The 53,647-nt window shown below is 64.3% G+C and carries 61 protein-coding genes, 1 pseudogene and 1 riboswitch (1 of these 63 cut by a window edge); of the genes and pseudogenes, 34 read left to right on the top strand and 28 right to left on the bottom strand.

Translation table 11 applies throughout. The annotated features are described in order from the left end of the window. Both NKI31_RS27605 and NKI31_RS27600 read right to left on the bottom strand, forming a co-directional pair. Window positions 1-298 carry the 5' portion of a tripartite tricarboxylate transporter permease gene (locus tag NKI31_RS27605; protein WP_352653063.1) on the bottom strand. It extends 1,661 nt beyond the left edge of the window, so the window shows 298 of its 1,959 coding nt (coding positions 1-298); the start codon lies at window positions 296-298; its stop codon lies beyond the left edge, outside the window. Further along, window positions 298-1,350, bottom strand: coding sequence for a Bug family tripartite tricarboxylate transporter substrate binding protein (locus tag NKI31_RS27600; protein WP_023754659.1), 1,053 nt, complete (start codon window positions 1,348-1,350; stop codon window positions 298-300). Before NKI31_RS27600 ends, NKI31_RS27605 begins: the two co-directional genes overlap by 1 nt. A gap of 210 nt (window positions 1,351-1,560) precedes the next feature. Here NKI31_RS27600 and minC point away from each other — a divergent pair, with 210 nt between their 5' ends. The 8 genes from minC to NKI31_RS27560 all read left to right on the top strand — a co-directional run bounded on the left by minC (window position 1,561) and on the right by NKI31_RS27560 (window position 8,019). Next, the gene (gene minC / locus NKI31_RS27595) at window positions 1,561-2,391 is read left to right on the top strand and encodes a septum site-determining protein MinC (RefSeq protein WP_352653062.1); all 831 of its coding nucleotides are present in this window, start codon (window positions 1,561-1,563) and stop codon (window positions 2,389-2,391) included. A gap of 49 nt (window positions 2,392-2,440) precedes the next feature. Continuing rightward, window positions 2,441-3,256, top strand: coding sequence for a septum site-determining protein MinD (gene minD / locus NKI31_RS27590; protein ID WP_023670342.1), 816 nt, complete (start codon window positions 2,441-2,443; stop codon window positions 3,254-3,256). Then, complete coding sequence (minE, locus tag NKI31_RS27585; protein ID WP_023684809.1) at window positions 3,253-3,525, top strand: cell division topological specificity factor MinE; 273 nt, start codon at window positions 3,253-3,255, stop codon at window positions 3,523-3,525. The genes minD and minE overlap by 4 nt, the downstream gene beginning before the upstream one ends. A 265-nt stretch (window positions 3,526-3,790) precedes the next feature. Continuing rightward, entirely contained in the window at window positions 3,791-4,222 is a 432-nt protein-coding gene (locus NKI31_RS27580; RefSeq protein WP_023749879.1) for an ArsR/SmtB family transcription factor, read from the top strand. Continuing rightward, window positions 4,219-4,755, top strand: a complete 537-nt coding sequence (locus NKI31_RS27575; protein ID WP_352653061.1) for an SRPBCC family protein — start codon at window positions 4,219-4,221, stop codon at window positions 4,753-4,755. Before NKI31_RS27580 ends, NKI31_RS27575 begins: the two co-directional genes overlap by 4 nt. A 165-nt stretch (window positions 4,756-4,920) precedes the next feature. After that, window positions 4,921-5,502, top strand: a complete 582-nt coding sequence (locus NKI31_RS27570; protein ID WP_031193504.1) for a dihydrofolate reductase family protein — start codon at window positions 4,921-4,923, stop codon at window positions 5,500-5,502. 314 nt (window positions 5,503-5,816) lie between these two features. After that, entirely contained in the window at window positions 5,817-6,698 is an 882-nt protein-coding gene (locus tag NKI31_RS27565) for an EamA family transporter (RefSeq protein ID WP_352653059.1), read from the top strand. Window positions 6,699-6,843: 145 nt separating this feature from the next. Beyond that, window positions 6,844-8,019: a hypothetical protein gene (locus NKI31_RS27560; RefSeq protein WP_352653057.1), complete on the top strand. Its 1,176-nt coding sequence runs from the start codon at window positions 6,844-6,846 to the stop codon at window positions 8,017-8,019. A gap of 191 nt (window positions 8,020-8,210) precedes the next feature. On the opposite strand, the gene NKI31_RS27555 is transcribed toward NKI31_RS27560, so the two are convergent. The 4 genes from NKI31_RS27555 to dinB form a co-directional block, all read right to left on the bottom strand. Then, window positions 8,211-8,309, bottom strand: coding sequence for a hypothetical protein (locus NKI31_RS27555; protein WP_023684816.1), 99 nt, complete (start codon window positions 8,307-8,309; stop codon window positions 8,211-8,213). Window positions 8,310-8,368: 59 nt separating this feature from the next. Beyond that, window positions 8,369-8,467, bottom strand: a complete 99-nt coding sequence (locus tag NKI31_RS27550) for a hypothetical protein (protein ID WP_023670351.1) — start codon at window positions 8,465-8,467, stop codon at window positions 8,369-8,371. 198 nt (window positions 8,468-8,665) lie between these two features. Beyond that, window positions 8,666-9,040: a DUF924 family protein gene (locus NKI31_RS27545; protein WP_352653056.1), complete on the bottom strand. Its 375-nt coding sequence runs from the start codon at window positions 9,038-9,040 to the stop codon at window positions 8,666-8,668. Further along, window positions 9,006-10,247, bottom strand: a complete 1,242-nt coding sequence (gene dinB, locus NKI31_RS27540; protein WP_352653055.1) for a DNA polymerase IV — start codon at window positions 10,245-10,247, stop codon at window positions 9,006-9,008. Before dinB ends, NKI31_RS27545 begins: the two co-directional genes overlap by 35 nt. A 233-nt stretch (window positions 10,248-10,480) precedes the next feature. Between dinB and NKI31_RS27535 the strand changes: the two genes are divergently transcribed. From NKI31_RS27535 to NKI31_RS27525, 3 genes are all read left to right on the top strand, one after another. Further along, window positions 10,481-10,717 (top strand): hypothetical protein, encoded by a 237-nt coding sequence (locus NKI31_RS27535; protein ID WP_023670353.1) that lies wholly within the window; start codon window positions 10,481-10,483, stop codon window positions 10,715-10,717. Window positions 10,718-10,871: 154 nt separating this feature from the next. Next, window positions 10,872-11,279, top strand: a complete 408-nt coding sequence (locus NKI31_RS27530; protein ID WP_023749548.1) for a heme-copper oxidase family protein — start codon at window positions 10,872-10,874, stop codon at window positions 11,277-11,279. A gap of 267 nt (window positions 11,280-11,546) precedes the next feature. Then, window positions 11,547-11,768 carry a hypothetical protein gene (locus NKI31_RS27525; protein ID WP_023670355.1) on the top strand — a complete coding sequence of 74 codons (222 nt, stop codon included), beginning with the start codon at window positions 11,547-11,549 and terminating at the stop codon, window positions 11,766-11,768. Between the two features lie 300 nt (window positions 11,769-12,068). Here NKI31_RS27525 and NKI31_RS31875 read toward each other — a convergent pair. Together NKI31_RS31875 and NKI31_RS27515 are read right to left on the bottom strand one after the other, a co-directional pair. After that, window positions 12,069-12,203 (bottom strand): annotated as a pseudogene (locus NKI31_RS31875) (PRC-barrel domain containing protein); the annotation flags it as partial. Beyond that, window positions 12,170-12,499 carry a hypothetical protein gene (locus tag NKI31_RS27515; RefSeq protein WP_023740113.1) on the bottom strand — a complete coding sequence of 110 codons (330 nt, stop codon included), beginning with the start codon at window positions 12,497-12,499 and terminating at the stop codon, window positions 12,170-12,172. The gene NKI31_RS27515 and the pseudogene NKI31_RS31875, both read right to left, overlap by 34 nt. Window positions 12,500-12,659: 160 nt before the next feature. Here NKI31_RS27515 and NKI31_RS27510 point away from each other — a divergent pair, with 160 nt between their 5' ends. From NKI31_RS27510 to NKI31_RS27495, 4 genes are all read left to right on the top strand, one after another. After that, window positions 12,660-12,962, top strand: a complete 303-nt coding sequence (locus NKI31_RS27510) for a hypothetical protein (RefSeq protein ID WP_352538142.1) — start codon at window positions 12,660-12,662, stop codon at window positions 12,960-12,962. Window positions 12,963-13,304: 342 nt separating this feature from the next. Then, complete coding sequence (locus NKI31_RS27505) at window positions 13,305-13,634, top strand: DUF1236 domain-containing protein (RefSeq protein WP_023670359.1); 330 nt, start codon at window positions 13,305-13,307, stop codon at window positions 13,632-13,634. Between the two features lie 98 nt (window positions 13,635-13,732). Beyond that, window positions 13,733-13,948 (top strand): hypothetical protein, encoded by a 216-nt coding sequence (locus NKI31_RS27500; protein WP_023670360.1) that lies wholly within the window; start codon window positions 13,733-13,735, stop codon window positions 13,946-13,948. Between the two features lie 92 nt (window positions 13,949-14,040). Further along, window positions 14,041-14,280: a DUF2934 domain-containing protein gene (locus tag NKI31_RS27495; RefSeq protein ID WP_023740111.1), complete on the top strand. Its 240-nt coding sequence runs from the start codon at window positions 14,041-14,043 to the stop codon at window positions 14,278-14,280. 160 nt (window positions 14,281-14,440) lie between these two features. Here the strand turns inward: NKI31_RS27495 and NKI31_RS27490 are convergent, their stop codons facing one another. Continuing rightward, on the bottom strand, window positions 14,441-14,692 hold the full coding sequence (locus NKI31_RS27490; RefSeq protein WP_023684826.1) for a hypothetical protein: 252 nt from the start codon (window positions 14,690-14,692) through the stop codon (window positions 14,441-14,443). Between the two features lie 272 nt (window positions 14,693-14,964). Further along, window positions 14,965-15,261, bottom strand: a complete 297-nt coding sequence (locus NKI31_RS27485) for a GSU2403 family nucleotidyltransferase fold protein (protein WP_352653054.1) — start codon at window positions 15,259-15,261, stop codon at window positions 14,965-14,967. Window positions 15,262-15,530: 269 nt separating this feature from the next. Beyond that, window positions 15,531-15,643: riboswitch (TPP riboswitch) on the top strand. On the opposite strand from NKI31_RS27485, the gene NKI31_RS27480 reads away from it, so the two are divergent. From NKI31_RS27480 to NKI31_RS27465, 4 genes are all read left to right on the top strand, one after another. Next, window positions 15,634-16,242, top strand: a complete 609-nt coding sequence (locus tag NKI31_RS27480; protein WP_023730345.1) for a YkoF family thiamine/hydroxymethylpyrimidine-binding protein — start codon at window positions 15,634-15,636, stop codon at window positions 16,240-16,242. (Overlaps the previous riboswitch by 10 nt.) Window positions 16,243-16,497: 255 nt before the next feature. Then, entirely contained in the window at window positions 16,498-17,340 is an 843-nt protein-coding gene (locus tag NKI31_RS27475; RefSeq protein WP_023735462.1) for an ABC transporter permease, read from the top strand. Next, window positions 17,337-18,119: an ABC transporter ATP-binding protein gene (locus NKI31_RS27470; RefSeq protein ID WP_023689010.1), complete on the top strand. Its 783-nt coding sequence runs from the start codon at window positions 17,337-17,339 to the stop codon at window positions 18,117-18,119. Before NKI31_RS27475 ends, NKI31_RS27470 begins: the two co-directional genes overlap by 4 nt. Next, complete coding sequence (locus NKI31_RS27465; protein ID WP_023689009.1) at window positions 18,116-19,123, top strand: ABC transporter substrate-binding protein; 1,008 nt, start codon at window positions 18,116-18,118, stop codon at window positions 19,121-19,123. The genes NKI31_RS27470 and NKI31_RS27465 overlap by 4 nt, the downstream gene beginning before the upstream one ends. A gap of 172 nt (window positions 19,124-19,295) precedes the next feature. Here NKI31_RS27465 and NKI31_RS27460 read toward each other — a convergent pair whose 3' ends face one another. Beyond that, the gene (locus NKI31_RS27460; protein ID WP_023727016.1) at window positions 19,296-19,958 is read right to left on the bottom strand and encodes a LexA family transcriptional regulator; all 663 of its coding nucleotides are present in this window, start codon (window positions 19,956-19,958) and stop codon (window positions 19,296-19,298) included. Between the two features lie 260 nt (window positions 19,959-20,218). Next, complete coding sequence (locus NKI31_RS27455; protein ID WP_023709399.1) at window positions 20,219-20,419, bottom strand: hypothetical protein; 201 nt, start codon at window positions 20,417-20,419, stop codon at window positions 20,219-20,221. An 80-nt stretch (window positions 20,420-20,499) separates the two neighbouring features. Here NKI31_RS27455 and NKI31_RS27450 point away from each other — a divergent pair, with 80 nt between their 5' ends. Together NKI31_RS27450 and NKI31_RS27445 are read left to right on the top strand one after the other, a co-directional pair. Continuing rightward, window positions 20,500-21,192 carry a GcrA cell cycle regulator gene (locus NKI31_RS27450; protein WP_352653053.1) on the top strand — a complete coding sequence of 231 codons (693 nt, stop codon included), beginning with the start codon at window positions 20,500-20,502 and terminating at the stop codon, window positions 21,190-21,192. A gap of 326 nt (window positions 21,193-21,518) precedes the next feature. Beyond that, window positions 21,519-22,115 (top strand): DUF6456 domain-containing protein, encoded by a 597-nt coding sequence (locus tag NKI31_RS27445; RefSeq protein ID WP_352497216.1) that lies wholly within the window; start codon window positions 21,519-21,521, stop codon window positions 22,113-22,115. Between the two features lie 67 nt (window positions 22,116-22,182). On the opposite strand, the gene NKI31_RS27440 is transcribed toward NKI31_RS27445, so the two are convergent. Then, window positions 22,183-22,491, bottom strand: a complete 309-nt coding sequence (locus NKI31_RS27440; protein ID WP_023672486.1) for a hypothetical protein — start codon at window positions 22,489-22,491, stop codon at window positions 22,183-22,185. A 203-nt stretch (window positions 22,492-22,694) separates the two neighbouring features. Here NKI31_RS27440 and NKI31_RS27435 point away from each other — a divergent pair, with 203 nt between their 5' ends. Continuing rightward, window positions 22,695-23,579, top strand: a complete 885-nt coding sequence (locus NKI31_RS27435) for an NmrA family NAD(P)-binding protein (protein WP_023814870.1) — start codon at window positions 22,695-22,697, stop codon at window positions 23,577-23,579. Between the two features lie 57 nt (window positions 23,580-23,636). Here the strand turns inward: NKI31_RS27435 and NKI31_RS27430 are convergent, their stop codons facing one another. Continuing rightward, the gene (locus NKI31_RS27430) at window positions 23,637-24,404 is read right to left on the bottom strand and encodes a COG3904 family protein (protein ID WP_156933462.1); all 768 of its coding nucleotides are present in this window, start codon (window positions 24,402-24,404) and stop codon (window positions 23,637-23,639) included. A 147-nt stretch (window positions 24,405-24,551) separates the two neighbouring features. After that, entirely contained in the window at window positions 24,552-25,826 is a 1,275-nt protein-coding gene (locus NKI31_RS27425) for a DUF763 domain-containing protein (protein ID WP_023705161.1), read from the bottom strand. Between the two features lie 244 nt (window positions 25,827-26,070). Here NKI31_RS27425 and NKI31_RS27420 point away from each other — a divergent pair, with 244 nt between their 5' ends. After that, window positions 26,071-27,063, top strand: a complete 993-nt coding sequence (locus tag NKI31_RS27420; RefSeq protein ID WP_023685451.1) for an HNH endonuclease — start codon at window positions 26,071-26,073, stop codon at window positions 27,061-27,063. 49 nt (window positions 27,064-27,112) lie between these two features. Here the strand turns inward: NKI31_RS27420 and NKI31_RS27415 are convergent, their stop codons facing one another. Then, complete coding sequence (locus NKI31_RS27415; protein WP_352653052.1) at window positions 27,113-29,071, bottom strand: acyltransferase family protein; 1,959 nt, start codon at window positions 29,069-29,071, stop codon at window positions 27,113-27,115. Window positions 29,072-29,532: 461 nt separating this feature from the next. On the opposite strand from NKI31_RS27415, the gene NKI31_RS27410 reads away from it, so the two are divergent. Beyond that, a complete protein-coding gene (locus NKI31_RS27410; RefSeq protein WP_023672492.1) occupies window positions 29,533-29,886 on the top strand; it encodes a cupin domain-containing protein in 354 nt (117 codons plus the stop codon). A 691-nt stretch (window positions 29,887-30,577) separates the two neighbouring features. Here the strand turns inward: NKI31_RS27410 and NKI31_RS27405 are convergent. The 4 genes from NKI31_RS27405 to NKI31_RS27390 form a co-directional block, all read right to left on the bottom strand. Further along, window positions 30,578-31,405, bottom strand: coding sequence for a metal ABC transporter permease (locus NKI31_RS27405; RefSeq protein WP_023685454.1), 828 nt, complete (start codon window positions 31,403-31,405; stop codon window positions 30,578-30,580). Next, window positions 31,389-32,183, bottom strand: coding sequence for a metal ABC transporter ATP-binding protein (locus tag NKI31_RS27400; protein ID WP_352653051.1), 795 nt, complete (start codon window positions 32,181-32,183; stop codon window positions 31,389-31,391). The genes NKI31_RS27405 and NKI31_RS27400 overlap by 17 nt, the downstream gene beginning before the upstream one ends. 26 nt (window positions 32,184-32,209) lie before the next feature. Beyond that, window positions 32,210-33,091: a metal ABC transporter solute-binding protein, Zn/Mn family gene (locus NKI31_RS27395; protein WP_352653050.1), complete on the bottom strand. Its 882-nt coding sequence runs from the start codon at window positions 33,089-33,091 to the stop codon at window positions 32,210-32,212. Between the two features lie 301 nt (window positions 33,092-33,392). Continuing rightward, window positions 33,393-34,454 (bottom strand): maleylacetate reductase, encoded by a 1,062-nt coding sequence (locus tag NKI31_RS27390; protein WP_023730355.1) that lies wholly within the window; start codon window positions 34,452-34,454, stop codon window positions 33,393-33,395. A 309-nt stretch (window positions 34,455-34,763) separates the two neighbouring features. Between NKI31_RS27390 and NKI31_RS27385 the strand changes: the two genes are divergently transcribed. The 6 genes from NKI31_RS27385 to NKI31_RS27360 all read left to right on the top strand — a co-directional run bounded on the left by NKI31_RS27385 (window position 34,764) and on the right by NKI31_RS27360 (window position 41,652). Continuing rightward, window positions 34,764-35,648 carry an AraC family transcriptional regulator gene (locus NKI31_RS27385; protein WP_023693836.1) on the top strand — a complete coding sequence of 295 codons (885 nt, stop codon included), beginning with the start codon at window positions 34,764-34,766 and terminating at the stop codon, window positions 35,646-35,648. 229 nt (window positions 35,649-35,877) lie between these two features. Next, the gene (locus NKI31_RS27380) at window positions 35,878-36,942 is read left to right on the top strand and encodes an ABC transporter substrate-binding protein (protein WP_352653049.1); all 1,065 of its coding nucleotides are present in this window, start codon (window positions 35,878-35,880) and stop codon (window positions 36,940-36,942) included. Between the two features lie 152 nt (window positions 36,943-37,094). Further along, window positions 37,095-37,919 carry an ATP-binding cassette domain-containing protein gene (locus NKI31_RS27375; protein ID WP_023715131.1) on the top strand — a complete coding sequence of 275 codons (825 nt, stop codon included), beginning with the start codon at window positions 37,095-37,097 and terminating at the stop codon, window positions 37,917-37,919. Further along, window positions 37,916-39,175: a sugar ABC transporter permease gene (locus NKI31_RS27370; RefSeq protein ID WP_023819103.1), complete on the top strand. Its 1,260-nt coding sequence runs from the start codon at window positions 37,916-37,918 to the stop codon at window positions 39,173-39,175. Before NKI31_RS27375 ends, NKI31_RS27370 begins: the two co-directional genes overlap by 4 nt. Window positions 39,176-39,203: 28 nt before the next feature. Then, entirely contained in the window at window positions 39,204-39,932 is a 729-nt protein-coding gene (locus NKI31_RS27365; RefSeq protein WP_023685460.1) for an SDR family oxidoreductase, read from the top strand. A 112-nt stretch (window positions 39,933-40,044) separates the two neighbouring features. Continuing rightward, window positions 40,045-41,652, top strand: a complete 1,608-nt coding sequence (locus NKI31_RS27360) for an FGGY-family carbohydrate kinase (RefSeq protein WP_023819102.1) — start codon at window positions 40,045-40,047, stop codon at window positions 41,650-41,652. Between the two features lie 10 nt (window positions 41,653-41,662). Here NKI31_RS27360 and NKI31_RS27355 read toward each other — a convergent pair whose 3' ends face one another. From NKI31_RS27355 to NKI31_RS27330, 6 genes are read right to left on the bottom strand one after another with little or no spacing between them, the layout of a single operon-like run. After that, window positions 41,663-42,592, bottom strand: a complete 930-nt coding sequence (locus NKI31_RS27355) for a phosphatidate cytidylyltransferase (RefSeq protein WP_352653071.1) — start codon at window positions 42,590-42,592, stop codon at window positions 41,663-41,665. 20 nt (window positions 42,593-42,612) lie between these two features. After that, window positions 42,613-43,281 carry a lysophospholipid acyltransferase family protein gene (locus NKI31_RS27350; protein ID WP_352653048.1) on the bottom strand — a complete coding sequence of 223 codons (669 nt, stop codon included), beginning with the start codon at window positions 43,279-43,281 and terminating at the stop codon, window positions 42,613-42,615. Between the two features lie 3 nt (window positions 43,282-43,284). Further along, window positions 43,285-43,719 (bottom strand): hypothetical protein, encoded by a 435-nt coding sequence (locus NKI31_RS27345; protein WP_352653047.1) that lies wholly within the window; start codon window positions 43,717-43,719, stop codon window positions 43,285-43,287. Between the two features lie 10 nt (window positions 43,720-43,729). Beyond that, a complete protein-coding gene (locus NKI31_RS27340; RefSeq protein ID WP_352653046.1) occupies window positions 43,730-45,085 on the bottom strand; it encodes a phosphatase PAP2/dual specificity phosphatase family protein in 1,356 nt (451 codons plus the stop codon). 4 nt (window positions 45,086-45,089) lie between these two features. Next, window positions 45,090-46,871, bottom strand: a complete 1,782-nt coding sequence (locus NKI31_RS27335; protein ID WP_502899205.1) for a bifunctional alpha/beta hydrolase/class I SAM-dependent methyltransferase — start codon at window positions 46,869-46,871, stop codon at window positions 45,090-45,092. Between the two features lie 41 nt (window positions 46,872-46,912). Then, entirely contained in the window at window positions 46,913-47,515 is a 603-nt protein-coding gene (locus tag NKI31_RS27330; protein ID WP_023831077.1) for a CDP-alcohol phosphatidyltransferase family protein, read from the bottom strand. Between the two features lie 238 nt (window positions 47,516-47,753). On the opposite strand from NKI31_RS27330, the gene NKI31_RS27325 reads away from it, so the two are divergent. From NKI31_RS27325 to NKI31_RS27315, 3 genes are read left to right on the top strand one after another with little or no spacing between them, the layout of a single operon-like run. After that, window positions 47,754-48,755 (top strand): TIM barrel protein, encoded by a 1,002-nt coding sequence (locus NKI31_RS27325; RefSeq protein ID WP_352653044.1) that lies wholly within the window; start codon window positions 47,754-47,756, stop codon window positions 48,753-48,755. Next, window positions 48,752-49,627, top strand: coding sequence for a MurR/RpiR family transcriptional regulator (locus NKI31_RS27320; protein WP_023730361.1), 876 nt, complete (start codon window positions 48,752-48,754; stop codon window positions 49,625-49,627). Before NKI31_RS27325 ends, NKI31_RS27320 begins: the two co-directional genes overlap by 4 nt. Further along, window positions 49,624-50,511: a ribokinase gene (locus NKI31_RS27315; protein WP_352653043.1), complete on the top strand. Its 888-nt coding sequence runs from the start codon at window positions 49,624-49,626 to the stop codon at window positions 50,509-50,511. The genes NKI31_RS27320 and NKI31_RS27315 overlap by 4 nt, the downstream gene beginning before the upstream one ends. A 140-nt stretch (window positions 50,512-50,651) precedes the next feature. Here NKI31_RS27315 and NKI31_RS27310 read toward each other — a convergent pair whose 3' ends face one another. Together NKI31_RS27310 and NKI31_RS27305 are read right to left on the bottom strand one after the other, a co-directional pair. Then, the gene (locus NKI31_RS27310; RefSeq protein WP_352653041.1) at window positions 50,652-51,152 is read right to left on the bottom strand and encodes a hypothetical protein; all 501 of its coding nucleotides are present in this window, start codon (window positions 51,150-51,152) and stop codon (window positions 50,652-50,654) included. 91 nt (window positions 51,153-51,243) lie between these two features. Continuing rightward, the gene (locus NKI31_RS27305; RefSeq protein WP_352653039.1) at window positions 51,244-52,191 is read right to left on the bottom strand and encodes a LysR family transcriptional regulator; all 948 of its coding nucleotides are present in this window, start codon (window positions 52,189-52,191) and stop codon (window positions 51,244-51,246) included. A gap of 106 nt (window positions 52,192-52,297) precedes the next feature. On the opposite strand from NKI31_RS27305, the gene NKI31_RS27300 reads away from it, so the two are divergent. Next, the gene (locus NKI31_RS27300; RefSeq protein WP_352653038.1) at window positions 52,298-53,308 is read left to right on the top strand and encodes a zinc-dependent alcohol dehydrogenase family protein; all 1,011 of its coding nucleotides are present in this window, start codon (window positions 52,298-52,300) and stop codon (window positions 53,306-53,308) included. Window positions 53,309-53,647 lie beyond the last annotated feature (339 nt).

Here is a 53,647-nt window from a genome sequence, read left to right as displayed (position 1 = left end):
GATGGCCGTCGAGCAGGGTTGCCGCGCTTGGCGCGTTGCCCGGTATGTTGAAGAGGATAGCCGTTATAGATCCCATGAAGGTCGCGCCGCCGGTCAGGGCGCCAAACAGCAACAACACCGATACCGGATCCCAATGCACGGTTGCGACCAGCAGAAGGGTTGCAAGGCTGGCGCCGCCAATCCCTGGAAGAAAGGACGTAGCCATGGCAACCAAGGTGCCAAGCACCGGGATCAGTATGTTCGGCCAGGAGAATACATTGCCCAGTCCAGTGCCGAGGGCAGCCCAATATCCGGTCATCAGCGCGTTGCTCGCGCATCCCGCTCGAGTTCCGGGTGTTTTTTCAGATACGCTTCCGCCTCATGGAAGGCACTGAGCATATCGTTGATCACGATGACGGTCTGGTCAGCGTCGCGCGGCTCGATTGGACGTTTCTGAGCTTCAAGCGCCACCTTGAACCCATCGCTCTTGACCGCGGCGGAGACGGCGTCACGAAGACAACCTAGCGATTTCTGCTCCATGTCGGCAGGGGCAAAAAATCCCCGCGCTGTCGCCGAAGCTTTCGCGACGGCGATGGCCAACCGCAATCGTTCTTCCTGCTTCTCCTTGGAAAGGCCTTGGCTACGCTGCCACACCAACCCTCCTTCACCCGCCAGGAAAGCCACGCCTGGCGCGTTCGGGTCAGGTCCCTCCGTGAGAACCAGACCGACTTTGGCTTCGCCTGCGGCGGTCGAGCGCAAGCCTGTCGTCAATGAATTGGATGTCATATCGCCTTCGCCACGCAGGAGCGCGGACATGAGTGCGCCGCTGCCTTCATAGCCCGAGACCACGTCGACCTTGATATCGAGGAGGTGCGCGGTGAGCACTATCGGCAGGATGCCGGCTTCAAGCGATGAAACCGACGCGACCAGATGTTTGGCGCTTTGCAAATCGACATCGTTCCGAACGATCCACGCTTCGGGATCGATGTGAATCAGTCCTATCGGATTTAGCCGATTCATCCAGTTGTCGACGCCAGCCGGAATGTCACCTTGCGAAATTATGTCGGAGACGCTTTCAATCATAAGGACCAGTTCGTCGGATGGCGCATTGGTTACACGCTTTAGCGCCGCAAATCCGCCTGCCGCGGGCATATTCACGACCCTGACATCGAGCTCGGTCGTGCTGGCAAGGGCCGGCGCAAATGCACGGGCATAGGTATCATAGCCGCCGCCGGCAGCGTTGGGGACAACGAGGGTGATTCGCCGGCCGGCGTAGGTGGTTGCGCAAGCGATCTCGCCGCCGCTTGCCGCGGACGGCAGGTAGATTGCCGCGGCGGTGATTGCCGCCAACGCCACACGAAAGAACTTCATCTCGCCAAGCCCCAGATTTCACCCAGTGGTGATACTTTAGATAGCCCTTGCAACGCCAGCGTTGTTCCTTAGCAATCGCGCTTAGTTTCGTGAATGTCGCGGTCTGTGTCGCCAATTGGCGTCCGATCTGCCAAGCGGTTATTCAGTTCATTAACCTTTCATTAACCATACCACGGCTAGCGTTTACCTCTCAGTAAGGAATCGCCCGCCGTGACCTTTGCCGCTCCCCTCGAGGCCAAATCCATTCGCTTTCGCGCCCGCTCCTTCGTCGCGTTCACGCTGACGCCGGAGGCGCCTTTGGATGTCTGGCTGGAGAGCCTCGATCGCTGGATCGGCAACTCGCCGGGCTATTTTGCCGGGCGCCCGGTGGTGCTCGACCTGAATGTGCTGAAGCCCGATGTCGTGGCCATCGAAGCGCTGGTCGATTTGCTCGGCCAGCGCGGCATCCGCATCTATGCCATCGAGCTTGATGGCGGCGCCGAGCTTGGCGCGCATCTGCCGCCGGTGCTGGTCGGCGCCAAGGAGGCGACCACCGACGGTCTGCTGCAGCCGAGCCGCAAGGCGGGCAGGGCGGATGACGCCACGCCGGCAGGCGATACGAAGGCGGCCGGTGACATCAAGGCAGAGGCCGGCGATTTGAAGGCGGGCGAGTTGAAACCGGCGGGCGGTGCCAAGACGCAGCCTCAAGACGTCAAAATTGCCGCGCCGGACGCCGGCACGTTGATGATCCGCTCGCCGATCCGTTCGGGGCAGCTGATCTTCCATCCGCATGGCGATGTCATCGTGCTGGGTTCGGTCGCCTCCGGCTCCGAGATCGTCGCCACCGGTTCCATCCATGTCTATGGCACGCTGCGCGGCCGCGCTTCGGCGGGCGCTCAAGGCAACACGGCGGCGCGTGTCTTCTGCCGCAGGAACGAAGCCGAGCTTCTGTCGGTGGATGGCTGGTATTGCACCGCCGAGGAGATGGACCCGTCAGTCCGGGGCAAGCCTGTGCAGGCATTTCTCGACAACGGCATGCTGCGCATCGCCCCTTTCAGCTAGTGCGTCTCGCCCGACAACGACATAACGAACAACAACGGAGGCTTTATTGATGGGCAAGGTAGTGGTGGTCACCTCGGGCAAGGGGGGCGTCGGCAAGACGACCTCTACCGCGGCTCTGGGGGCGGCGGTCGCCAAGACCGGCAAGAAGGTGGCGCTGGTCGATTTCGATGTCGGCCTGCGCAACCTCGATTTGATCATGGGCGCCGAACGCCGCGTGGTGTTCGACCTCGTCAACGTCATCCAGGGCTCGGCAAAGCTGTCGCAGGCGCTGATCCGCGACAAGCGGGTGGAGACTTTGTTCCTGTTGCCGGCCTCGCAGACGCGCGACAAGGATGCGCTGACCGAGGAGGGCGTGGCCGAGGTCATCGGCAAGCTGCGCTCGGTGTTCGACTATGTCTTCTGCGACAGCCCGGCCGGTATCGAGCGCGGCGCGCAGCTTGCCATGCGCTTTGCCGACGAGGCGGTCATCGTCACCAATCCGGAAGTGTCGTCGGTGCGCGATTCCGACCGCATCATCGGCCTGCTCGATTCCCGCACCTTGCGCGCCGAGGAGGGCGAGCAGATCGCCAAGCACGTGCTGGTCACGCGCTACGATGCGGGACGCGCCGCGCGCGGTGAAATGCTGTCCATCGACGATGTGCTGGAGATCCTGTCGGTGCCGCTGCTCGGCATTATCCCCGAGAGCCAGGATGTGCTGCGCGCCTCCAACCTCGGTTCGCCGGTGACGCTGTCGGAGCCGCTGAACGCCGCTGCCAAGGCTTACATCGACGCGGCCAAGCGGCTCGAGGGCGAACAGCTGCCGGTCATCGTGCCCTTCGAGCGCAAGGGCTTCCTCGATCGTCTTTTGGGAAGGAGGGCGGCATGAACCTGCTCGACATCTTCAAGCGGCGCACCAGCGCGCCGGTGGCGCGCGAACGGCTGCAAGTGCTTCTCGCCTATGAGCGCCGCAACCGCAGCCAGCCCGATCTCGTCTCCATCCTGCGCGAGGAGATCATGGCGGTGATCGCCAAGCACGTGCAGATCGACCAGGATTATCTCCAGGTCTCGATGGACCGCGGCGAGACCATGTCGACGCTGGAGATCGACATCCAGATCCCCAACAAGAGCGCAGTGCCGCTGGCCATGGCTGGGTGAGGTTACCCTCCCCCTTGTGGGGAGGGTCGATCCGCAAAGCGGATCGGGGTGGGGGTCTGCGCGGACCTCCGCCATCTTGGGTTCCTCTCCCAGACTTTCGTGAGGGAAGAGGAAATCCACATCCCCCACGGTCAGCGCTAGTACCCCCGCCCGGACCTACGGTCCGACCTCCCCACAAGGGGGAGGTAGGGGGCCAGCGCCTCTCCCCAAAAAACATTCAACCAACTAGTTGACTATCTAAAATCTCGCCTCTATATTCAACTACATGGTTGAATTAGAGACGCCCCAGATGGACCAGGTTTTTCACGCCCTTGGCGACGCCACGCGCCGGAACATGCTTAACCACCTCGCCGGCGGCGAGCGTACGGTGAGCGAGTTGGCGCAGCCCTTTGCCATGTCGCTGGCCGCAGCCTCCAAGCACATCAAGGCGCTGGAGCATGCCGGGCTGATCCGGCGCGAAGTGCGCGGGCGCACCCATGTCTGCCGCCTCGAGGCCCGCCCGCTGGCCACCGCCTATCAGTGGCTCGGCCAATACGCGCGTTTCTGGAACAGCCGCCTCGATGTGCTCGAACAGCTTTTGCGCGAGGAGGCGGGGCGCAAAACGCCGGCAGCGCAGACAACGCCGGCACCGGCAAATCCAGAACCATCGAAGCCAGAATCACCCAGGCCAACACCTTCCAAGGGAGACGACCGATGAACCAGATGAACAGCTTCGACGGCTACGCCCAGCTGATCCAGCCGGCCACTTTGAGGATCGAACGGCTTTTGCCCGGAACCAGGGAGCGCGTCTGGGAATATCTGACGCAGAGCGATCTGCGCCGCCAATGGCTGGCGGCCGGCGACATGGAGATGGAGGAAGGCTCTTCCTTCGATCTGGTCTGGCGCAATGACGAACTGACCGACCCGCCCGGCGACAGGCCGGCCAGCTTCAGTGGCGGCGAGCAGCGGATGCACAACCAGATCGTCGAGTGCGACCCGCCGCGTAAGCTCACGATCACCTGGAACGGCAGCGGCAATGTCACGTTCGAATTGGCGCAGCGCGGCGACGACGTCCTGCTCACCCTGGTCCACCGCCGCCTGCCGGACCGCTCGAGCCTGATGATGCATGCCGCAGGCTGGCACGTGCATCTCGACCTCCTGGTTGCCCGCGTGGCGGCCGAGAAGCCCGAACCGTTCTGGGACAGCTTTAGCCGTATCGTGGCGGAATACGACCAGCGCCTGCCGGCCTGACCTGACCTAACGCATCGCCCGGTCCAACCGGGCACCATCGATCCCTTGCGCCGGATGCCGGCGCAAGGGCCGGCGAAACACGCGCCTTCGCCAGACACCGCGGCGCGTCATCGGAAGTGAAACCAGGCAACGTGCTTGCATCCCGCAAGCCCGAAGGAGGAAGTCATGCGTAAATTGATCACCGGAATGAAGATCTCCATCGACGGCAAGATCGAAGGCCCCGAAGGCTTCGCCGACTGGGTCGACAACTGGTCGGAGGAATACGGCCTGATGCCCGGGATCGACGCCTGCCTGCTCGGCGGCGTCATGTATGCCGGTTATGAGCGCTACTGGAGCGCGATCCAACAGAACGAGCCGGACCAGCCATTGCCGATGACCGGCAGACTGGTCGACCCGGCCGAACTCGAATGGGCGCGCTTTGCCGCCAAGACACCGCACTATGTGCTGTCGAACACCATGACTTCGGCCGCCTGGGCCTCGACGCGCTTCCTGCGCAGCCTCGACGACATCGCGGCGCTGAAGCGCGAGCCCGGCAAGGACATCTACCTCATGGGCGGCGCGAGCATCACCGCCAGCCTGATCGGGGCGGGGCTAGTGGATGAAATGCGGCTCATCGTTTATCCGCTGCTCGCCGGCGAAGGCAAGGCGCTGTTCGGCACGGTGCACGCCCGGCACGGACTGGAACTGCGCCAGGTCGGCCAGCTGTCGGATGGGCGGGTGAGCCTGGTGTATGGGCTGGCGAGCTAGCTTCTTTTCCTCTCCCTCCGGAGGGGGGAGAGGTGGCGCCGCGAAGCGGCGACGGAGTGGGGGAAGGCGCTCATGAAACCCACGGTCGCCGCCTCCGGCAAGCAGGCAATCGGGCGGATGTGATGGACGGTCGACCCCCACTCCGTCGAGCTTCGCTCGACAACCTCTCCCCCGATCGACGGGGGAGAGGAAATGCGTCGGCGTTCGCCTTCCACGTCTTGCCCCATCAACAGTCTGCCCGTGCCACACGACAGCCAGGCCTATTATCCATATCTCGGGCCAACGCTGCGGCGCACCGCGCGGAGGGACTGGAATTGACGTCGACGCAGATTGCCGCAGCTGAAGCGAAGGGCTTGCCGATCGGCGCGTTGCTTGGCGCCATGGTGTCGATCCAGATCGGCGCCACCTTCGCCAAGGGCCTGTTTCCACTGATCGGCGCCAATGGCACCACGGCGCTGCGGCTGGTCGTGGGGGCGCTGATGCTGGCGGCGGTGCTGAGGCCGTGGCGGGTGCGGCCGTCGCGCGCCGTGCTGCCCTGGCTCATCGCCTACGGCGTCAACCTCGCGGCGCTGAACCTTTTGTTTTACGCAGCGCTCGCCAGAATTCCGCTCGGCGTCGCGGTGGCGCTCGAATTCTGCGGCCCGCTGCTCGTGGCGACGCTGTCGTCGCGGCGCGCCACCGACTTCGTCTGGGTGGTGCTGGCCGTTGCCGGCATATTGCTGTTGTCGCCCTTCATCCACTCCGGCAGTGCACTCGACCCGATCGGCGTGATGCTGGCGCTGGCCGCCGGCGGCTGCTGGGCGCTCTACATCGTCTTTGCGCAAAAGGCGGGCGCCGAGCTTGGCAGCCAGACCACGGCTTACGGGCTGGTCATTGCCGCTGCCGTCGGCCTGCCGTTCGGTCTGGCCGAGGCGGGCACGAACCTCATCGCACCCGCGATCCTGGTCAGCGCGCTGCTGGTCGGGCTGTTCTCCAGCGCCTTGCCGTTCTGGCTGGAGATGGTGGCGCTGACCCGGATGCCGGCCAGGCTCTACGGCACGCTGACCTGTCTGGAGCCGGCGCTGGGCGCGCTGGCCGGCTTCCTGTTCCTGCACGAGACCCTGAGCCCGCTGCAGTGCGCGGGCGTCGCCGCCGTGGTCGTCGCCGCCTTCGGCGCCGCGCTGACCACCAGGCCGCCGGTGCCATCGCCGGAATAGGTGCCTGAAATGGGTATGTGACGCCGATGCCGTGGTCCGCCGGTCCCGTGTCCGGTTGCTCAAGCGCCTGCAGCATCGATATATGGATCGATGTATGCGCAGGAGATCCAGATGAGCAGGGCTGACAGCATTGCTTGAGCCGTCCGTGATCAAGGCAATACTCCTTGTCGGGCTCGCCGCTGTCGTTGCGGCTTTGGCCTGGCGGCTGGCGCGGTCGCGTCGCAGAGCCCGGCTTCGTGAAGATCCGGCCAACGACTACGCCGTGCGCCGGGACTGGTCGGGCAACCACGGCAAGCTCAATCATTCGACCTTTGTCTACTTCGATGCCGATCGTGACGGCCGCTACGGGCTCGGCGACCGCCCGATGGCCGGCATCATGGTCAGACTGCATGATGGCGACGGCCGCTTCGTCGCCGCGGCGCGGAGCAACCGCGGCGGCTTTGCCAATTTCCTGGCGTCGGCGAAACGTCGGGCCGCGCCCATCCATGTGCCGGGCAGCTACCGCTTCACCGTGTCGGTTCCGCCCGGCTGGCGCTCCAGCAGCGCCAACGAGGTCCAGTCGCAGCACCTCCGGCCGCTGCCGGGCTCGCCCACCGGGCTGGTCTCGGAAGCAATGCTGCAGCCGGTCGGCCTGTTTGCGATACGCCGGCTCAGCGGCCGCGTAGCGGACGGTGTTTCGACGAGCATCTCGGTGATGGCGAAAGGGCAAGAGGTGGCGGTGCATCCGCTAAGTGCTGGCGCTGGCTTCCGTCTCGATCTGCCCGATGACGCCGACGCGATCGAAATCACCGGCGGTGGCATGGAACGACGACTGGCCTTGTCGGCCTACCCGACCGAGCTCGGCCTGCTGTCGCCCGAGAACGCGGCTGTCGACAGCGCCGCGTCCTTGCAGGCCATCGGTTTCGACGATGTCACGACGCGCGGCCTGCGCAAGGTGCCGTCCGGTTATGCCGGGTTGACCTGGTTCAACCTGAACGCACTGGCGCGCGATCATACCGAAGGCAGCGAAGGCTACGTCAACGGCAATATCTCGGGAGACCATGTCTGCTATACGAGCAGCGGACACCCGGCTGAATTCTCGAGCGACAAACCGTTCGGGTTCCATTCCGTGATGCTGACGGCGGCATGGTTGAAGTCCGAAGGCGAAACCGCACTGGTCGAGAGCTGGCTTGGCGACCGGCTGATCGCCAGCGACACGATCGTCCTGTCGGCACTGGCGCCCGTCCACTATGCGCCGATGCTGGCGGCGGTGACGCGCGTGCGCCTCTCCACGAGCCACTATTGGCAGCTCGTGCTCGACGATCTGGTGGTTGTGCGCTGAAGCGTGTCGCGATCAATCGGGGTGAAAGGGTTTATCGCGGATTGGAAGCACCGTTCGCGGTGACCTGCGAGAGCTTGCCTTTTTTGACCAGCACCGGTTTCAGATAGGTTTTCTTCATTTTCCACTCTCCACGTCGGGCACCCAAAGCCCTGTTCCCGGCCAGACGGCACGAGGCGTCGGATAATCGGCTGCTAGACTGCGACCGGCCCGGAGCCGTTACCATTGTCGGCTGTAACCTGCGAGAGCTTGCCCTTCTTGACCAGCACCGGCTTCGAATAGGTCTTCTTCATGCCGCATCTCCAGTGTCAGGCGAGGCCGCCAGATCAGGCGACAGTCCGACTCAACGACCTCACTCGATCGGGCCGGAACCCGCTCCATTGGCGAGCGCCGTAACCTGCGAAAGCTTGCCTTTTTTGACCAGAACAGGCTTCGAATAGGTTTTCTTCATAGTGAATCCTCCAAGCTTACGCGATAATGCCAGACGGATGGGCACTGTCAACCTTCGCGGCGCCGTCGTCCCGTCCCGGGTTTCTTGGTCCCGATGCACTAGATCATGATGAGATTTGGTTGCAATCTCATCATGATCTAACCCTTTGTTGCAGCATGATCTTTTCCAAAAACCGGACCCGCTTTTTGGGATCATGCTCTAACCCGCAAATCCACCTTCATCGAGAAAGCGTTGTTCTTGGGCGTGCATGGCGCGGCCGAGGATCGGGTTGCGGTGCGGAAAACGTCCGAAACGGCGGATGATGTCGCGGTGATGTTCGGCCCGCTTCAGGTCGGACGGGCCGATGTCGCGCGACAGCGCCACCGAGCGGTCCTGGTCGGCAATCGCTTCGGAATGCGCGAAGGGCAGCCCGAAGAACAGCCGCAGCGAGGGATCGACCATCCGCTGGAACCCGGCATCGATCGCCTCAGTAGCGATCGCGCGGGCAGCGCTATCTTCGGGTGCGGCGTAAGCATTGGCCTGGCCGTCGCGGCGGCCCTCAAAGCTCCTTTTCCGCCAGTTCGCGGAAGGCATCGGGAACCGAGCGCCGGGCTTCCAGCGCCACGGCGCCATAGCCGACAGCCTCTCTGCCAAAGCGCTGGCGGATCTTGTCGATGGCGCGGTCGGCGCCAAAGCGCGCCAGGCCTTGCCTGCTGCCGGGTCGCTGCTTTTCATCGGCAAGCCCGAGCGGCAGCTCCAGCTGCAGCTCGGCACTTTCTTCCAGCTGCGACACCGAGATCGCCAGCAGCGAGATGGTCTTCTCCCGAGGGTTGGCGGCCAGCACGCCGCGCACCAGCTCCCCGGCGATTTCGGCCAGCATCGCGGTTGCCGAAATCGGCTGATCGAGCGTCAGCGAGCGTGTGACGGCGTGCAGATCGGCGAAACGCACGCGCACCGTCACCGTGCGCCCGGGCCGTGATTTGGCCCTGAGCCGGCTGGCGACCCGGTCTGCCAGATGCAGCAGCACGGGTCCGAAGATACGCGCTTCGGCCGGCCGTCTGCCAAGCGCCGACTGCGCGCCGGCGGAATGCGACCGCCTGTGGGTTTCGAGCTTTCGCGGGTCGCGGTTCCATGCCAGCGACGCCAGCTTTTCGCCGGCGGCGGGCCCGAGCAACCTTCGCAGCGCCCCGCTATGCGTCTTTGCCAACTGGCCGATGGTCTCGATGCCGATCTCGGCCAGCCGCGCTCTGGTCGCCGGGCCGACGCCCCACATCAGGCCGACCGGCAGATCATGCAGGAAGGCAAGTTCGGTGTTCGGATCGACCACCACTAGGCCGTCGGGCTTGGCCACCTGCGAGGCGATCTTGGCCAGATGCTTGGTGCGCGCCACGCCGATCGAGATCGGCAGGCCGAGCTCTGCCCGGACGCGCCGACGCACCGTGGCGGCGATCTCGGCCGGCGGTCCGAACAGATGCGTGCAGCCGGCCACATCGGCAAAGGCTTCATCGATGGAAATCCGCTCGACCAGCGGCGTGAAATCGTCGAGCACCTTGATGGCGGCGTCGCCCAGCCGCTGATAGTCGGCGAAATGGCCGCCGACGAAGATCAGTCCGGGGCAAAGCTCGCGCGCGCGTCGTCCGGGCATGCCGCCGCGCACGCCGAAAGCCCTGGCTTCGTAGGAAGCGGCAAGCACGACGCCGCCGCCGACGGCGATCGGCTTGCCCCTGAGCGCCGGGTCGAGCAGCTGCTCGACCGAGGCGTAGAAGGCGTCGAGATCCGCATGCAGGATGGTGGGCTCCATCCCGACCGTTCCCTTTGCGGCGTTGCAGCATTAGCCGCGTCTGTTGTGAGAGGCGTTTTTGCCGAACAAATAGAGAACAAACAGGGCCTATTGTCAAGCGAAGCGGTTGTCGCCGGCCGGCCCGTTCCAGGTCGGGCTGTCGAGTGCTCCGCCTGGGCATCGGACCTGCGGAACATTGTCTCTCGCCTCGGCGTTCATATCCGCGACGGGACGCTGTTTTTGTGGAGGCCGGTATGGGCCAGTTCGAGATGATCGACCTCGTCAGCGTCATTGACGCCTGCACGAGCGATCGCGTTGCCGGGCACTGCGTGTCAATGGCCAGGGCGGTGGAGGAGTTGCGAGTGCTGACCGGTGATTTCGTATCGCCGGACGAGACGGTGGCCAACGCGCTGTCGGCAGTGGCGCTGGGGCGCGGCTGCGCGGTGGTGTTCGACGAGCGAGCGGGCGCCGACATCTTGCTGACGCCGTAGCGCGGCGGCGCCGGGTTGTGGCAGCCAGAAAAGTCGAACAGCGTGCAAAAAGCTGTGCAGGCATGGCCCCATAACCGGGGCGTGGAAAAGTTCTGCGCGTGGGTGTATTCTCCAGGTCGCAAGCGGTCGCAGACCGCATAGGGGGAGAAATGACATGCCGAGGGTTTCAGAACTCTTTTTCAAAACTGCCATCTTGTTCCTGATGTTGGGGATTGCGGCCGGCCTGCAGATGGCGATCTCGGGTGACCACGCCGCTTTTCCGGCGCACGCGCATATCAATCTGCTCGGTTGGGTGACGAGCGCCATCTTCGGCGGCTACTACGCGCTCAATCCGCAAAAGGCGGCGCGTCGCATCGCCATGATCCACTACGGGCTCTACACACTCGGCCTGGTGATCATGCTGCCGGCGCTGTATGTGATGCTGCAGGGAAACCCGGCGCTTGAACCGATCGTCGCCGGCGGCTCGGTCATTATCGCCGCTGCCGTTCTGGTTTTTGCTTTCGTGGTGTTTTCGCCCGAAACGGCGCGCTCGGTGTCCGGCGTGGTTCCGGCCTCTCGCTGACTGTTCGCGCGCGGCGATCAAAGTCCCGACCCGCATTCGCGACCCGCGACACGGGTTGGCCAGGCCGATGGCCGCAGCCGCTGGCTGCGGTGTCTATCGCCGCGTCGGCGCTTAACATACCCGAGTCCCACCACGTATTATTTCGTGACTATTTGGCGCCGGAACCTTCCCAGATATCGCGCGTTGCGGCGACTGTATTCGCGCTGCCTTATATATAGGCAGACTTGAGTACGTCCACAGCATGGGTTGGGGGAGGAGCAGGCCACCATGTCGAACAGAGAAATCGGAACGTCGGCCTCACTGGGCCGACGCATCGCCGATCTGAAAGCCAGGATGCGAGACGCCAGCGTTACTGAACACGAGATGCAGACCTTCCAGAAGGTCGCGGCCATCATGGGGGGTGTCGAAGGCTCCCTACGCCTCGACGCCGACGACCTGATCGCGGCGTCCTTCGTCACCGAGGCGCTCGGCGATCCCGGGTCGAACTGAAGGTCAGAGCCCGTCGGCACTCAAGTGCCGGCGGGCGATGGCCCGGTTCGCAGCGTTGCGATGCTGGAGCGTGTCTGCGCCGCCCGCGGCGGGGATATCTTGCGCACTTTGAAGATTCAGGCGAGCGGCCTCAACGGCGCTTGAGATATTGGGCTTCGCGTTCGTGCTTCTCGGCTGCCTCGCGGCTGTCGAACGTGCCGAGATTGCGTCGCCGCCGGCCCTTGACCACAAGGGCTAAATTTAACCAAACCGCCAAGGCGCCTTAAACGAAGGATCAGACCAGCCGGATCCTTCGAAATATCAATCGCGATGCTCCGGCATCGCCTTCAGCTCATCCTTGGTCCAACTGGTGACGGCGTGGACGTCCCGGGAAACCTCTCGAAAGTCCGCGGTCGCTGCCCTTACACCTCGTCGAACGGGCCGCCGCGCCTCGCCAGGTCGTGACCAATGGCGGCTTCCTCGGCGTCGTCGGGCAAGGCATCGTCACTGTCCTGGTAGGGGTTGTCGTCATCCTCCTCGGGCAGTTCGCCTTCCTTCTCGACTCCGGTGGTGTCCGGCAGGCTTTCCTCATCTGCTCCGTCGGGCAGGACCGTTGCGCCACGCAGCGCATCCCAATCCTGCCGGCGCGGCGTCGGCGCCTCCACCTCGTCATTGGCGATCGTGTCGCGGGCATCGTTTTTGCTCGGTGGCGCCTCGACCTCGTCATTGGGTTTTCTGTTTCGTTCTTCCATGATTGCCTCCTCTGGGCGGCTTTGCGTCGAGAAGGTGGAACTCACTTCCGGCTGTCAGGTTCCGGCAACCACTCCATCTCCGTGGAACCAATTGCCGCCAGTCTGCTTTGCCAAGGACTAGTCTGTTTTGCCAAGGAGATGAATCCAGAGGAGCTGGACCATGAAGACTTTCCCCCTCATCCCATGCGTGCTGCTCTTGGCGCTGGCCGACCCGGCGGCTGCGCAGGACAATGGCGACCGGAACGGCCCTGCCGCGCCTTGCCAGGCGCAGCCTCAGGACGATGCTCGGAAGCCGCCGGTCGCCAATGGCGGTGGCGAATCGACCAGCACGCTCGGTCCCTGCGGCGGCGTGCTGCAGCCGCCGCCCAGTGGTGACCAGGGTATGACGCAGCCGCCGCCGGACCAGGGCAAGACGCCGGTGATCAAGCCTGGCGAGGTGCCTGCGCAGCCGCCGAAGCAATGACCTTTGCTTGAAACTTCACGGCGTGGCACGAAGGCGGTCGGTTCCGGTCTTGGCCGGGCGACGCGGTCACCGGATCAATGCCGGCGCCGGCCGCGATCGCCACCGGAATTTGGAGCCGTGCATCGTCCACGTCGAAGGTCTCCTGAGGGATTGTGCTTCAATGCGAATCTTGCGGGTGCGGGTTCTGCTGGCATGACCGGGAAGCCGATCAATTTAGTCTCCGCTTGCGGAACAAGACCGTACCGGCTGCGTTTGCCTCCAGGAGCCCGCCACCTCGATCTGCGCTGTTTTCGCCTCATGCGGGAACACGGCGGAGCTCGCCAACAACGACAGGAGACGAAGATGAAAACCATCCTTATTCCCGCCGTCGCCGGGCTCGCCATGATCGCTGGTATCGGCATTGCCGCCGCCGACGAGGTCATCGTCACGCAGCCGGCACAGCAGCAGGTGATCATCACCCCGGAACAGCGCACGGTCGTGCACCAGTACGTAAAGAAACATCCGCTTGCCTCGGTCAATCTGCTCGGCGTCGAATTGAATGTCGGCACTGCCTTGCCTGACACTGTCGAGCTGCAGGAGGTTCCCGACGTTCAGTACAGATACGCCGTCGTCGACAACCATACCGTGTTGGTCGACCCCAGCACGCGCAGGATTGTCGAGGTGGTCGAGTAACGCTCGACAACCTAACCATTCATCGGTGATACGGCCCTGTCGTTCTTCCCAAAAGGGCGGCAGGGCCGAATGACGAACATGATGAAAGGAGAATTGCCATGTTGCCGCATGTCGAGACCCCGAACTCCGCCAATGTTGCGGCGTGTTGCGACAAGTTGCTGGCCGAGCGCAACACGGCGCTGTTATCGATGAAGGAAGCGATCGCGCTCCTGCGGGAGCGCACCGGCACCGATCGTTCGGATGCCGACCTCGCGGGGCTGATCGTCAAGAAAGCGGCGCTGCTCGGCGTTGCGGTGATTTCCGACCCGCGCTGAGATGTCTCGTCACTCAAGACGCCGGCCGAATTTTCGGCTAATGTTTTCGTGGAATCTGGACCAACCGACCGGACCCAACCACGGAGGCTTAAGTGACGGACGACAAACAGGACCGCATTCGCCAGCGCGCGCACGAGATTTGGGAAAAGGCCGGCCGGCCTGAAGGCGCGCATCAGGAACACTGGGAGCAGGCCACGGCTGAAGTCGATGGCGCGGTCGCCAAGCCAAAAAAGGCGGCGAAGAAAGCTGACGCCAAGCCCGCCAAGGCAGCCGCCAAGTCAAAGGCAGCGAAGCCTGCCGCCGCAAAGTCCGGCAAAGCCAAATCGAAATAAGGCCAAGTTGAAACAAGGCCAGTCGAAATAAAGCAAGGCCGGAATTAGCTGGCCGGGCCATCCTTGGCGCCCGCCGTTCAGGCGCGCCCGAGCCTCTCAACCTGACGAATTGCGCCTGCGACGGGCAGCGCAATTCCTTGTGTTTGGCGACAGCCGCCCCTCATGCCTCCCAGGCATAACTCGACAGCGCAAAGCGAATCCCGGCAGCTGTCATAGCCAGTTCGCATTCGGTGATCTGGCGCAGGTGGCGCAGATAGCGCGTTACAGTCTGTGGCAGCCAGCCGGCGCAGGCCTCGACATAGGCGCGGCTGTGAACAAGGGTGCCGGTCGACAGCCTCTCGTCCTTCTCGGCAACGACTTTCAGATATTGGCGGATGAAGCGGATGTCGTCGGCGATGTCCTGGCTGGCCATTCGCCAGGCCCCGGCGAGGCGTTGGCACTGATCGAATGACAAGGGCAACAAAGGGGGCGGCAATAAAGGCGGCGGCAACGACGGAGATGACGGCAAAGGACGAGAGAGATCGGCGAAGGCAACATGGTTCGCTGTGCTCAAGGACATTCCTCTCTGCGAAAAGAGATATCGTACTTTATGTACGAATAAGCGTCAAGCCAATTTCGTACAGTTGGGACGATGACAATGAATATAGCAGCGGTCGCTTCAGCTAATCACGTATCGAGAATCCTTCAGGACTCGCACCAATTTCGCGGAGGGATTCCCAGGATGGTGTTGACTGTTTCCCTCGTGTCGGCGTCGAACAGGTTCAGGCCGCGCCGGATCGTCTCGCGCCAGTTTTCGCCCTTGTCCCACGCTTCCATGAAGGCGAAGGCAAGGTCGTCCTGGCGACGTGTGGCTTCGAGCGCTTGGGTCAGCAGGCGCGCTTGATGGAGATCCTTCTCCCGCTTGGCGCCAGCGCTCGGCCCGCGTCGCGAGGCGACGATCAGCTTGTGGATGGCGTAGCGCTGGGGCGAGGGGACCAGCACAGGCAAGCCCTAGCGACGCAGCAGCACAGTTCGGGGATAAGGAAATGCAGAAACCGTAAGGGCTGCGCGGAGGCTCTGCCGTTTTCTTATAATTACGTTTATCAGCTTGAATTTCAACGCAGTTATAAGAAATTCGTGGAAACCTTATAACGCAACGAACTGACGAGTCGCTCTGAACGCCCGGGCGCCCGGCCCGTCTGGCCCAAAACACTTTGCCGCAGTGCCTTCAACAAACGGCTTCCCCAATGTCGCGAACAATGCTTTAACCCGCTCATCCACAGGGGTGCTCCGTATCGTCGGGGCTGAGATGAGGGCGGCAAGCCTTCGGACCCTAAAGCTGATCTGGATAATACCAGCGGAGCGAGGCGGGCGATGTTTTCAGGCGCACAGATTTCCCTTTATCCCATGACCGACGATTTCGTCGGCGTCATCCTTGGCGCGCTCGGCGCGCTCGATCCGTGGCGCGACCGGCTGCGGATCGAAACCGACGACATCTCGACGCTTATGGTCGGGCCGCCCGAGGTGCTGTTTCCCGCCATGCGCGACCTGTTCGTCGCGGCGGCCAGAAGCGGCAAGCACTGCGTGCTTTCGGCAGCGGTCTCGCGCGGCTGTCCGGGCGAGCCCGACGATCCGATCTGCCGCTCCGACGAGACCGGCGGCCCCGCCATTCCGCTGGACGAGCGCAAGATCGCCGCGATCCGCGCTGTCCAGGCCACGCCGTCGACCGGCCAGCCGGTGGCGGCGCAGTTCTCGCTCTACGTTATGGGCACGGGCGACCATATGGACGAGATCTATGGCTGCATCGATTTCCTGAAGCAGTCCGGCGTCTTTGAACGCTCAAAGAACTTCTGCACCAAACTGCGCGGCGATGCCGGTGCGGTGTTTGCCACGCTCAACGAGGCCTTCTGCCGCTTCGGCCCCGGCGCCGGCCACGTCACCCTCGACATCACGATTTCGGCGAACAGCCCGAGCGGGGTCTGAGCCGCGGCTCAAGCGTCGTTCCTCGAGGATGTTGCCGTGGCTGGTTTATCTGACCCATTGCGTGGAGGAGATGCCTCTGACCCCTCAGCACAAAGAGGAGGGGAGCCATTGGCGATTGGCGAAGACCGCGATGCCCACGAATCTCCCCCCTCGAGCAGGAGATGGCCGGCAGGCCAGAGGGGGTCCCAGCGCGTGGAGCGCCGACGTCCTTTTCGCATCGGCAAGGCGTGGGCGCTCTATGCGAGACGACCCCCTCTGTCGCCTTCGGCGACATCTCCCCCTCGAGGGGGGAGATTAGCCGCAGCCATCGCCAAGACCATCCCCGCCGCCTGCGCCTCCGCCCTGCTCCTCGCGGCGTGGGAGCTCTACGCCCGCTATGGTGGCGCTGCGCCCACCATGCTGCCGGCGCCGTCGCGCGTGCTGCAGCAGGCCTGGGAGCATCGCGCTGCCCTTGCCGACAACACGCTGCCCACCATCCGCGCCACATCAGCCGGCTTCGCCTGCTCGTTGGTCGCTGCCTTCGTGCTTTCGGCGGTGGTCGATTTCTTGGCCCCGCTGCGCCGCGCGCTGTTTCCGCTGCTGATTGTCAGCCAGACCTTGCCGCTGGTCGCGATTGCGCCGCTCATCGTACTGTGGTTCGGCTTCGGGCTGATGCCAAAAATCTTGCTTGTGGCGCTCGTTACCTTCTTCCCGATGATGGTGGCGCTGGTCGAGGGTTTTGCCGCGACCAGCAAGGCGATTTCGCAGATGCTCGCCACCATGGGGGCAGGGCGCTGGCGCATCTTCTGGCTGGCGCGCCTGCCTTCGGCGCTGCCCTATTTCTTCGCCGGGCTGCGCATCTCCATCACCTACGCCGTCGTCGGCGCGATCTTCGCCGAATATGCGGGGGCGGCGAAGGGGCTGGGCATCTACATGCTCAATGCCAAGAACAACTTTCGGCCCGATCTGGTGCTCGCCGCGGTCGCCGTCAGCGCCGCGCTCACGCTTGTCTTGTTCGCCATTGCGGTGCTCGTCCAGCGCTTCGCCATGCCTTGGGAGAATGCAGGGAGCGAAAGCCGCGACGGCAAGGTTGAAGCTGCAGAAGAGAACCGTCAATGACGCGGCTCGAACTCCGGGACATCAGGAAGAACTTCGGCGCGCTTGAGGTGCTCGCCGGCATTTCGCTTCATGTCGCGGCCGGCGAGTTCGTCTCCATCCTCGGCCCTTCCGGCGCCGGCAAGTCGACGCTGTTCCAGTTGCTGACCGGCGCGCTGAAAGGCGAGGGCGACATGCGCTTCGACGGCGCGCCATTGCAGGGCAGCCCCTTCGCCTTCATGCCGCAGCGCGACGCGCTGATGCCGTGGCGGCGCGTCATCGACAATGTGACGCTGGGGCTGGAAGTGCAGGGTCTTGGCCGCAAGGCGGCGCGCGAACGCGTCGCGCCGTTGTTCGCTGAGTTCGGCCTTGCCGGTTTCGAGCGCGCCTGGCCGGCCGAGCTTTCCGGCGGCATGCGCCAGCGCGCCGCCCTTTTGCGCACCGTGGTGCAGCAGCGCGACATGCTGCTGCTCGACGAGCCCTTTGGCGCGCTGGATGCACTGACCCGCGCGGGTATGCAGCGCTGGCTGGAAGGCATGTGGCAGCGCCAACGCTGGACGGCGCTGCTGATCACCCATGACGTGCGCGAAGCCGTCTACCTCTCCGATCGCATCTATCTGATGTCGGCGCGGCCGGCCCGCATCATCGGCGAGATTGCCGTGCCGCTGCCGCGCCCGCGCACCACCGGCAGCGATGCCGCGCGCCAGGCCGCCGCGCTCGAAGCCGACATCCTCGACACGCTGCTCAATCCCGGGACTGACCGGCCCTCGTTCCCGCAGACCGCTCAAAGGAGTTTTTCATGACCGAATTCACACGCCGGCAGGCTTTGCTGCTGACGCTGGCTGCCGGACTGCCGCTTGCCTCTCGCGCTCATGCGGCTACGCAAAAAATCACCGTCGCGCTCGACTGGACGGTCAACACCAACCATGTCGGCCTGTTCGTTGCCCGCGACAAAGGGTTCTACCACGAGGTCGGGCTCGATGTTGAGATCCTGCCCTATGGCGATACTGGCGGCGGCACGCTGGTCGCCAACCGCATCGCCGATTTCGGCATTGCCGGCGTCGGCCTGTTCACCCAGCGGGCTGCCGGCGCCGATCTCAAGGCGGTCTACGCCGTGGTCCAGCAGGAGACCGGCCGGTTGGTCTTCAACGCGGATCGCGGCGAGATCAAGAGTCCCAGGAATCTCGACGGTCTGACCTATGGCGGCTTCGGCAGCGCCTGGGAAAACACGCTGATCTCGACCATCATCCGCCACGATGGCGGCAAGGGCGTTTTCGAGACGGTGACATTAGGCACCTCGGCCTATGAGGCGCTGGCCAACGGCTCGGTCGACTTCACGCTGGAGGTCTCGACCTGGGAAGGCGTCGCTGCCGAGCTGAAAGGCGTCAGGCAGCGCGGCTTCCGCTACGCCGACTACGGCGTGCCCGACGAGCACACTACCTTGATCGCCTCCAGCAATGCCTATCTCCAGGCAAACCCGAAGGCCGCATCGGCCTTCGTCGAGGCAACGCGGCGCGGCTACCAATTTGCCTGCGATCACCCGCAGGAAGCCGGCGATCTGCTGATGGCTTCCAACAAGGATGCGCTGACCGACCCGGCGCTGATCCACGCTTCGCTGAAGATGCTCGTCGACGGGCATTTCTTGCGCAGCCAGGACGGCGTCATCGGCACCATCGACAGGGCCAAGATCGAGGCGATCGGTACCTACCTCTTCAGGGCCGGCATATTGCTCGATGGCGATGGCAAGGCTCTGAAGGAGAAGCCGGATTTCGGGGGGTATTTTACGAACGAGTTTTTGGGAGCGTAATCTCCCCCCTCGAGGGGGAGATGTCGCCGAAGGCGACAGAGGGGGTCGGTACGTCCTGACGCGACTTCCTATCGCGGACAGAGGACGTCAGCGCCTTACGCGCGGCGACCCCCTCTGGCCTGCCGGCCATCTCCCCCTCGAGGGGGGAGATTGCGCCTCACCGCCTTCTCCCTCACATATCGATCATCGAGCGCTTCACCCGGCCGATGATGGTGATGGCGCCTTCGAGCGCCGGCGGCGGGATGTCCATGTAGGAGGCCGGCTGGAAGGGCGGGTTCTCGTTGGGGCGATAGCGCTTGTAGGTGGCCTGGCCGCTTTCGTCCGAAATGACATAGCAGCCATTGGTCACCAGCCGCTTGTCCCTGAGGTTGACGAAGATGATCGAATCCGGTGGCGAGATCTTGTTCATCGACGGGCCGTCGACGCGCAGCGCAATCCATTGGCCCTGCTCCAGATCGGTGGTGGGGATGGTCGGATAGTCGCTGAGATTGACCACCGTATCCTGGCTGCCGAGTTCGCCGGCGCTGATCCACGAGACGATGGGCACATCGACGGTGGCCAGCGACGGCATCGGGATCTGCCGGCCCGACTCGTCAAAGCCGAAATGGCCCCCCGCAAGGCTGCCGCCGTCACCGTTGAACAAGAGCCAGCCGGGATCGACGCCGAACAGGCGGCCGTATTTCTCCGCCGCCTTGCGCGACAGCGGCCGGTTACCGTTCTCGTGACTGATCAGCGTGTTCTTGTTGATGTCGCGCAATGCCCGCGCAGCGTCGCTCGGCGAGGCATAGCCCGCCTCCGCCCGCGCCTGCTGCAATCTGTGCCTCGGTTCCTGCATCGTACAAATTGCCTGAAATTTATCGTCCAATATGTACGATTTCGCTTGCGTACGTTTCGTACGTATCGTACGCTTAGCGCATGATCGAACAAATCGCAAGCGTTTCCGCAGACATCCTCAGCTTTCTCCCATCGTCCGGGCTGTCCTCCTCCCCGGTCCGGACGCAAACCGGGGCTTCTGCCCCGGATCCGGTCGAACCGTCGTCCCCCCGATCGACCGGAACGGCCGGAGCCGCTCCTCTCCCGGCTCCGGCCACCTCTTCAGCCCATGGCGCCGCCGGTGCGCCAAGGGCTGTCTCCGGCGGGCAGGGTATTTCCTGCATCCGCACGGAAGATGGCACCGTCATCCTGTTCGACCGGCTGACGGGCAGGGCGGTTTCCGCCCTCACCAAAGCGGCCGCCGAAGCCGCCTTGCGGCATCTCGCCGGCTCGCTGCCGGCCGCCAGTATCGGCTGACCGCACCGACCATCCGCTCTGATTTTTTCCCGTGGGCCCCCGGGGCCGGCGCTCGGCCTTTGCGCGCGCAATCAATGGATACCGACATGACTGCCTATACCGACACCGAATTGCAGGAGATCGCCGTCTGGCTGAGGGATGGCCTGTCGGCCACAGGGATCGCCGTCCGCTTCACGGCGCTGCGCGGCAGTCCGGTCTCGCGCAATGCCATCATCGGCATCGTCCACCGCAACAGCGCGTTGAAGACCATCGGCTGCGCCAACCCCAGAGGCGGCAGGTCCGGCGGCCGACCGAGGAAGAATGCGACGGGGAAGACTGCGGCAAACGAGAATACCGCCAAGAGGAATCCGCCGGCGCAGCCAAGCAAGCCCGTAACGGAAGTAGGAGTTTCGAAGCAGGCCGCGCCGGTCAAACCGGCCGCCAAACCGAGCCGTCAGCCATCGGCCAGGCCTCTGTTGCCAGCCCGTCCGGCGCCCTCGATCCCGGGCGAAGGACGGCTGGTGGTGGACGGCGAAATCTACCGCTTCAATGTGCCGGCGCCGCGCCCTGCCTCGCTCGGGCGTCAGCCGCATGTCGCCGCCATGCGCTTCATCGACTGCCTGTTCGACCGCTGCCGCGCGCCGCTCGACCTGACGCTGGAGGAAGACCCCGACAACGATGCTCCCGGCAGTCGGCCGGGGCTCGAGATGCTGTGCTGCGGCCTGCGCACAAGGGCGCTGAAAAGCTACTGCGAATATCATCAGACGCGTTTCCACCGACCTGTGGCGGAGGTGGTGTGAGCGGCTGGGCTCCGTTCCTCGCCTCCGGACGACCCCACCAATGATCGAAAGCCGGCGGGACAGCGCCCCCCTCTGTCCTGCCGGACGTTCGTCGCTCGGAAAGCCAAGCAATTGGCTTTCCGTCCGCTTCGCGGACCACTCCTCAACCCCCACGAGGGGGGCGATCGGATATCGCCGCCGATTTCGCCAATTGCCAACGTTGCAGAGGCGCAGCCGCCGAAACTGCCAATCTCCCCCTCGTGGGGGAGATGCCCGGCAGGGCAGAGGGGGGCGCGAAGGAACGCCAACCTTCCGGCTCAACAACCCAATCCCACAAGGATCCTCCGATGAGCAAAAAAACCGCGCAGAAACGGCAGCCACCAAAACTCCCCACAGGCGAAGCCGAGCAGGTGCGCATCCGCCGCGAGATCGGCCATGATTTCGCGCTGAAGGACGATCGCTTCGGCCGCAAGCGGTTGAGCGTCGGCACCGAAGAGGCGCGGCGCGTCTACGAGGTCTCCAATGACGGCTACACCGCGACCGGCGGCATCGTGCGGGTGCGCAATGTCGATCCGCTGGTCGGCATCACCTCACTGACCCGCCAGCAGCGTGAGGCCGGCCAGCGGTTTCGCGACGATTTCGAGCGCGCCTCGCGTGACGGGCTGCGGCCGATGCCGTGGGAAGAGCGCATTGACGGCGGCCGCATCAATGGCGGCATCCCCGACCGCGTGCTCAACGCCGGCCGCGCCCACACCCATGCCATCGCCGCCATGGCCCACTGGGAAGTGGCGGAGGTGGTTCGCAAAATCTGCCTCGAAGGCCAGTCGGTGAAGGCGCTCGCCGAACGCACCGGCGAGGGACGAGATGTGGTGGTGAAGCTGTTGAAGGTCGGGCTCGACCTTTTGGCCGTTGATTACGGGATGATGATGCGGAAGCCGCGATAAGGCCGGCAGCCGCGTAGTGAAGCGGCCGGCCGGCAGATGCCGGCCGAACCGGTTTCACCCTATCGGATCACCGTTCGCAAACGCGAATTTCCTCGACGATCCTGTGATGATGGCGCCAATGCTTGACCAACTCTATGCGGCAATGGCGATGGTGCCTGTGATACCTGTGGTACCTGAAGCCGTTATCGTAGGCATTATACTGGTAGTAAGGGCGAGGAGCGTAGCGATCGTAATAGTCGCCATAGCTGTCATTGTAGTCATCGTCATAGTAGCCGTTGCCGATGCCGATCACGACGCGCCCGCCGGCATTCGCCGGAGCGATCATCGCCGCCGCCGCAGTGATAGCGATAGCCGAAGCAAGCAGGAGCTTTCTCATAGCTGCCTCCTATTCAAGGTTGCGCTAATATAACTCGCTGGACACGACCTCGTTCCATAATTTTGCAAGATGCGAACGACCCCTGCGCCGTGCATTGCGAGGAAAGTCAGCGTCACCTCCTGTCAGCATCGTCCCCCGATTTTTGAACCCTTCGCCGCCCCAGCCATTAATCCGGCATGAATCAGCAAGGGAAGGACGAGACCATGCATGTCATTCTTGGAGGTACCGGCCATGTCGGCTCGGCGGCGGCAATGGCGCTGTTGCGGCAGGGCGAGGATGTCACGGTGGTGACGCGCGACGAGTCGAAGGCCGCATGGTTGGTTGAACAGGGCGCGGAGGCCGCGGTTGCCGATGTGCTCGATGTCGAGGCGCTGCGTGAAGTCTTGCGGCGCGGCAAGCGGGCGTTTCTGCTCAACCCGCCGGCCGATCCATCGACCGACACCGACGCCGAGGAGCGCAAGACGGTTGGCGCCATTGCGACGGCACTGGAGGGGTCCGGCCTCGAAAAAGTGGTAGCGGAATCGACCTATGGCGCGCAGGCCGGCGAGGGTGTCGGCGATCTCACCGTCCTTTACGGCCTCGAGCAGAAGCTGAAGGCCCAGGCCATTCCGGCAAGCATCAACCGCGCCGCCTATTACATGAGCAACTGGGATCAGGCCCTGGAGACGGCGCGGCGCGACGGCGTCATCACCTCCTTCTTCCCGGCGGATTTCGAGCTGCCGATGGTGGCGCCGCAGGATCTCGGCGAGGCTGCGGCGAGACGTCTGCTGGAGCCGGCGGACAAGACCGGCACGCACTATATCGAGGGTCCTCGGCGCTACTCCGCCGCCGATGTCGCCGCAGCCTTCAGTGCGGCGTTGCGCAAAAACGTGCGCGTGGTCACGGTGCCGCGGGAGCGCTGGACAGAAACCTACGAAAAACTAGGCTTCTCCAAAGCGGCGGCCGAGTCCTATGCCCGCATGACCGGGGCCACGCTGGACAAGCCGATGCAGCCGGAAAACCCGGAGCGCGGCACGACCAGCCTGGAAAGCTATATTGCTGCGCTCATCGAGGGCCGGCCGGAAGACCTGTTGAAGGGCGCAGCGTAAAGTGAAGGGTTGCTGTTGAGAAACAGGCGCTTCGACGACCTACGTGGCCCGCTATTCCTATTGCCTGACCGTTCGGCAGTTGCCCGCCGGCGGCGTGGTCTTGCAGATATCGATGGAGGTGCGCGTGTCGCCGTGACCGGTTTCGGTTATCAGATTCAGGTCCAAAAGTTCGTATGTCACGAGGTATCGTATGCTGTCGTCGGGTATTTTTTGCATGGCCGATACGATCCACGAACCTGCTTTCATCTCGGTGAAATAGCTGTCGACCTTGCGTTCATACCATTTGGGTATCGGAACGAGGACGATGGTCTTCTTGCCGTGGATTTTCTTGGCGGTCGGCAGCATGATCCGGTGAATGCCGACAAAGGCGCGGCTGTCTGCCAGGCGCCGTACGCCGCCCGCAAGAACCATCGTACAAGCTGACGAACAGACTGCGCCGACGGGGTTGGCGACGCCGAAGCGGAGGTCGCCCGGCCCGCAGGCTTTTGTGTCTGGCGCGCATTCGGAGAACTCCGTCTTGCCAACCATCGTGTCGAGCCCGCTGGCGCGGATCATATGGCCAAGCGCCATCGCCGCATCGGTCTCGCCGCCCGGGGAATTCAACGCCAAAGGCAATTTGCGGGGGCCGAGTTTTTTCAGCAAGGCCTTCAGCAAAGCTGGCGTGCCGGCCACGATGTGACCTTCCGCCGAAATCCATTCCGGGCATGTCGGCTCGCATCCTGGCGTGCTGTTGCGTACAACGACGAAGTGCATCGGCGGTGTATATGCCAGTATGGCAGGCTCAGGCGTCGTTTGGGCGATCGCGCCGCCAATCGCCAGCAGCACGAAAACCAACGTCCATGCGAATGTCTTCATGCCGAGCCTCGCCTGGCAGAGCATCACTTGAGAAATGGGTCTTTGCAAGCATTATCAAAACAAGCCGAGCACGTGTTTCTATCGGCCGCGCACTATCTCTGCATGATGGACAGGCAGCTACTGGCGGCCCCTGTCTGAACCGTCGTCGCTTTCCGCCGCCCCCTCCCACCCAAACACACTGCGCCCGCCAAGCAGATGCGACTGGTCGAACTCGCCGGCGACGATCTCCTTAAGGCTTGGCCCGGTGACGTAGCGCTCCAGCCGACGCGACTCGCCATCCAGCCGCTTCAGCGCGCCGAGCTCTTCCTCGCGGCCGAGCTTGGCCTTGCCGACGGCCGATTTCAGCACCGCGATCGTCTCGTCATAGACTTTCAGCGGCACCGGGAAGGGGTGGCGGTCCTTGCCGCCATGGGCGAGCGAGAAGCGCGCCGGATCGGAGAAGCGGCAGGGCGCGCCGTGCACAACTTCCGCCACCATGGCCAGCGCTCGCACGGTGCGCGCGCCGACGCCGGGCACCAACAGCAGTTCGGGAAAATCGGCCGGCCCGCTTTCGATGGCGGCCGAAATGTTGCCGTGCAGCCGGTGCATGACGATGTCGCTCTCGCGCACGTCATGATGCGCCGGCATCACCAGATTGGGCAGCATCGGCTGCGCCGGCGGTTTCGCGGGCGCCGCTTTCGGCGGCGGCTCCAGCACGGCAAGCTCGTCAAGGATCCGCTCCGGGCTCATGGTCTTCAACAGGTCGAGCTGTCCGGTCCGCGACGGCTCGGCGCGATGGTCGGTGAGGTTGACGATCTCGCCCTGCCGCTCACCCTCGATCGCCGCGTGCGGCTGGTCGACGAAGCTGGTCAGCCCTTCGGACAGCCAGTGATAGCGCCGCGCCTGGCGGCTGTCGCCGTTCATCCCTTGCTGCACCACCACCCAGCGGCTGTCGTCGGTGACGATGAAGCCGTGCAGATAGAGGTCGAAACCGTCCTGCACGGCCGCGCTGTCGACCTTGGCGACCAGGCGGCTGGCCGTGGCGAGCGCCGCGCCATCGATGCCGACGCGCTCACCGATTGCCGCCAGCTCCTGCGGCGTCTTGCGCGAATGCGCGCCGCGCCCGCCGCAGACATGGATGCCGAGCTCGCGCGACATCGGGTTCAGTCCGCGCTTCAGCGCGCCGACGACCGAGGTGGTGATGCCCGAGGAGTGCCAGTCCATGCCCATGACGGCGCCGAAGGACTGGAACCAGAACGGATGCGCCAGCCGCCGCAACAGCTCGTCGCGGCCATAATGATGGATGATCGCCTCGCACAGCACCGCGCCCAGCCGCGTCATGCGATCGCCCAGCCATTTCGGCACCCGCCCGCCATGCAGCGGCAAGTCCGCACTGCCGCTTCGCTGCGTCAAGTGAAAGCTCCGTGGCTAAGGCGCACCGGCGGTGCGCCTGTGATCTAGATGGCATTTGGGGGGCGATTTGCAAGTGGGGTGGGGGCGGCGACTATCGTCGCCCTACGCTCTTCTTGGCGTCTCGCCGAAAGATGCAGTTACGCCGCCTGTCGCACCTGGCAATAAGGTCGGCTCCATGCTTGTAGGCGAGACAGGTCTCGAATAGAGCTTACCCAGCCGACGGCAACTATTAAAATCAAAAACGATGTCGCAATTCTGGTGGGTAAATCACAGTCAGACCGCCTGCCAAGAGATCGACGGGCAATATCTCTGGTCGCCCAAAACTCAGAAGAATGGGGCACGCAGCGAGTTCTACAAAAATATGCGTCGGGCGACACCTGGTGACCTCGTGTTGTCTTTTTTCGGTCAAGCCGTGCGCTATATTGGTCGGGTAGCGGAGTTTGCATTCACAGCACCGAAACCACCGGAGTTCAAGAACACTGGAGCCAATTGGAACGAGGAAGGTTGGCTTCTCCCGGTGTATTGGGCGCCGCTCCTGCCGACGGTGCGCCCGTCGGACATAATTGGCGAATTGGGTCCGCTTCTGCCTGCCCGATACTCGCCCATCGACCCAAACTCCGGATCAGGCCGTCAAAACGCCTATCTCGCGAGCGTATCGCAAGAGGTGTTTCACACAATTGTCGCGGGTACAGCTTTCGACCGCGAAGCTTTGAGGCGTGGTGGCGCAAACAGTCTCACTTTCGAAGTCGTCAATGAAATTTTAGAGGACGTCGTTGAGCGCCGTATCCGAGACGACCTCCAACTCGAGGACACTGTAAAGACGAGCGTCATTCAAGCTCGTCGCGGCCAAGGTAAATTTCGTTCCAATGTCGAAGCCATGGAGCGCTCGTGCCGACTCACAGGGGTCACCAATCCCTCGTTGCTGATTGCAAGCCACATCAAGCCTTGGCGCCTATGCGCTTCCGCGCAGGAGCGCTTGGACGGCATGAACGGGCTGCTCCTCACGCCTGATGCCGACCACCTCTTTGACCGTGGCTTCATCAGTTTTGAAGATAGCGGGCAGGTCCTCATATCCCAGCGCGTCGACAAGACTGATTTGCGGCGGCTCGGATTCGAGCAATTGGTGATGCAGAGTTTCGGCTTTGCCGAAGCCCCCGCCGTCTGGCGCACTAGCACCTTCACCCCGCCGCAGCAGGCTTACCTCGCTCACCATCGAGAGGATGTGTTTGTGGCATAGCTCGCATCAACTGAGCGTCAGCCGTCAGGTCCCCCTACCTCGCCGCCCCCTAAAACACCGCCTTCTCCAAGAGCGGCTCCAGTGATTCAGCAAATGGCGTCGCCAGGTGGTGCCGGTCGCGGAAGGCGAGTTGGCCGTTGATGAACACGTGGCAGGTTTGGGCGTCGCAGAACTGGCTGGTCAGGTCGACATAGGTGGCGCCGGGCACGCTGCGCACGACGTCGCGCTCGGCCGCGGCGATGTCGTCGTTCGCCGCCGCGTCCCTCGGCGTGTCGCAGACTTCAGGCACCTGCCCGCGCCACAGCGCCCGCGCCACGCATTTGTCGGCATAGCTTCCATTGTAGGGAACGTCCCGGATTACCGCGACCTTGATCCCGGCCCGGCTGAATGCCGCCAGCGTCCAGCGCAGGCCGGTCTTCCACTCCTCGTTCCCATCGGCGTGCTTCAGTTCCTCGGGCGATTCCTTCATCACATTGCCGATCGAAAATTCCGAGATCACCACCATGTGCGGGTGCAACGCGATAATGTCCTTGACCGATTGCTCCCGCCACTGGTCGCATTCGGTGTAGTCGCGCTTCAGCCGCCAGTTCCAGGTCGTCACCCGCGAGGCACGGCAGGACGATTTGAGATAGGTGACGAGGCGATAGTTGTTCTTGGCCGCCGCCTCGATCAGCGGCGTCGACCAGTGGTCGGCATGCGAATCGCCGAACAGCGCAATCGAGCGCGGGGCGTCCTTGTTGCCGAACACGCAGGCCTTCGGCGTCACCGTCTCAAAGGAAAGAATACAGCCGGCCGCGCGCGCCGTGGAAGGCTGCGCGGCGCTGGCGGCAATGCTGCGCTGCTCAGGGTCCAGATCGTGGACGGCCAGCCTGGCATTGGCATATGCGGCTGCGACGCTGGTGCCGGTCAGGAGGACGGCCGGCACCAGCGCCCGCGCCGCACTGGCCATCAGCCAGCCATTGCGACGGATCGGGTTCTCGATGACATGATAGGTGAAGACCGACAGCGCCAAAGTGAGCGCCAGGCAGGCGAGGCGTCCGAGCGGCGACAGCTCGGGCACCACCATCGTGGCATAGACGATCACCGGCCAGTGCCAGAGATAGAGCGAGTAGGAGAGTTTGCCGACCCATTGCAGGGGCGGCAGCGCCAGTGCCGCGCTCGGGCTTTTCTCAGCGCTCTGCCCTTGCTGCGCATGCGCTGAACCGGCGAGCAGCAACAGCACTGTGCCGGCCACCGGCACCAGGGCGAGGAAGCCGGGGAAGGGGGCTTCCTCGCTGAAGGAGAGATAGGCGCCGGCGATCAGCGCCAGGCCGAGCCACGCCAGCGGCGCGGCGAGCCGCGGGCGGTTTTGCCAGACTTGTTGCGGCACCATGCTGGCCAGCCCGCCGGCGGCGAACTCCCAGACGCGCAGCGGCGAGAAGTAGAAGGCCCAGGGCTGTGAGACCGTGGTGAGCCAGGCGCAGACGGCGAACGAGACGAGACCGGCAATGCCGATCACCAGGATCGCGCCGCGCTTGCCGGGGCGCAGCCATGCCGCCAGTGCAAGCAGCGCCGGCCAGGCGAGATAGAACTGCTCCTCCACCGACAGCGACCAGAAATGGACAAACGGGTTGCTGGCCGCATCTGCGGCGAAATAGTCGAACAACCAGCGGATCAGCCACAGATTGATCATGTAGGCCGAGGCGAACATGGCGCCCCTGGAATAGAGCGATTGTTCCTCCGGCGACAGGATGAAGGCGCCGGCCACCAGCGTGGCGAGAATGACGAACAGCGACGCCGGCAACAGCCGCCGCGCGCGCCTCGCGTAGAAGCGCCACAGGTTGAGCCGCCTGGTCTCGGTGATTTCGGCAAGCAGGTGTTTTGTGATCAGATAGCCCGAGATGACGAAGAAGATGTCGACGCCGGTAAAGCCGCCGGGCAGGCCGGTGAAGCCGAAATGAAAGGCGATCACGCCTGCCACCGCCAAGGCACGCAGTCCTTCGATATCGGGCCGGAACGATGCTGACACGATTTGCCACCTCGTGCTGGTGCATGACCCCGCCTCGGCGAGTAACGATCGCGCCGGGATCATACGTGCGGCAGCTTTGCGCCCAACGGGACACGGCGCTGCAACCGTTCACAGTCGGACCAAGACTCCGCCCTATGGGTCGATATCGCAATGCAACAAATCTAACGCAGTGCAACATTGGAGGAGGCGACGCCGCTGATCTCCCCCCTTGAGGGGGAGATGGCCGGCAGGCCAGAGGGGGTCGGTTCGACCGGACTCGGCCCAATCCTGCAAGTGAAGGCAGGCGCTCCACGCGCGGCGACCCCCTCTGTCGCCTTCGGCGACATCTCCCCCTCGATGGGGGAGATTAGGTCCCCGCCTCCTTCGCCAAATCTCCGACATCCGGGGTCGGCCCTTGCGTTGCCCCCGTCACACGCATCGGCTATCCAACCGGCAGCCATGCAATTCAAACGGAGCCTCCCATGACCAACACCACCATTTTCAAATTCGGCGCTGTCGAGCATGCCGAGGGCGGCGACTTACCGGGCTGGATCGTTGTGGCGGGCCGGCCGACCATGCAGACCGCCGTGCAGCACACCACCGCCGACGGCAAGGTGCTGTCGGGCACCTGGCGGGCCTCGCCCGGCACTTATCACGCCACCTACACCGACTATGAGTTCGTGCACATGATCGCCGGCCGCATCATCATCACGCCCGATGGCGGCACGCCGGTCGAGGTCGGTCCGGGCGATGCGTTCGTGGTCGAAGCCGATTTCAAGGGCACCTGGCAGATCATCGAGCCGGTAACCAAGCACTTCGTCGTCAAGCTTGCTTGATCGACGTCGTCAGGCTTGCCTGATCGGTGCCGATACACCTCGGCCGGCGCGGTTCATTGCCAGCGTCCCCCTCGCCCAGCAGGGGAGGGGGACGTAGCGAAGCGAATATCGGTTAAGAGGGCGTCACCTCGTTCGCTTCGAACCGATGCGGATCGAAAAGCTGAGACGATGGCGTTCTGCGGAGCCTGGTCGAGAGAACGCAGGCCAGGACTGCTGCCGGGTCGCCGGCGCGTCAGCCAAGAGCGAGCGGCGCACTTCGAGAGTGCATGCCGCCCGTCCGGCGCCGGGCCGTCAATGCTGTTGTTACGAAACCCCCCAGCCCCGTCTCAACCGCCACGGCCATGGCGTGACCCATGGCTTGCTATACGCATGCAGCACCGCGGTCTGTCAACGCCGCCCGCGATGGCCGCGGGGGGTCGCCTTTGCACCTCCCGGCCAGCTTCCAACCGGCCGCGCGGACGCCATTCGCCGCTGCAAAATGCGCTTGAAATGGCGGTTTTCCGGATTTTCCGGCCGCTCAGGAGCGGACCTTTGGCGCGACAGAGGTCGCGATCTAGCGATTGAATGAATTTGTCTTTCGCGGCTGAAACGTTTCAGGAGCCGGATTGTAGACCTGACTTTTTTTGGGTGTATTTCCCTAACGTCAGTTTTGCACCCCAGCCGACCCGATCGACCCGCCGGAGGGCAAGCCTCAGGGGCCGGCGTCGGCGCTCTGAGTCTCTCGGACCGACGGGCGCCGGACCATGCCGCTGACGACATAGGCCGCCGCGCCCAGCGCCGTGATCCAGAAGCTCGTCGGCCAGTCGGTCAGGAAGGCTAGCGTCAGGCTGATCCAGGCGATGATCACGGCAAGCGCGATGGACGTCAGCACGCCGGCTCCGACGCCGCTGGTAAGCCTGAGCGCGGTGGCTGCAGGCGCCACCATCAGCGCGAAGACGAGCAGCACGCCGACGATCTGCACCGCCTCGGACGTGGCGACGGCGACCAGCACCATGAACAGGGTCGAGACAAGAGTGAGCGGCACGCCGCGCGCTTCGGCGAGTTCCGGCTGCAGGCTGGCGAACAGCAGCGGGCGCGCGATCAGCAAAAGCGCGACAAGGATCGCCACCGCCAGCACCGCAAGCACGATAACGGTGCGCAGGCTGATGCCCAGCACATTGCCGAACAGCACGTTGGTCGCCTGCGAGGCGAAGGCGGTGTAGAAATGCAGAAACAGCAAGCCCAGGCCGAGCGACAGCGTCAAAACGATGCCGATGGCGACGTCGCGATGCGCGCGTTCGCCGAGCAGGCCGATGCCGATGCCGGCGGCGACGGTGAACACGGTGAGGCCGAGAAACGGCGACAGCCCGATCAGGCCGGCGCCGGTGGCCCCGGGAAAGCCGACATGGGAGAGCGCATGGCCGGCGAAGGTCTGGCCCCGGAGCACGAGGAAATAGCCGACCGCGCCCGAAACGATGCCGACGATGGTGCAGGCATAGAAGGCGTTGCGCATGAATTCATAGTCAAAGATCGTGGACATGCGCCCCGCTCTCCAGTTCGACATCGTCGGCCATGACGAAGATGCGGCCGGCAACCCGCACCACATTGATATGCGTGCCGTAGAGTTTCGACAGCACCGGACCGCTGACGACCTCGTCGACGGAGCCGATCGCCGCCTTGCGGTTGCCGAGATAGAGCACGCGGTCGACGGCGCGCAGCAGCGGGTTGATCTCGTGCGAGCAGAACAGCACGGCAATGCCGAGCCGTTCGCCGATCTGATGCACCAGGTCGATGATCGCGCGCTGATGGCCCGCATCGAGGCTGATCAGCGGCTCGTCGAGCAAAAGCAGTTGCGGATTGCCGATCAACGATTGCGCGATCAGGATGCGCTGGCGCTCGCCACCGGAAAGCTCGCCCAGCGGCCGCCGCGCAAGGTCGCCGGCGCCCACCTCTTCAAGAGCCTTCCACGCCGCCTCCTTCTCGGCAGCCGATGCGACGGGCCAGCCCCAGCGATGCCCGCCGGCGGCACTCAGCACGAAGTCGAGGCCGCTGACGCCGACGTCGCCAAGCGCGCGCCGCGCCTGCGGCATATAGCCGATGTCGGCGTTGCCGCGCGTCGGCGATTTGCCAAGCACCGAAATGGCGCCGCCGGCCGGCTTGATCAGGCCGAGAATGGCGCGCAGCATCGTCGTCTTGCCGGCTCCATTGGCGCCGAGCAGGCCGACAAAGGCGCCTTGCGGAATCGAAAAGGAGACGTCGGATAAAACCCGGCGTCCCCCATAGGTCAGCGTGACCTTGTCGAATTCGATTGCGTTCATTTAGTCACATTCATTCGCAGTCACATTCATTGTGTGCGGGCGGCGAGCGCCTTCTGGACCGCGTCGATCTGGCCGCCGAACCAGGTCTGGATCGTCTGGCCCGCCGGTTCCGTCTCGGTGACGCCGATGACCGTGACCTTGTTCTGCCTGGCGATGTCGAGCAGCCTTGTCGTTGCCTCGTCGGTCACCTGCGAATTGTAGAACAGGATCTTGGCCGAGCCGTCCTTCAGGCTGTTTTCGAACGCCGCCACCTGCGTGGCGCTCGGCTCCGCATCGTTCATCAAAGCCACCTGGAAATCGTAGTTCAGCATCTTGAGACCGAGCGCTTCCGCCATGTAGCCGAAGACCGGCTCGGTAGCCGTCACCTCGGTGCCGGCATAGGTGTTCTTGACGTCGGTGATTTCCTTGTCAATGGCCTCGAGCGAGGTCTGGAATGCCTTCAGGTTCGCCTCATAATACACGGCATTGGCCGGATCGCGCTTGGCAAGGTCGGCGCTCAGCGCCTTGGCGATGGCCGGCAGCGTCGCCGGGTCGTACCACAGATGCGGGTTGTCGCCCGACTTCTTGCCGATCAGGTCGGCGGCGACGATGGTCGTGCGATCCTTGGCTGTCGAGGCCGACAGCAGCTTGTCCATCCACGGATCGTAGTCGGCGCCGTTATAGATGACGATCTTGGCGTCGGCGATGGTGCGCGCCGTCGACGGGCTGGTCTCGAACAGATGCGGATCGTCATCGGGATTGGCCAGGATGCTGGTGACGGTGACGTTGCTGCCGCCGATCTGGCGGGCAAGGTCGCCATAGAAATTCTCGGCCGCCACGATGGTCAGCTTGTCTTCGGCGCGGGCAGCCGTGCCGGTCAAAAGCGGCACCGCGACGAGCAGCGCGGCGAGAAAGGGAATGCGACGCATCCGTGGTCTCCTTGCAGTCTGAAATGTATGTCGCCGGAGAGGCGGGCTGTGTAACTGTATAACAGTAACAATATAACGTTTGCGTCGAAAATACGGCTGATGTCAATGGGCTTTTCGAGCCGCGCAGTTTTTCACGCGCACAAACCGTGAGCGGCCTGCGCCGATCAGGCGGAGCCACTCATGCCTGTCGGCTATATGCGAAAGGGCAGGCGATCGCCGGCACCGCGAGGCCGCCGCGAGCACACCGGCCGTGGCGGTATCCTGATGAATTCGCGGCGGGTAAGTTCCTTGCTTGTTGCCGTCAGTTTTGCGGACGCCTTCCCTCCCACGCGTCCTGCAACAGGGCGCGGATTGCGGCGCGGTCGAAAGGCCGCGGATTCCAGTATGGGTTCCTGGTCGCGATCTCAGCGGCGCGGTCGAGATCGGCCTGCATGAGGCCGAGTTCTTTCAATGTAAGGGGCGCGCCGACCGCCCTGGCGAAATCGTGGAGACCGCTACCGGCGCTGCCGCCAAACAAGTCGGCGACCGGCTTCAACAAGTCGGGCACCGCGACGGCGTTGAAGCCGATCGTGTGCGGCAACATCACCGCATGCGTCTCGGCATGCGGCATGTCGAAAGAGCCGCCCAGCGTGTGACAGATCTTGTGATGCAGCGCCATGCCGACGGCGCCGAGCACCGTACCGCACAGCCAGGCGCCGTAAAGCGCATCGCCGCGTGCATCGATATTTCCAGGCTCCTTGGTCAACACCGGCAGCGCCGCCTTCATGGCGCGCAATCCTTCTTTCGCCATCAGGGTGGAAATCGGATTGCGATCCTGCGCGTAAAGCGCTTCGGCCGCGTGCGCCATGGCGTTGAGTCCTGACGCGACGCTCATCGCTATCGGCAGGCCGACGGTCAGCTCTGGATCGTAGATCACCACTTCCGGCAGGATCCTTGCGTCACGCATTGTGGTTTTTTCGCCGTTCTCGGTCTGACCGAGGATCGGCGTCACCTCCGAGCCGGCATAGGTGGTCGGGATGACGATCTGCGGCAGGTCGGTGCGCCAGGCGATCGCCTTGCCGAGACCGGTGGTCGAGCCGCCGCCAAGCGCGACAACGCAGTCAGCCTTGACCTCGGTTGCCTTGGCCATTGCCGTTTGGGTTACCTCGACCGGCGTGTGCATGGCGGCGCCCGAAAAGGTGCCGGCCGCCAGCGCGCCGAGGGACTTGGCAAGCGCCTCGCCGTCGGCAGCCCGATGCGGCGTCGACAGCACCAGCGCGCGCTTGCAGCCGAGCTTTTCGATCCAGGTGCCCACCTCGGACGACGCGCCATTGCCGAAGACAATGTGCGCAGGGCTGCCGGAATAGGTGAACGTCCTTGTCATGCCGATCCGCTCCCTTTGCATATTATCACTGTGACGGAGCCGCAATCGAGCGACCAGCTCTCGCCGCCGGCGACATCGTTTGCGTCGTCACCGTCTCGCAAGCGGGGCCTGATCTCTCCCGCGTACTCGCAAACGTATCGCCTTGACCACAAAAACGTCAAAAAAGTATCAGTGAGGTGGACACACCGTGGTGGCGGCTGCATGAATTGCCGCCTAAGCTTTGGTCACTGCAGAGAGCGGCAAACGCGGCCTGCGGGAGATGGCACTGCAACTGGTCGCATGACCGGACCGGCGCCGGGAGGAACTGAGATGAATCCGGACTTGGAAGTCGTCCAGATCAGACGCGGCGAGTCGTTCAAGGCCTGGGCCCACGGCTACCCCTTCCACACGGTGCGCTGGCACTTCCATCCCGAATACGAAATCCATCACGTCGTCGCCACCACGGGCCATTATTTCGTCGGTGACTTCATCGGCGAGTTCGAGCCCGGCAATCTCGTGCTCACTGGCCCGAACCTGCCGCACAATTGGGTTAGCGACGTGCCGGCAGGCGCCAGCGTGCCGCTGCGCGGCCGCGTCGTGCAGTTCTCGCAAGAGTTCATCGCCGACGCCACCGCCGCGTTGCCGGAACTTGCCGGTTGTGAAAACATTCTCGAGCTCAGCCGCCGCGGCGCGCTATTCTCCACCGCTACCGCCAAGCTCGCCGCACCTGTGCTGGCCGAACTGGTCGAAGCGCAAGGCGTTCGCCGCATCGCTTTGTTCATGGAGCTGGTCGATATTCTGAGCCGCGCCGCCGATGTGCGGACGCTCACCAGCGCCAGCTATCTGCCGGATCCCTCAGGCTTCATGTCGGCCGGCGTCAACAAGGCGCTTGCCTATATCAACGCCAACCTGACCGAGCCGTTCAGCGAAAGCGATCTGGCGGCGATTGCCGGCCGCAGCCCGAGCGCGTTTTCGCGCAGCTTCCGCCGCCATACCGGCATGGCCCTGGTGCAGTATGTCAACCGGCTGCGCATCAACCTTGCCTGCCAGCTGCTGATGAGCGAGGCCGACATGCCGATCACCGAGATCTGCTATGCCGCCGGCTACAACAACATCTCGAATTTCAACCGCCAGTTCCTGACCCAGAAAGGCATGTCGCCTTCGCGCTTCAGGGCCCTGCTGGCGGAAAACATCAGCGCGGAGATTGCCGCCTAACAGGGAGGACCGGGAGGAGCCTAGACATTTACTGAGGTAAGAACGCGGGGTGCGTTGGAGGCGCTCCGTGCTGGAGATCGCTTGTCCCGAAATCCAGAGATATCTAGAGGATGCGCAGCACGGATCAAGTGCTCCGTTGTTCCTCGCAACAGCCCGACTGCAGTCAAGGCCCGGCGCCATATGGTGTCCAGGGCTTCATGAAACCATTCCTTGAAACGGAGCTATCGAAATGACCAGATATGCCTGGAAATCGACGGGAGCCATCGCGCTCACTCTTTCTCTTCTTGGCGGCACCGCTGCCTTTGCTGCCCCGGTTACCGACGCCACGGTCGCCTTCTTGATGCCCGACCAAGCCTCGACGCGCTACGAGCAGCACGACTATCCCGGCTTCGTCGCCGAGATGAAAAAACTCTGCCCCGGCTGCAAGGTGATCTACCAGAACGCCGATGCCGACGCCTCGCGCCAGCAACAGCAGTTCAACTCGGTGATCTCGCAAGGCGCCAAGGCGATCGTGCTCGACCCTGTCGACTCGACCGCCGCCGCCTCGCTGGTCAAGCTGGCGCAGAGCCAGGGCGTCAAGGTCATCGCCTATGATCGCCCGATCCCGACTGCACCTGCCGACTTCTACGTCTCGTTCAACAATGAAGGCATCGGCAAGGCCATTGCCGACTCGCTCGTTGAACACCTCAAGGCCCTGAAGGTCGACCCCGCCAGCGGCGGCCTGCTGCAGATCAACGGATCGCCGACCGACGCGGCCGCCGGGCTGATCAAGAAGGGCATCCATTCCAGCCTCGACAACAGCGGCTACAAGATCCTTGCCGAATACGACACGCCGGAATGGGCGCCGCCGAAGGCGCAGCAATGGGCAAGCGGCCAGATCACCCGCTTCTCCACGCAGATCGTCGGCGTCGTTGCGGCCAATGACGGCACCGGTGGTGGCGCCATCGCCGCTTTCAAGGCCGCCGGAGTCGATCCGGTGCCGCCGGTGACCGGCAATGACGCGACCATCGCCGCCCTGCAGCTGATCATCGCCGGCGACCAGTACAACACCATCTCCAAGCCGAGCGAGATCGTTGCGGCGGCTGCCGCCAACGTCGCCGTCCAGCTTCTGTCGGGCGAGACGCCGAAGGCCGAAATGACCCTCTACGACACTCCTTCGCAGCTGTTCACGCCGGCGGTGGTGACGCAGGAAAACCTAAAGGCCGAGATCATCGACAAGAAGATCAACACCGCCGAAGAGCTTTGCGTCGACCGCTACGCCGAAGGTTGCAAGAAGCTCGGCATTACAAAGTGACAATGCAGGTCGCCCAAAAGTGCGCAGCGGTTTTGGGATAACGACATGCATAAAAGGATGACCTAGAATCCTGATCCTGCTTTCCGGCCGCCCTTGCGGTGGCCGGAAGTTCGCAGTCACTCTTGACCGCCCATCCGGAAAGGTTTGCCACCATGTCTGACATCTCTGACGGACCGGTTTCGGCAGGAGAGCTGGTGCTCAGCCTGCGCGGCATCTCGAAGAATTTCGGCGCCGTTTCGGCGCTCACCGATATCGATCTCGATGTCCATGCCGGCGAGGTGGTGGCGCTGGTCGGCGACAATGGCGCCGGCAAGTCGACGCTGGTCAAGATCCTGGCCGGCGTCCACCAGCCGAGCTCGGGCACCATCAATTTCCGCGGCAGGCAGGTGACCATGCCTGACCCGAGTGCCGCGCTGACGCTCGGCATCGCCACCGTTTTCCAGGATCTGGCGTTGTGCGAAAACCTCGACGTCGTCGCCAACATCTTTCTCGGCAAGGAGATCAACCCGCTGCGGCTGGACGAGGTGGCGATGGAAATTCGCGCCTGGACGCTGCTCAACGAATTGTCGGCGCGTATTCCAAGCGTCCGCGAGGCGGTCGCCTCGCTGTCCGGCGGCCAGCGCCAGACGGTGGCGATCGCCCGCTCGCTGCTGCTCGACCCCAAGGTCATCCTCCTCGACGAGCCGACCGCCGCGCTTGGCGTCGCCCAGACGGCGGAAGTGCTGAACCTCATTGACCGGGTGCGCGAGCGTGGGCTCGGCGTGCTGATGATCAGTCACAATATGGAGGACGTGCGCGCCGTCGCCGATCGCATCGTGGTGCTCAGGCTCGGCCGCAACAACGGCGTCTTCGAACCCGACGCCTCGAACCAGGAACTGGTCAGCGCTATCACCGGCGCCGCCAACAATGCAGTGTCGCGCCGCGCCGAACGGCGCAAGGCCGCCGAACAAGCGAACAATCAGGAGCAGCGGCCATGAGCGCGGAGCCCAAGCAGGACACCTCCTCGTCGACGGCGCTCGACCGCAGCGACGTACGCGTCAAGCACCAGGCCGGCGTTGGTGGCGCCATCAGCGCCTTCTTCGACCGCGTCCGCTCCGGCGACCTCGGCTCGCTGCCGGTCATCGTCGGCCTGGTCATCATCTGGAGCGTGTTCACCGCCCTCAATCCGGTGTTCGTCTCGTCGAGCAACCTCGTTAATCTGTTGTTCGACTGCTCGACCGTCGGCGTCATCGCGCTCGGCATAGTCTGCGTGCTGATGGTCGGCGAGATCGACCTGTCGGTCGGCTCGATCAGCGGCTTTGCCTCGGCCATGGTGGGCACGCTTTGGGTCAACCAGGGCTGGCCGGTGGCGCTCGCCATCCTCGCCGCGATTGCCGTCGGCGGTTTCATCGGCGCGCTCTATGCCTTGCTGTTCAACCGGCTCGGCATGCCAAGCTTCGTCTCGACGCTCGCCGGCCTGCTCGCCGTGCTCGGCCTGCAACTGTATATTCTGGGCTCCACCGGCTCGATCAATCTGCCCTATGGCTCGAACCTGGTGAATTTCGGCCAGTTGCTGGTCATGCCGGACTGGCTGTCCTATGCACTGGCGGCATTGCCCGGCATCGTCACGCTGATCACCGGCCTGCGCACCGTCAGCCGCCGCCGGGCCGTCAATTTGTCGGCGCCGTCGGTCGGCGGCCTCATCGTGCGCGTCGCCGCCTTGACCATCCTGCTCGAACTGATCGTCGGCTATCTCAACCAGGCGCGCGGCATACCGTGGATGTTCGGCCTGTTCGTCGGCCTGGTGGTGGCGATGAACTATGCGCTGACCCGCACCCAATGGGGCCGCTCGATGACCGCCGTCGGCGGCAACCGCGAAGCGGCGCGCCGGGCCGGCATCAAGGTGCGCTCGATCTACCTCAGCGCCTTCGTCATGTGCTCGATGTTTGCCGCCCTCGGCGGCGTCCTGTCGGCGGCGCGGCTGGCCTCCGCCAGCCAGCAGGCCGGCACCGGCGACGTCAACCTCAACGCCATTGCGGCGGCGGTCATAGGCGGCACCAGCCTGTTTGGCGGCCGTGGCAGCGCCTATTCCGCGCTGCTCGGCATCATCGTCATCCAGTCGATCGCCAGCGGGCTGACCTTGCTCGATCTGTCATCGTCGCTTCGCTACATGATCACCGGCGCCGTTCTGGCAATTGCGGTCATCGTCGACTCCCTGGCACGCCGCTCGCGGGTTTCCCACGGCCGAGCCTGAACGCAACCGCAATCGATACGAGGATAGAATGGCTCAGGATTTGAGTGGAAAGGTCGCGGCGATCACCGGCGCCGCGTCGGGCATAGGCCTGGAATGCGCGAGAGCGCTGATTGCCGCCGGCGTTCGCGTTGTGCTCGTCGACCGCGCCGAAGACGCGCTGAAAAGCGTCTGCACCGAACTCGGTCCCGACGCGATCCCGCTGGTGATCGATCTGATGAAGCCGGCCAGCGTCGCGACGATGATGCCGCAAATCCTGGACAAGGCCGGCCCGCTCGATATCTTCCACGCCAATGCCGGCGCCTATGTCGGCGGCCCGGTGCTCGAAGGCGACCCCGATGTGTGGGACCGCATGCTGAACCTCAACATCAATGCGGTGTTCCGCTCCATACACGCGGTGCTTCCGCATATGGTCGAACGAAAGACCGGCGACATCATCGTGACGTCTTCGATCGCCGGACTGGTGCCGGTGGTCTGGGAGCCGATCTATACGGCATCCAAGCATGCCGTGCAGGCCTTCGTCCACACGGTGCGCCGGCAGGTCGCCCCGCACGGCCTGCGCGTCGGCGCGGTGCAGCCGGGGCCGGTGGTGACAGCGCTGATCAGCGATTGGCCGAAGGACAAGCTTGAGGATGAACTGGCCAAGGGCGGCCTGATACAACCGGTCGAGGTCGCCGAAGCCGTGCTGTTCATGCTGACGCGGCCAAGGAACGTCACCATCAGGGATCTGGTGATCCTGCCGCAGAGCAATGATTTGTGAGGCAGTAGGCGTTAGGCCTTAGGCAGTAGGGAATGGGGAGAGGCTCTTGCAACTGACCATTCACTGCCGACCATCTCGCCTACTGCCTACTGCCTAACTTCTGAGGTTCCCCATGTCCCACTTCCTCGGCATCGACGTCGGCACTGGCAGTGCCAGGGCGGGGGTGTTCGACAGCAAGGGCACCATGCTTGCCTCGGCGAAGCGCGACATCGCTCTGTTCATCGAGCCCGGCGAAATCGCCGAACAGTCGAGCGAGGACATCTGGCGCGCGGTTTGCGCCAGCGTGCGCGAGGCGGTGACGGAGTCGGGGCTTGCCGGCCGCGACATTGCCGGCATCGGCTTCGACGCCACCTGTTCGCTGGTCGTGGTCGGCAAGGACGGTGCGCCGCTGGCGGTCGGCGGCTCCGGCGACAGCCAGCGCAACATCATCGTCTGGATGGACCACCGCGCGCTCGACCAGGCGCAGCGCATCAATGCCGGCAAGCACGCCGTGCTCGACTATGTCGGTGGCACCATCTCGCCGGAAATGGAAACGCCGAAGCTGCTGTGGCTGCGCGAGAACCTGCCCGCCACCTTCGATGCGGCCGAGCATTTCTTCGACCTGACGGACTATCTGACCTGGCGCTCAACCGGCAGCCTGGCGCGCTCGATCTGCACGCTGACCTGCAAATGGACCTATCTCGGTCATGAGCGGCGCTGGGACGACGCCTATTTCCGCGCCATCGGCCTCGGCGCGCTCGTCGATGAAGGCTTTGCCCGCATCGGCACCGAAATCGTCGAGGGTGGCACGGCACTTGCCCAAGGCCTGACTGAGGTCGCCGCGGCCGATCTCGGCCTGCTGCCGGGAACGCCGGTTGCGGCCGGCCTGATCGATGCCCATGCCGGCGGCGTCGGCACGGTTGGCGGGCAGGGCTCGGTCGGCACCTTGCAGTCGCGCATGGCCTATGTGTTCGGCACTTCGGCCTGCACCATGGCCAGCACCAGCGAGCCGGCCTTCGTGCCCGGCGTCTGGGGCCCGTATTTTTCCTCGATGGTGCCGGGGCTTTGGCTCAATGAAGGCGGGCAATCGGCGGCGGGTGCTGCAATCGACCACCTCGTCGCTTTCCATCCGGCCACGGCTGAGGCATCCGCAAAAGCCAAGGCGGAAGGTCTCGGCCTGACCGCTTGGCTTGGTCAGCAGGCGGCGAAGCAGTCCGCCGACCTGTCCGCCGTAGCGCACCTGGCCGATGGACTGCATGTCGTGCCGGAATTCCTCGGCAACCGCTCGCCCTTCGCCGATCCCGAGTCCAAGGCCCTGATCGCCGGGCTTGACATGGACACGTCCCTCGACAGTCTGGTCGCGCTCTATGTCGCCGGCCTGCTGGGCATCGGCTACGGCGTTCGCCAGATCCTGGCGGCGATGGCCAAAAAAGGCATTGCCATCGACACTATCGTCGTCAGCGGCGGTGCGGCGCAAAGCGAGCTGGTACGTCAGCTTTTGGCCGACACCACAGGCCTGACCGTCGCCGGTTCGACCTCGCCCGAACCGGTGCTGCTCGGCTCAGCCATATTGGCTGCGGTGGCGGCGCAAAAATTTCCCGATGTGATCGCGGCGATGACCGGCATGTCGCGCATCGGCGACATCTATCGCCCGGCCGGTGGCGACCTCGTGCCCTGGCACGACAAGCGCTTCGCCGCCTTCGAATTGCTGCAGCAGGCAGGCCGCGCCATCCGCGATTGAACGGCTTAGCTCACGTCCAGAAATAGCGGACGATGTGGAAGAACACCGGTGCGGCGAAGACCAGGCTGTCGGCGCGGTCCATCATGCCGCCGTGACCCTCGATCAGGTGACCCCAGTCCTTGACGCCCTGGTCGCGCTTGATCGCCGACGCCACCAGCCCGCCGAGGAACCCCATCAGGCAGGCGATGAAGGCGACGCCTGCCGCCGCGAGCGGCGAGAACGGCGTCAGGAACGACAGCAGCGCGCCGAGCAGGCTCGATGACACCAGCCCGCCGATCAGCCCTTCCCAAGTCTTTGATGGCGAAACGGACGGCGACAAAAGATGCCGGCCGAACAGCTTGCCGAAAATGTATTGCAGCACGTCGCTGCCTTGCACGGTGATGATCAGGAAGGCAATGAGCAGGAGGTTGCGGCCTTCGAAACCGGGCACGTTGAGCGTCAGCAGCGCCGGCACATGGCTGACGCAGTAGACCGAGATCATGACCGCCCATTGCTGCGCCGACACCCGCTCGAGGAAGCGCTCGGTGTCGCCGTTGAGCGCGGTGATGGCCGGCATCAAGAGGAAGCAGTAGACGGGGATGAAGATGGTGAACAGCCCGTACCAGGCGGTCCACACCAGCCAGTACTGGAAGGGGATGATGATGCCGAACATGCCGAGCAGCACCCAGTGGTCGCTGCGCCGGCTGTGCGTCAGCGTCACGAATTCGCGCAGCGCGGCAAACGAGATCAGCGCAAACAGGATGGTCATGCCGGTGCGGCCGAAGAAGAAGGCGACGGTGATCGCCAGCACCATCACCCACCAGGCGTTGATGCGCTGGTTCAAGTTGACGAGCGTCGAGGGCAACGGCTTCGGCGCCCGCCACGACAGGATGCCGGCAATGACGCTCGCCGTGGTCAGCACGCAGACAAGGCCGACCAGCAGGATGACGGTTTCATGCATCGGTGGAAGCGTGAGTGGCATCAGCCGTCTCGATCCGGACGCGGGTTGAGCGACAGCAGCGTCTGGCGCGCGCGCTCGAGGAAGGTGCGGCGTTCTTCGCCGGGCGCGATCGCCACCGGCGGACCAAAGACGACGCGGCACAGAAGCGGCACCGGCAGGAACTGGCCCTTGGGCAGCACGCGCGACATGTTCTCGATCCAGCACGGGATTAGTTCGATATCGGGCCGCGCCATCGACAGATTGTAGAGGCCGGAGCGGAACGGCAGCAGATCCGCCTCCGTCGTGTTGCGAGTGCCTTCGGGAAACAGGATCAGCGAGTGGCCGTCGTCGAGCACCGACAGCATGATCGAGATCGGGTGTTGCGTTTCGTCGGTCCACTGCCGGTGGATGAGCACAGACGACAGCATGTCCTGCGCGATGAAGCGGCGCAGCCGCGACTTGCCCCAATATTCGGCCGCCGCGATCGCATGGGTCCGGGCGCGCACCTTCTCACTCAGACAGGCCGACAGCAGGATGAAATCACCATGGCTGGCATGGTTGGCGAAGTAGATGCGCTGCCGCTCCGACGGCTGGCTGCCGTTCCAGATTGGTCTGACGCCGGTTACCACCCAGGCCGCCGCCGACAGGCCGACCGACGTCACCGTCTGCAGCAAGGTGAAGGTGTTGGCGCGCAGGTGAAGCTTGGTCATGGCTCAAACAAATGCTGCGAAAAGGGATGCCGCAGCAAACATGGCGAGCGCCATGCGCTGCCTTGTCAGCAGGCGGCGCGTGCCTGCCATGCGATGGTTAAGCGAGCGGCCGCCGGCAGCGGTGGATTTCAGGCGCATGCGCGCCAGCACATCGTCGACTGCGGCACCGCCAGCGGCCTCGCTGGCGTGGCTGGCCATCAGCCGGAACAGCAGGGCGTCGAACAAAAGCAAGGCCGAAAGTGCCAGCGTGGCCACGGCGCTCGCCGCCGCGACCAGCCAGGCCGCCGCCGACAGCGCTGTCGTCTGCGGCCCGGCCACCAGGCCGATGACCGGCGCTGCCATCACAGCCGCCACCACGAGCAGGATCGGCCACACCGCCTGCACCATCAGTCCGGCGGCGAATATTTCGGCGTTCTCGGGAAAGTTCTCGCCACTCATGCCAGCCAATTCATGTCGGTTCTTCCAGCCCCGGTTCTTCCAGCCCGATCTGAAGATGCACGGGCCGGCCCAATGCGGCGAGTTTCCTGCGCGCCTGCGCGGCAGTGTGCGAGCGTCCGGTCACAACCAGCCAGTCGGCGACGACGGCTGCACTGCGCTGGAAGCCGAGCGCGCAGCAGACCAGGACGGTGCCGCGCCGGCGCGCCAGCTCGATCGCCGCCACCGCTCGCTCCAGCCTGTCGTGAGGCGGCGCCACGAGGTCGAGCATCGCGTAGCTGATCCAGCGGCAGGTCACGCCGCGCGGCCGTTCCATCTCGCCGGCAAGGTCGATCACTGTGCCGAAGCGGTTGGCCTCGTCGGCACTCGGAAACCGGCCGAGGAAAACACCGTCGGTGATCTCCACTTGCGGCGCCAGTTGGCGGGTCCATACCCACACATTGATCCGGGCGCCAAGCCGGTAGGGCAGGAGCAGGATACGGTTGGCCAGTGAGACGCTACCATCGGCTGCCTTCTGGAACACTTTGGCGCCGGCCCCGGCATACGCGAAGGCGACGATGGCCAGTGCCAATGCCGGCCACAACAGGATGAGAAAATCGGCGGAGACCAACGCGCCCTCGGCAGCGCCGGCCAGGGCAAGGGCCGCCCCCAGCCCGTAATAACCCGCCAGCCGCCGTGCCTTGGGGTCGGCGGTCAGCCGAAAACCCCAGAACGGCAATTCGCCCTTGGACGGAAACAGCCACAGCGCAAAGAGACCGAGCAGGGCGCCGGTCGGAATGTCGATGAAATGATGCTGCCAGGTCGTCAGCACCGAGGCGCCGATGAGAAAACACCAGACGTGCCGGACGGGGCGGAGAATGCCGCCGAGACGGTGACGTGCCAGAACGTGACGCCAATGGTCCCAAATGATCACCAGCAGCGCGATGTGCAGGGATGGCGCTTGGTTGAACGGCTTGTCGAAACCACCGAGCACCGCAAACAGGAAACCCGGCAGGCCGGTGGTTGCCGGCCGCACGAAGGTCGCCGTCAGCGGGAACGCGACGAAGCAGGCGACGGCAATGATCTGCGCCGAGAGATAGCGGCCGGCGAGCCGGTCGACGCAGCGCCTAGTCGTGTTGAGCAGCAACGACAGGCCGTAGAACAGATTGATCGACCAATAGGGCACGATCGTCCAGGCGACGAACGGGATGGCGTATTCCCAGGCAAACACGATGCTGCCGACATGGTCGCGCCGCGACGCCAGCCAGTTGGCAAAGCCATAGGTCGAATAGAAGAATGGCGCCAGCAGCGCCAGCCAAAGGGCTGCCCTCAGCACGATGCCCAAATAGGGTTCCCGCGCCGGGGCAGGGTCAGTCGCAGGGGCGGCCATGATCTCAGACGCGCCGAGCGACCGAAACAGTGAAGATGCCCCATTGGTCGATGCGCTGGTCGATCTTCTCGAAACCGGCCGCCGTCACCAACTGGTCCATCTCGCCTTGCGTGCGCCGCCGCATCACCCAGGCCTGGCCGCCGCGATGCGAGGTCAGGCTGCGCGCGATCATCTCCAGCTGCGGATGCCATGGCTGATTGGTGTAGACGAGCAGGCTGCCGGACTGCATGGCGCTCGCCAGCCCGCCGAGCGAGCGGGAAATCATCGTATTGTCGGCGAACAATTCGTAAAGTCCGGAGACGATGGCGAGGTCCGGCGCCGGGGTCAACCCAGCCAGCATGTCGGCATCGAAGGCGTCGGCCTGATGGAAGGTAACGCTGGTCGGCAGACGCCGCTCGGCGATCAGCTTCGAACCCAGTCCGACATTGAGCTCGGAATAATCCTGCAGCCGCACGCTTGCTGGCGGTTCAGTGCATTTGGCAACGGCATCGAGCACATAGCGGCCGTGACCGGCGGCGATGTCGAGCATGTGGACGGGACGGCCGGCTGCCTTCAGGCTGGCGGCGGCGTTGCCGATCAGCTCTTCCAGATGCAGCTTGCGCTGGCGGATGCCGCGCCAGCCGATGGCGTCGAGGAAGGTGCGGTCGATCATGCGGCCGATGAAGCCGGTGCCGCGCGCGTCGTTCTCGTAGACATAGTCGAGCGTCGAGCCGGAATCGAAGCCGGTGGCCATGCCGATCTTCATGCCCGAAGACAGCCAGGCGCCCATGCGGATCGAGGCGCGACTCATCGCCCAGAAAATACCGTTGGGCGACAGCAGCGTCAGCGGCGAGGCCAGCCTCTCGGCCTCGTCGCGGGTGTAGCCGGCTCGGTCGGCCTGAAGCAAGTCGATGGTTTTCTCCGGCGTGGCAAATTGCTTTTCGAGGAATGGCCGGATCAGGTCCAGCGCCTGCTTGCGATCGCGCTCGCCCAGCGTGTCGTGGAAGAAGCCGGGCAGCACATGCCGCTCCTTGGCGCTGCTGCCGAGATTGACGAAGAACTCGTGCTGCGGTCCATGCCGCACCACCCAATCGCTGCCGGAGATCAAGAGCTGCGTCGGCACGGTGATGGCGCGCGCGTCCGAGACGATGCGGGCAGCGTGGTCGTAAAGCTCGACCAGGATGTTGGAGGCGATCGGTCGCGTGATCAGCGGATCGCCGTCGAAGGAAGCGATGCGCTCGGCATCATGCGTCAGGAACTTCGCCTTGACGTAGGAATTGACGAAGAAGCGGCCCTTGAGCTTCTGCCACAGCGCAATGCCCTCTTTGGCGAAGGGCACGTAGAGCTTGACCGAAAAGGCCGGTGAAGCCACCACCAGCGCGCGGATGTCGGGCGCATAGTCATGCACCCAGGCAGCGGCCAGCACGGCGCCGAAGGACTGCGCGATCAGCGCGATGTCGCGCTGGCCAACACCATCCCGGCCGATCTCACGCACCAGGCAGTCGATGTCACGAACCAGGGCGGCAAAGGACGGCGCATAGCCGCGCTCGCCGGCCGAGCGGCCATTGCCGCGCGCGTCCCAGGCGTAGAAGGCATGATCGGGCATGGCGAGTTCGTCGACCAGATGCGCCATGCGGCCGCCATGCTCGTGGCCGCGATGGAACAGAAGGATCGCACCCTTTGGCGTCGACTCGGCGGCCGGCCAGTAGCGGTAGAAGATCTCGGTGCCGTCATGGCTCTTGAACGTGCGCTCCTGCGCGATGCGCTCGAGGCTTGCCGGTGCTCCGGCTGCAATGGTCTGGTGGATCATGGTTTCCCTCTGGCGGTCGGGTGCCTGACGCTTTGGCATCATGCGCCGCCCGCTCTAAGGCCGCCGCGTATCCGGTTGATGGCGGTTACGACTGACAGTGTAGCCATGACCGGAAACACAAAGGGCACAATCGCTTGGAACCACAGGCCGCAGGCGATGAGGAAGGCGATGACGCCGAGCACCAGGGCTCGGTCGCTCTTGCCGAACGGCCCGGCATAGTTGCGCCCGCTGCCGGCGGCGACGCCGAGCACGCCGGCGAACTCGACCAGCATGGCGGTAATAGCGAAGGCAACGACACCCCAGGCCGGGAACAGCGGAGCAAAGGCCAGGATCAGCGCCAGGTCCGAGACGACGTCGCAGAGTTCGTTGAGATACATCCCGAGTTTCGACGCTTGTCCATGTTCCCTGGCCAGCATCCCATCAACGGCGTTGAGCGCCATGCGCACGAACAGCACCACCGGCATCAACAGGAACACCAGGAGATGGAAGGCAAAGGCAGTGACCACCAGGCCTGTGGCGATAGACAGTGCTGCGGCGAGAAGCGTAATCTGGTTGGCGGTGACGCCAGCATCGGCCAGCCGGTCGGCCAACGGCCGCAGCCTGGCCTGAAAGGCCGGTTTCAGTTGATAAAGCGTTGGCATGTGCGATCCCCCAACCGCGGCTCATGACAGTGTCGGCGAGATTGGTCAATCGGCAGGCAGGGCGCAAGGGCTCGCACCAGTATCCGCACCGTTGCGGGACTCGAAACTCCCGAAATGGATGCTGAGGCGGAGCCGAAGATCTCGGCCAAGCAGGATGTTGCGCGCTACAAACCGTCTCGCAAATGAGAACTTTACAAATATTCGTATTTATGTGAAGTAAATCACTGAAAGGTCGATCATGACAAACAGTCGCTTCGCCACCCGCCTGAATTCCTTCGCCTCGCGGCCGCAAGCCGAATGGCCTGATCTCACCGGCAAGCCGTCCATGCTGCAGATGGCAGCCCGCGCGGCCAAGGTCGACGGGCTGACCGATCTTGATCTTAATTTCCCCGACCATCTCAGTGAAAAGCCGGCTGAAATCCCCCGAAGGCTCGGCGATCTCGGGCTTTCCATCAATGGCTTTGCCATGCGTTACTACTCCAATCCGGCCTTCAAGCTCGGCGCCTTCACCAATCCGGACCCAGCGGTGCGCCGCGAAGCCATCGACTTGACCAAGGCCGGTATCGATGCGGTGCGCGCGGCCGGCGCCAGTCTGATGACGCTGTGGCTGGGCCAGGATGGCTTCGACTATGCATTTCAAACTGACTATGCGACGCTCTGGCAGCACGAAATCGAGGGGGTTCGTGAAGTTGCCGCGCATGATCCCGGCTGCCAGATCAGCCTGGAGTACAAGCCTAACGAACCGCGCTCCTACTCGCTGATGCCGGATGCGGCGACCACCTTGCTGGCGATCCGCGAGGTCGGCCTACCCAATCTCGGCGTCACGCTCGATTTCGCCCATGTGCTCTATGCCGACGAACAGCCGGCCTTCGCCGCGGCGCTGATCGCTCGCCACAGCAAGCTGCTCGGCGTCCATCTCAACGATGGCTATGCCAAGCGCGACGACGGCCTGATGGTCGGCGCGGTGCACACGCTGCAGACCATCGAACTGCTGTGCCAGATCCGTCGCGACGGCTACGCCGGCGCCATCTACTTCGACACTTTCCCCGACATGACCGGGCTCGATCCGGTGCGCGAATGCGAAGTCAACATCGCCACCGTCAAGCGCCTGCTGCGCGTTGTCGACCGGCTGGAGAAGGATAACCGCCTGTCCGCCGCGATGGCCAGCCAGGACGCCGTGACGTCGCAGGCTATCGTCCAGGAAGCCATGCTCGGGCCGGAGACGAGGGGACGTGGATGACGTTGAGCAATCTCGATCTGAAAGCCGTGGGGCCGCGCATCCGCATGATGATGCCGCATCTCACCCCGCTTGAGGCCAAGGTGGTGGAAACCGTCTTCGGCCGGCGCGGTTTCGACGAGACCATTCCGCTCAAACAGATCGCCGAGGAGGCCGGCGTGTCGGAGGCGATGGTGGTCAAGATCGCCAAGAAACTCGGCTTCTCCGGCTACCGCGACTTTCGCACCGCCGTCTATGAATACAGCCGCCTGCCGACCGCCGAGATGCACCAGGAACTGTCGGTCGACGACAGCTCGGCCGAGATCGTGCAGAAAGTGTTCCGCACCTCGATCCAGGCGCTGGAGGAGACGCTCGCGATCCTCGACATGGACGATTTCGACCGTGCCGCCGATCTGCTCTACCGCGCCAGGAACCGCGATTTTTATGGCGTCGGCGGCTCCGCCCAGATCGCCCGCGACGTCTCGCACAAATTCCTGCGCATCGGCATCCGCGCGTCTGTCTATGACGACTCGCACATGATGCTGATGTCGGCCTCGCTCCTCGGCGCCGACGACATCGCCGTCGGCTTCTCGCATTCCGGCAACACGTCGGCCGTCATCGACGCCATCCATCTTGCCCGCAAGAGCGGCGCCCGCACGCTGGCCATCACCAACTACGACAACTCGCCGCTGGCCCGGATTGCCGACATCGTGCTGTGCTCGACGGCGCAGGGATCGCCGCTGATGGGCGAGAACGCGGCGGCCCGCATCGCGCAGCTCAACATCCTCGACGCGCTGTTCGTGGCGGTGGCGCAGCGCGACTACCAGGCGGCGGAGCGCAATCTCGGCCGCACCATGTCGGCGGTCACCTCGAAGCGAAAAGACCGCGGCACATGACGGTTCCGCTGGTCACCGTCTTCGGCAGCCTGCACTACGACATTATGGTCGACGCGCCCGACCGTCCGCGCAAGGGCGAGACTGTGACCGGCCATGCCTGGCAGCCGAAATGCGGCGGCAAGGGCGGCAACCAGGCGGTCTCGGCGGCACGCGCCGGCGTGCGCGCGGCGATGATCGGCGCCGTCGGCGACGACGATTTCGGCACGGCGCTGCTGGCCAATCTCGATCGCGCCGGCGTCGATCGCCGCTTCGTGCGCGTGGCGGCAGGCGCAGGCTCCGGCATGAGCGTGGCGATCTTCGACAGCGATGGCGACTATGGCGCGGTGATCGTCTCCGGCAGCAATCTCACCCTGGGCGGTGATGACATCGCGGCTGCGGGCGAGGTGGTGGTACAGACGGCAGTGCTGTTGCTGCAGAACGAAGTGCCCGATGCCGCCAACATCGCTGCCGCGCGCGCGGTGAAGGCATCCGGAGGCTGCGTCGTGCTCAACGCCGCACCGGCGCGAACACTGTCGGCCGAATTGACCGCGCTGATAGACATCGTCATCGTCAACGCCATCGAAGCGGAATTTTTGGCCGGCGTTCCGGTCGATAAGCTCGCCGGCGCAACCGAAGCCGCGCGGCGGCTGATCGATGCCTACCCCTCGGCGATCGTCACCGCCGGCGGCGAAGGCGTCGCCTATTGCGACCGGACCGGCGCGGCCTTCGCGCTGGCGGCCGTCCCGGTCAAGGTCGTCAGCACCCATGGCGCCGGCGACGAATTCGTCGGCGCCTTCGCGGCAGGCCTTGCACGTGGCCATCAGATGGAAGCAGCGATTGCCACGGCCAATGCCGCCGCCGCCTTGCTGGTGGCGACACCGGAGGGAGAGCGCAGCTCGCGTTGAAAACTCAGGCCGCATGTTGCCGCCTCCAAACCCGTGCCCCCGTCGATGAGCGAAACGGCAAACCGGGGCGCGGCGAGAACCTGCTTGGCTTTGCCCTGACGGAGGCGCGGGACCAAGCTGCGTGGTCGAAGTAGGGAGCTTCAGTCCGCTTCGCCGGCCGAACCTTTGCCGCACTGCGCCAGCACCTTGCCGATCGCAGCGCTCGAGCCCGTCAGCGGAAAGCTGTTCTCGCCATATTTGTCGGCCGTAACCGTGGCGTCGCCCTTGCCGCGCAACAAGCCGAGCAGTGGATCGTCTTTGCTCAGCTCAGCCGTGAAGTAATTATACATGGCCTCGAGGTCGAGCTTTTTGGTCACGCTTTTGTCACCGCCCTTGAAGGTGAAGGAAGCGCTGATGCCGGGCTCCAGCTGCTGGCCGGCCGCGCCCAGATCGTAGCTCAGCAGCGGCTTGTCGAAACAGACCAGCATCAGATGCGCATCGGCCTTCGGTCCGCCGCACACCGAAGCCGTCAGCACGCTGCCGCCTTCGTCTTCTTCCATCTTGGCGCTCCAGTTGCAGGACGCGGCAAAAGCCGGCTGCGCGGCTTGCAGCGCGGCCAGAACGGAACTTGCCATGATGAACTTCGCCAATGCACTTTGCATGATCCCCTCCGAGCTACATTCAACGAGATCATACAGGACAAAAGGCCTGGTGACAGCGGCATGCCGTCTTAGCCCCGGCCCGCCCCATTGATCAAGCCTTTGAGACCGGCCTCGACGTCCAGGGCGGCTCCGGCGCGAAGCGCTTGCCGATCCAGTCGGCGAAGGCGCGTGTCTTGGCGGCTTGTCCCTTGGCCGAGGGCATGACGACATAGACCGCGCCTTCGTCGGCCAGCGTCCAGTCCGCCAGCACCGGCACCAGCCGTCCGTCGGCGAGTTCGCGCCCGACCAGCCAATCGGTGCTCATCATCAGGCCGAGGCCTTGCACCGCGGCTTCGACCAGCACCTCGGCGTCGTCGCAAACCATCGGCCCCGAGACTTCGACGTTGACGCGGCGTCCCGAACTGTCGGTCATCTCCCAGCTAGGAAACGTCTGGAAGCCGGAGAAGCCGAGGCAGGCGTGTTCGGTCAGTGCTTCCGGCGCTTCCGGCGCGCCCCTGCGGGCGAGGTAGGAGGGAGCAGCGCACAGCAACCGCCGCCGTGTCGCGATCTTGCGCGCCACCAGGCGCGAGTCTTCCAGCGCGCCGAGACGGACGGCGACATCGAAGTTCTCTGCAACGAGATCGACGAACCGGTTGGAGAACTCGGCCTCGATGCGGACATCCGGGAACGTCGCTAGAAAGTGCGGCAACAGCGGCCCGATCCACATACGCCCAAAGGTTCCCGGCAGCGCCAGCCGCAGCAAGCCGCGCGGCGTCCCGCTGGCATGCGCGGAAGCAGCAGCCTCGGCTTCGTCTACCGAGGCCAGGATGGCGCGGACGCGTACCAGGAACTCCGCTCCCGCCTCCGTCAACGATACGCTTCGGGTGGTCCGGTGCAGCAGCCGCACGCCGAGCCGCTGCTCCAGCGATTGCAGGCGGCGTGACAGAACCGTCGAGTCGCGCCCGACGCGCAACGCTGCCTTGGTGAAGGAGCGCGCTTCGGTGATGGCCGCAAAGGCGGCCATTTCGGCAAGGCTGGCGGGGTCGTGTGATTGCTGCATAAAGCACAGGACTCAAATGTAAAAATTCCGGATTATCTGCTTGTAGCGCAGCAGATAGCTTCACTCAATCCTGACGATTGACCCCTTAAACAGGAATGCGTGAGCCATGAAAGCCATCGAACTGACCGCCGCCAAACTGGACGCCTTTCGCGCCACCACCATTGCCACGCCTGAACCGCAGCGCGGCGAAGTGCTGATCCGCCAGCGCGCCGCGAGCCTGAATTTCGTCGATGTGGCGGTGGCCAGCGGCAATTATCGCGTGCCCGGCTTTCCGCTCATTCCCGTCGCCGACGGCGCCGGCGAGATCGTCGCGCTGGGGGAGAGCGTTACGGATTTCGCCGTCGGCGATCGCGTCGTTGCCCATGCCAAGCCGCGCTGGATCGGCGGTCCGCCCCGGCCTAACGAGATGACACAGATGCGCGGAATTTCGTTGCCGGGGTCGCTCGCCGAATATGTCGCGCTGCCGGCCAACTCGCTCGTGCCGGTACCGGCTCGTCTCTCCTTCGAGGCGGCGTCTACGCTGCCGATCGCCGGGACCACCGCCTGGAACGCCGTCCGCGCCGCCGATGTCGGGCCGGGCTCGGTCGTCGTGCTGCTCGGCACCGGCGGCGTCTCCATCTTCACCCTGCAGCTGGCGAAAGCCGCCGGCGCCACCGTCATCATCACTTCTTCGTCGGACGAGAAGCTGGAGCGGGCGAAGGCACTCGGCGCCGATCATCTCATCAACTACAGCGCGACGCCCGACTGGGACGGCAAGGTGCTGGAACTGACCGGCGGCCTCGGCGCCGACCTCGTCGTCGAGACCGCCGGCACCGCCACCTTCGCCCGCGCCGTCAACGCCACCGCGCCTGGCGGCACGCTGTTCACCATCGGTTTCGTCACCGGCGCCGAGGCCACGGTGGACCTGCTGCCGATCATCATCAAGGCGCTGAAGGTGGTCGGCAACAACACCGGGTCGGTATCTGACCTTCGCGCCGCCGTCCGCGCCATCGCCGCCGCCCGCATCGACCCGGTCGTCGACAAGGTGTTCAGCCAGGAGCAGGCGGCCGAAGCCTACGCGCACATGGCGGCGGGCGGGCAGCATTTCGGCAAACTTGCGTTCAAGCTCGACTGGTAGCCGAGGTGGGCGTGCTGCCAATCTCCCCCCTTGAGGGGGAGATGCCCGGCAGGGCAGAGGGGGTCGGTCCGACCGGGCTCGACCTACTGCGGCGGAAGGAGGTTGGCGCTCTACGAGAGGCGACCGCCTCTGTCGCCTTCGGCGACATCTCCCCCTCGAGGGCATAGGCGCTAAGATAGGTATTGCCTTGCGGAATCGGGTGTGATTCTACACTGCGATGACACACGAATCGCTTGTTGATGAGGGCTGGGCCGAGACGATTGAGCTTCTGGGCGGCGAAGAGTTGATCGCAGGAAGTGCCCGCGAGACGAAGGCGTTCCTGCGCCCGCGCGGCGTCAG

Source organism: Mesorhizobium sp. M0659 (assembly GCF_040320605.1).
Taxonomy (GTDB): domain Bacteria; phylum Pseudomonadota; class Alphaproteobacteria; order Rhizobiales; family Rhizobiaceae; genus Mesorhizobium.
This window is presented reverse-complemented; position numbering and strand designations above follow the sequence as displayed.

Excerpts from the sequence above, each read along its gene's own strand:
- NKI31_RS27600 (WP_023754659.1), bottom strand. The coding sequence starts at position 1,350 with ATGAAGTTCTTTCGTGTGGCGTTGGCGGCAATCACCGCCGCGGCAATC.
- minD (WP_023670342.1), top strand. The coding sequence starts at position 2,441 with ATGGGCAAGGTAGTGGTGGTCACCTCGGGCAAGGGGGGCGTCGGCAAG.
- minE (WP_023684809.1), top strand. The coding sequence starts at position 3,253 with ATGAACCTGCTCGACATCTTCAAGCGGCGCACCAGCGCGCCGGTGGCG.
- NKI31_RS27580 (WP_023749879.1), top strand. The coding sequence starts at position 3,791 with ATGGTTGAATTAGAGACGCCCCAGATGGACCAGGTTTTTCACGCCCTT.
- NKI31_RS27575 (WP_352653061.1), top strand. The coding sequence starts at position 4,219 with ATGAACCAGATGAACAGCTTCGACGGCTACGCCCAGCTGATCCAGCCG.
- NKI31_RS27570 (WP_031193504.1), top strand. The coding sequence starts at position 4,921 with ATGCGTAAATTGATCACCGGAATGAAGATCTCCATCGACGGCAAGATC.
- NKI31_RS27555 (WP_023684816.1), bottom strand. The coding sequence starts at position 8,309 with ATGAAGAAGACCTATTCGAAGCCGGTGCTGGTCAAGAAGGGCAAGCTC.
- NKI31_RS27550 (WP_023670351.1), bottom strand. The coding sequence starts at position 8,467 with ATGAAGAAAACCTATTCGAAGCCTGTTCTGGTCAAAAAAGGCAAGCTT.
- NKI31_RS27545 (WP_352653056.1), bottom strand. The coding sequence starts at position 9,040 with ATGCCTTCCGCGAACTGGCGGAAAAGGAGCTTTGAGGGCCGCCGCGAC.
- dinB (WP_352653055.1), bottom strand. The coding sequence starts at position 10,247 with ATGGAGCCCACCATCCTGCATGCGGATCTCGACGCCTTCTACGCCTCG.
- NKI31_RS27535 (WP_023670353.1), top strand. The coding sequence starts at position 10,481 with ATGGGCCAGTTCGAGATGATCGACCTCGTCAGCGTCATTGACGCCTGC.
- NKI31_RS27530 (WP_023749548.1), top strand. The coding sequence starts at position 10,872 with ATGCCGAGGGTTTCAGAACTCTTTTTCAAAACTGCCATCTTGTTCCTG.
- NKI31_RS27525 (WP_023670355.1), top strand. The coding sequence starts at position 11,547 with ATGTCGAACAGAGAAATCGGAACGTCGGCCTCACTGGGCCGACGCATC.
- NKI31_RS27515 (WP_023740113.1), bottom strand. The coding sequence starts at position 12,499 with ATGGAAGAACGAAACAGAAAACCCAATGACGAGGTCGAGGCGCCACCG.
- NKI31_RS27510 (WP_352538142.1), top strand. The coding sequence starts at position 12,660 with ATGAAGACTTTCCCCCTCATCCCATGCGTGCTGCTCTTGGCGCTGGCC.
- NKI31_RS27505 (WP_023670359.1), top strand. The coding sequence starts at position 13,305 with ATGAAAACCATCCTTATTCCCGCCGTCGCCGGGCTCGCCATGATCGCT.
- NKI31_RS27500 (WP_023670360.1), top strand. The coding sequence starts at position 13,733 with ATGTTGCCGCATGTCGAGACCCCGAACTCCGCCAATGTTGCGGCGTGT.
- NKI31_RS27490 (WP_023684826.1), bottom strand. The coding sequence starts at position 14,692 with ATGGCCAGCCAGGACATCGCCGACGACATCCGCTTCATCCGCCAATAT.
- NKI31_RS27480 (WP_023730345.1), top strand. The coding sequence starts at position 15,634 with ATGTTTTCAGGCGCACAGATTTCCCTTTATCCCATGACCGACGATTTC.
- NKI31_RS27470 (WP_023689010.1), top strand. The coding sequence starts at position 17,337 with ATGACGCGGCTCGAACTCCGGGACATCAGGAAGAACTTCGGCGCGCTT.
- NKI31_RS27465 (WP_023689009.1), top strand. The coding sequence starts at position 18,116 with ATGACCGAATTCACACGCCGGCAGGCTTTGCTGCTGACGCTGGCTGCC.
- NKI31_RS27460 (WP_023727016.1), bottom strand. The coding sequence starts at position 19,958 with ATGCAGGAACCGAGGCACAGATTGCAGCAGGCGCGGGCGGAGGCGGGC.
- NKI31_RS27450 (WP_352653053.1), top strand. The coding sequence starts at position 20,500 with ATGACTGCCTATACCGACACCGAATTGCAGGAGATCGCCGTCTGGCTG.
- NKI31_RS27445 (WP_352497216.1), top strand. The coding sequence starts at position 21,519 with ATGAGCAAAAAAACCGCGCAGAAACGGCAGCCACCAAAACTCCCCACA.
- NKI31_RS27440 (WP_023672486.1), bottom strand. The coding sequence starts at position 22,491 with ATGAGAAAGCTCCTGCTTGCTTCGGCTATCGCTATCACTGCGGCGGCG.
- NKI31_RS27435 (WP_023814870.1), top strand. The coding sequence starts at position 22,695 with ATGCATGTCATTCTTGGAGGTACCGGCCATGTCGGCTCGGCGGCGGCA.
- NKI31_RS27420 (WP_023685451.1), top strand. The coding sequence starts at position 26,071 with ATGTCGCAATTCTGGTGGGTAAATCACAGTCAGACCGCCTGCCAAGAG.
- NKI31_RS27410 (WP_023672492.1), top strand. The coding sequence starts at position 29,533 with ATGACCAACACCACCATTTTCAAATTCGGCGCTGTCGAGCATGCCGAG.
- NKI31_RS27405 (WP_023685454.1), bottom strand. The coding sequence starts at position 31,405 with ATGTCCACGATCTTTGACTATGAATTCATGCGCAACGCCTTCTATGCC.
- NKI31_RS27400 (WP_352653051.1), bottom strand. The coding sequence starts at position 32,183 with ATGAACGCAATCGAATTCGACAAGGTCACGCTGACCTATGGGGGACGC.
- NKI31_RS27395 (WP_352653050.1), bottom strand. The coding sequence starts at position 33,091 with ATGCGTCGCATTCCCTTTCTCGCCGCGCTGCTCGTCGCGGTGCCGCTT.
- NKI31_RS27390 (WP_023730355.1), bottom strand. The coding sequence starts at position 34,454 with ATGACAAGGACGTTCACCTATTCCGGCAGCCCTGCGCACATTGTCTTC.
- NKI31_RS27385 (WP_023693836.1), top strand. The coding sequence starts at position 34,764 with ATGAATCCGGACTTGGAAGTCGTCCAGATCAGACGCGGCGAGTCGTTC.
- NKI31_RS27380 (WP_352653049.1), top strand. The coding sequence starts at position 35,878 with ATGACCAGATATGCCTGGAAATCGACGGGAGCCATCGCGCTCACTCTT.
- NKI31_RS27375 (WP_023715131.1), top strand. The coding sequence starts at position 37,095 with ATGTCTGACATCTCTGACGGACCGGTTTCGGCAGGAGAGCTGGTGCTC.
- NKI31_RS27370 (WP_023819103.1), top strand. The coding sequence starts at position 37,916 with ATGAGCGCGGAGCCCAAGCAGGACACCTCCTCGTCGACGGCGCTCGAC.
- NKI31_RS27365 (WP_023685460.1), top strand. The coding sequence starts at position 39,204 with ATGGCTCAGGATTTGAGTGGAAAGGTCGCGGCGATCACCGGCGCCGCG.
- NKI31_RS27360 (WP_023819102.1), top strand. The coding sequence starts at position 40,045 with ATGTCCCACTTCCTCGGCATCGACGTCGGCACTGGCAGTGCCAGGGCG.
- NKI31_RS27355 (WP_352653071.1), bottom strand. The coding sequence starts at position 42,592 with ATGCATGAAACCGTCATCCTGCTGGTCGGCCTTGTCTGCGTGCTGACC.
- NKI31_RS27350 (WP_352653048.1), bottom strand. The coding sequence starts at position 43,281 with ATGACCAAGCTTCACCTGCGCGCCAACACCTTCACCTTGCTGCAGACG.
- NKI31_RS27345 (WP_352653047.1), bottom strand. The coding sequence starts at position 43,719 with ATGAGTGGCGAGAACTTTCCCGAGAACGCCGAAATATTCGCCGCCGGA.
- NKI31_RS27340 (WP_352653046.1), bottom strand. The coding sequence starts at position 45,085 with ATGGCCGCCCCTGCGACTGACCCTGCCCCGGCGCGGGAACCCTATTTG.
- NKI31_RS27330 (WP_023831077.1), bottom strand. The coding sequence starts at position 47,515 with ATGCCAACGCTTTATCAACTGAAACCGGCCTTTCAGGCCAGGCTGCGG.
- NKI31_RS27325 (WP_352653044.1), top strand. The coding sequence starts at position 47,754 with ATGACAAACAGTCGCTTCGCCACCCGCCTGAATTCCTTCGCCTCGCGG.
- NKI31_RS27320 (WP_023730361.1), top strand. The coding sequence starts at position 48,752 with ATGACGTTGAGCAATCTCGATCTGAAAGCCGTGGGGCCGCGCATCCGC.
- NKI31_RS27315 (WP_352653043.1), top strand. The coding sequence starts at position 49,624 with ATGACGGTTCCGCTGGTCACCGTCTTCGGCAGCCTGCACTACGACATT.
- NKI31_RS27310 (WP_352653041.1), bottom strand. The coding sequence starts at position 51,152 with ATGCAAAGTGCATTGGCGAAGTTCATCATGGCAAGTTCCGTTCTGGCC.
- NKI31_RS27305 (WP_352653039.1), bottom strand. The coding sequence starts at position 52,191 with ATGCAGCAATCACACGACCCCGCCAGCCTTGCCGAAATGGCCGCCTTT.
- NKI31_RS27300 (WP_352653038.1), top strand. The coding sequence starts at position 52,298 with ATGAAAGCCATCGAACTGACCGCCGCCAAACTGGACGCCTTTCGCGCC.